This is a genomic window from Spirulina sp. LEGE 11439 (assembly GCF_059821285.1).
This window is the reverse complement of the sequence record NZ_JCAMRX010000013.1, coordinates 60676-118346: the sequence shown is the minus strand read 5'-3', so window position 1 is coordinate 118346 and position 57671 is coordinate 60676. Positions and strand designations below refer to the sequence as shown.

The 57671-nt window shown below is 41.7% G+C and carries 54 protein-coding genes, 1 tRNA gene and 2 pseudogenes (2 of these 57 only partly in view); 31 read left to right on the top strand and 26 right to left on the bottom strand.

Annotation, left to right across the window (positions count from 1 at the left end; genetic code table 11):
* The 5 genes and pseudogenes from AC6RV6_RS11755 to AC6RV6_RS11735 all read right to left on the bottom strand — a co-directional run.
* Positions 1-661, bottom strand: the beginning of a protein-coding gene (locus tag AC6RV6_RS11755; protein ID WP_500241035.1) for a class I adenylate-forming enzyme family protein. It extends 875 nt beyond the left edge of the window; the window shows 661 of its 1536 coding nt (coding positions 1-661); its start codon is at positions 659-661; its stop codon lies beyond the left edge, outside the window.
* 177 nt (positions 662-838) lie between these two features.
* Positions 839-1177 carry a hypothetical protein gene (locus AC6RV6_RS11750; RefSeq protein WP_500241024.1) on the bottom strand — a complete coding sequence of 113 codons (339 nt, stop codon included), beginning with the start codon at positions 1175-1177 and terminating at the stop codon, positions 839-841.
* A gap of 69 nt (positions 1178-1246) precedes the next feature.
* Positions 1247-2944: an HAL/PAL/TAL family ammonia-lyase gene (locus tag AC6RV6_RS11745; protein WP_500241023.1), complete on the bottom strand. Its 1698-nt coding sequence runs from the start codon at positions 2942-2944 to the stop codon at positions 1247-1249.
* A 2106-nt stretch (positions 2945-5050) separates the two neighbouring features.
* Positions 5051-6202 (bottom strand): annotated as a pseudogene (locus AC6RV6_RS11740) (NAD-dependent epimerase/dehydratase family protein); the annotation flags it as partial.
* 278 nt (positions 6203-6480) lie between these two features.
* On the bottom strand, positions 6481-6657 hold the full coding sequence (locus AC6RV6_RS11735; protein WP_500241022.1) for a hypothetical protein: 177 nt from the start codon (positions 6655-6657) through the stop codon (positions 6481-6483).
* Positions 6658-6702: 45 nt separating this feature from the next.
* On the opposite strand from AC6RV6_RS11735, the gene AC6RV6_RS11730 reads away from it, so the two are divergent.
* Positions 6703-8004 carry a homoserine dehydrogenase gene (locus AC6RV6_RS11730; RefSeq protein WP_500241021.1) on the top strand — a complete coding sequence of 434 codons (1302 nt, stop codon included), beginning with the start codon at positions 6703-6705 and terminating at the stop codon, positions 8002-8004.
* A 42-nt stretch (positions 8005-8046) separates the two neighbouring features.
* Here the strand turns inward: AC6RV6_RS11730 and AC6RV6_RS11725 are convergent, their stop codons facing one another.
* The 5 genes from AC6RV6_RS11725 to AC6RV6_RS11705 form a co-directional block, all read right to left on the bottom strand.
* On the bottom strand, positions 8047-8673 hold the full coding sequence (locus AC6RV6_RS11725) for a DNA N-6-adenine-methyltransferase (protein WP_500241020.1): 627 nt from the start codon (positions 8671-8673) through the stop codon (positions 8047-8049).
* Between the two features lie 52 nt (positions 8674-8725).
* Entirely contained in the window at positions 8726-8965 is a 240-nt protein-coding gene (locus AC6RV6_RS11720; protein WP_500241019.1) for a type II toxin-antitoxin system HicA family toxin, read from the bottom strand.
* Positions 8958-9224: a type II toxin-antitoxin system HicB family antitoxin gene (locus AC6RV6_RS11715; RefSeq protein ID WP_500241018.1), complete on the bottom strand. Its 267-nt coding sequence runs from the start codon at positions 9222-9224 to the stop codon at positions 8958-8960. Before AC6RV6_RS11715 ends, AC6RV6_RS11720 begins: the two co-directional genes overlap by 8 nt.
* 41 nt (positions 9225-9265) lie before the next feature.
* A complete protein-coding gene (locus tag AC6RV6_RS11710; RefSeq protein ID WP_500241017.1) occupies positions 9266-9571 on the bottom strand; it encodes a helix-turn-helix domain-containing protein in 306 nt (101 codons plus the stop codon).
* A gap of 152 nt (positions 9572-9723) precedes the next feature.
* Positions 9724-10560 carry an alpha/beta fold hydrolase gene (locus AC6RV6_RS11705; RefSeq protein WP_500241016.1) on the bottom strand — a complete coding sequence of 279 codons (837 nt, stop codon included), beginning with the start codon at positions 10558-10560 and terminating at the stop codon, positions 9724-9726.
* Between the two features lie 161 nt (positions 10561-10721).
* Here AC6RV6_RS11705 and AC6RV6_RS11700 point away from each other — a divergent pair, with 161 nt between their 5' ends.
* The gene (locus AC6RV6_RS11700; protein WP_500241015.1) at positions 10722-11141 is read left to right on the top strand and encodes a Tery_1686 family protein; all 420 of its coding nucleotides are present in this window, start codon (positions 10722-10724) and stop codon (positions 11139-11141) included.
* A gap of 69 nt (positions 11142-11210) precedes the next feature.
* On the opposite strand, the gene gpmI is transcribed toward AC6RV6_RS11700, so the two are convergent.
* Complete coding sequence (gpmI, locus tag AC6RV6_RS11695; RefSeq protein ID WP_500241034.1) at positions 11211-12821, bottom strand: 2,3-bisphosphoglycerate-independent phosphoglycerate mutase; 1611 nt, start codon at positions 12819-12821, stop codon at positions 11211-11213.
* Between the two features lie 571 nt (positions 12822-13392).
* On the opposite strand from gpmI, the gene AC6RV6_RS11690 reads away from it, so the two are divergent.
* Positions 13393-13692 carry a hypothetical protein gene (locus tag AC6RV6_RS11690; RefSeq protein ID WP_500241014.1) on the top strand — a complete coding sequence of 100 codons (300 nt, stop codon included), beginning with the start codon at positions 13393-13395 and terminating at the stop codon, positions 13690-13692.
* Here the strand turns inward: AC6RV6_RS11690 and hypE are convergent, their stop codons facing one another.
* The 5 genes from hypE to AC6RV6_RS11665 all read right to left on the bottom strand — a co-directional run bounded on the left by hypE (position 13693) and on the right by AC6RV6_RS11665 (position 19040).
* On the bottom strand, positions 13693-14754 hold the full coding sequence (hypE, locus tag AC6RV6_RS11685) for a hydrogenase expression/formation protein HypE (protein WP_500241013.1): 1062 nt from the start codon (positions 14752-14754) through the stop codon (positions 13693-13695).
* Between the two features lie 424 nt (positions 14755-15178).
* Complete coding sequence (locus tag AC6RV6_RS11680) at positions 15179-15706, bottom strand: PIN domain-containing protein (RefSeq protein ID WP_500241012.1); 528 nt, start codon at positions 15704-15706, stop codon at positions 15179-15181.
* Positions 15696-16931: a helix-turn-helix domain-containing protein gene (locus tag AC6RV6_RS11675; protein WP_500241011.1), complete on the bottom strand. Its 1236-nt coding sequence runs from the start codon at positions 16929-16931 to the stop codon at positions 15696-15698. The genes AC6RV6_RS11680 and AC6RV6_RS11675 overlap by 11 nt, the downstream gene beginning before the upstream one ends.
* A 7-nt stretch (positions 16932-16938) precedes the next feature.
* Complete coding sequence (locus AC6RV6_RS11670) at positions 16939-18420, bottom strand: 7-cyano-7-deazaguanine synthase (RefSeq protein WP_500241010.1); 1482 nt, start codon at positions 18418-18420, stop codon at positions 16939-16941.
* On the bottom strand, positions 18417-19040 hold the full coding sequence (locus AC6RV6_RS11665; protein ID WP_500241009.1) for a hypothetical protein: 624 nt from the start codon (positions 19038-19040) through the stop codon (positions 18417-18419). The genes AC6RV6_RS11670 and AC6RV6_RS11665 overlap by 4 nt, the downstream gene beginning before the upstream one ends.
* Positions 19041-19411: 371 nt before the next feature.
* Between AC6RV6_RS11665 and psb34 the strand changes: the two genes are divergently transcribed.
* The 14 genes from psb34 (at position 19412) to AC6RV6_RS11595 (ending at position 34244) form a co-directional block, all read left to right on the top strand.
* Positions 19412-19582 carry a photosystem II assembly protein Psb34 gene (psb34, locus tag AC6RV6_RS11660; protein WP_500241008.1) on the top strand — a complete coding sequence of 57 codons (171 nt, stop codon included), beginning with the start codon at positions 19412-19414 and terminating at the stop codon, positions 19580-19582.
* An 89-nt stretch (positions 19583-19671) separates the two neighbouring features.
* The gene (locus AC6RV6_RS11655) at positions 19672-20277 is read left to right on the top strand and encodes a Maf family protein (RefSeq protein WP_500241007.1); all 606 of its coding nucleotides are present in this window, start codon (positions 19672-19674) and stop codon (positions 20275-20277) included.
* Between the two features lie 129 nt (positions 20278-20406).
* Positions 20407-20826, top strand: a complete 420-nt coding sequence (locus AC6RV6_RS11650; protein ID WP_500241006.1) for a hypothetical protein — start codon at positions 20407-20409, stop codon at positions 20824-20826.
* A gap of 86 nt (positions 20827-20912) precedes the next feature.
* Positions 20913-23036, top strand: coding sequence for a hypothetical protein (locus AC6RV6_RS11645; protein WP_500241005.1), 2124 nt, complete (start codon positions 20913-20915; stop codon positions 23034-23036).
* Positions 23037-23067: 31 nt separating this feature from the next.
* Positions 23068-23967, top strand: a complete 900-nt coding sequence (locus AC6RV6_RS11640; RefSeq protein WP_500241004.1) for a DUF8581 family protein — start codon at positions 23068-23070, stop codon at positions 23965-23967.
* A 31-nt stretch (positions 23968-23998) separates the two neighbouring features.
* Positions 23999-24754, top strand: coding sequence for a hypothetical protein (locus tag AC6RV6_RS11635; RefSeq protein WP_500241003.1), 756 nt, complete (start codon positions 23999-24001; stop codon positions 24752-24754).
* Between the two features lie 36 nt (positions 24755-24790).
* Positions 24791-25234 (top strand): hydrogenase maturation protease, encoded by a 444-nt coding sequence (locus AC6RV6_RS11630; protein WP_500241002.1) that lies wholly within the window; start codon positions 24791-24793, stop codon positions 25232-25234.
* A gap of 22 nt (positions 25235-25256) precedes the next feature.
* On the top strand, positions 25257-26045 hold the full coding sequence (locus AC6RV6_RS11625) for a hypothetical protein (RefSeq protein WP_500241001.1): 789 nt from the start codon (positions 25257-25259) through the stop codon (positions 26043-26045).
* Positions 26046-26111: 66 nt separating this feature from the next.
* Positions 26112-26402: an HU family DNA-binding protein gene (locus AC6RV6_RS11620; RefSeq protein ID WP_500241000.1), complete on the top strand. Its 291-nt coding sequence runs from the start codon at positions 26112-26114 to the stop codon at positions 26400-26402.
* Between the two features lie 41 nt (positions 26403-26443).
* A complete protein-coding gene (locus tag AC6RV6_RS11615) occupies positions 26444-27193 on the top strand; it encodes a hypothetical protein (protein WP_500240999.1) in 750 nt (249 codons plus the stop codon).
* Between the two features lie 72 nt (positions 27194-27265).
* Positions 27266-27338 (top strand) — tRNA-Arg (locus tag AC6RV6_RS11610).
* 68 nt (positions 27339-27406) lie between these two features.
* Positions 27407-27838 carry a DUF29 domain-containing protein gene (locus AC6RV6_RS11605; RefSeq protein WP_500240998.1) on the top strand — a complete coding sequence of 144 codons (432 nt, stop codon included), beginning with the start codon at positions 27407-27409 and terminating at the stop codon, positions 27836-27838.
* Between the two features lie 68 nt (positions 27839-27906).
* On the top strand, positions 27907-29277 hold the full coding sequence (locus tag AC6RV6_RS11600) for a P-loop NTPase fold protein (RefSeq protein WP_500240997.1): 1371 nt from the start codon (positions 27907-27909) through the stop codon (positions 29275-29277).
* A complete protein-coding gene (locus tag AC6RV6_RS11595) occupies positions 29274-34244 on the top strand; it encodes a WD40 domain-containing protein (protein WP_500240996.1) in 4971 nt (1656 codons plus the stop codon). Before AC6RV6_RS11600 ends, AC6RV6_RS11595 begins: the two co-directional genes overlap by 4 nt.
* A gap of 31 nt (positions 34245-34275) precedes the next feature.
* Here the strand turns inward: AC6RV6_RS11595 and AC6RV6_RS11590 are convergent, their stop codons facing one another.
* The gene (locus AC6RV6_RS11590) at positions 34276-34980 is read right to left on the bottom strand and encodes an SH3 domain-containing protein (RefSeq protein ID WP_500240995.1); all 705 of its coding nucleotides are present in this window, start codon (positions 34978-34980) and stop codon (positions 34276-34278) included.
* Positions 34981-35166: 186 nt separating this feature from the next.
* On the opposite strand from AC6RV6_RS11590, the gene AC6RV6_RS11585 reads away from it, so the two are divergent.
* Complete coding sequence (locus tag AC6RV6_RS11585; protein ID WP_500240994.1) at positions 35167-35625, top strand: DUF29 domain-containing protein; 459 nt, start codon at positions 35167-35169, stop codon at positions 35623-35625.
* Between the two features lie 181 nt (positions 35626-35806).
* Positions 35807-36793 (top strand): protein-methionine-sulfoxide reductase catalytic subunit MsrP, encoded by a 987-nt coding sequence (msrP, locus tag AC6RV6_RS11580; protein ID WP_500240993.1) that lies wholly within the window; start codon positions 35807-35809, stop codon positions 36791-36793.
* 78 nt (positions 36794-36871) lie between these two features.
* Here msrP and AC6RV6_RS11575 read toward each other — a convergent pair whose 3' ends face one another.
* Positions 36872-37330 carry a Spy/CpxP family protein refolding chaperone gene (locus AC6RV6_RS11575; protein WP_500240992.1) on the bottom strand — a complete coding sequence of 153 codons (459 nt, stop codon included), beginning with the start codon at positions 37328-37330 and terminating at the stop codon, positions 36872-36874.
* 265 nt (positions 37331-37595) lie between these two features.
* On the opposite strand from AC6RV6_RS11575, the gene AC6RV6_RS11570 reads away from it, so the two are divergent.
* Positions 37596-38201 carry a Uma2 family endonuclease gene (locus AC6RV6_RS11570; protein WP_500240991.1) on the top strand — a complete coding sequence of 202 codons (606 nt, stop codon included), beginning with the start codon at positions 37596-37598 and terminating at the stop codon, positions 38199-38201.
* Positions 38202-38222: 21 nt separating this feature from the next.
* On the opposite strand, the gene AC6RV6_RS11565 is transcribed toward AC6RV6_RS11570, so the two are convergent.
* Together AC6RV6_RS11565 and AC6RV6_RS11560 are read right to left on the bottom strand one after the other, a co-directional pair.
* On the bottom strand, positions 38223-40169 hold the full coding sequence (locus AC6RV6_RS11565; RefSeq protein WP_500240990.1) for a glycoside hydrolase family 10-like protein: 1947 nt from the start codon (positions 40167-40169) through the stop codon (positions 38223-38225).
* 99 nt (positions 40170-40268) lie between these two features.
* Entirely contained in the window at positions 40269-42569 is a 2301-nt protein-coding gene (locus tag AC6RV6_RS11560) for a RelA/SpoT family protein (RefSeq protein WP_500240989.1), read from the bottom strand.
* 226 nt (positions 42570-42795) lie between these two features.
* Between AC6RV6_RS11560 and patD the strand changes: the two genes are divergently transcribed.
* The 4 genes from patD to AC6RV6_RS11540 all read left to right on the top strand — a co-directional run bounded on the left by patD (position 42796) and on the right by AC6RV6_RS11540 (position 46863).
* Complete coding sequence (patD, locus tag AC6RV6_RS11555) at positions 42796-43182, top strand: heterocyst frequency control protein PatD (protein WP_500240988.1); 387 nt, start codon at positions 42796-42798, stop codon at positions 43180-43182.
* A gap of 83 nt (positions 43183-43265) precedes the next feature.
* The gene (locus tag AC6RV6_RS11550) at positions 43266-43883 is read left to right on the top strand and encodes a TFIIB-type zinc ribbon-containing protein (RefSeq protein WP_500240987.1); all 618 of its coding nucleotides are present in this window, start codon (positions 43266-43268) and stop codon (positions 43881-43883) included.
* Positions 43884-43993: 110 nt separating this feature from the next.
* On the top strand, positions 43994-45685 hold the full coding sequence (locus tag AC6RV6_RS11545; RefSeq protein WP_500240986.1) for a dipeptide ABC transporter ATP-binding protein: 1692 nt from the start codon (positions 43994-43996) through the stop codon (positions 45683-45685).
* Between the two features lie 455 nt (positions 45686-46140).
* Positions 46141-46863 carry a PEP-CTERM sorting domain-containing protein gene (locus tag AC6RV6_RS11540; RefSeq protein WP_500240985.1) on the top strand — a complete coding sequence of 241 codons (723 nt, stop codon included), beginning with the start codon at positions 46141-46143 and terminating at the stop codon, positions 46861-46863.
* A 377-nt stretch (positions 46864-47240) separates the two neighbouring features.
* Here AC6RV6_RS11540 and AC6RV6_RS11535 read toward each other — a convergent pair whose 3' ends face one another.
* The gene (locus AC6RV6_RS11535; protein WP_500240984.1) at positions 47241-47945 is read right to left on the bottom strand and encodes an aspartate/glutamate racemase family protein; all 705 of its coding nucleotides are present in this window, start codon (positions 47943-47945) and stop codon (positions 47241-47243) included.
* Between the two features lie 227 nt (positions 47946-48172).
* On the opposite strand from AC6RV6_RS11535, the gene AC6RV6_RS11530 reads away from it, so the two are divergent.
* The 6 genes and pseudogenes from AC6RV6_RS11530 to AC6RV6_RS11505 all read left to right on the top strand — a co-directional run bounded on the left by AC6RV6_RS11530 (position 48173) and on the right by AC6RV6_RS11505 (position 53104).
* Complete coding sequence (locus tag AC6RV6_RS11530; protein WP_500240983.1) at positions 48173-48718, top strand: GNAT family N-acetyltransferase; 546 nt, start codon at positions 48173-48175, stop codon at positions 48716-48718.
* 150 nt (positions 48719-48868) lie between these two features.
* Positions 48869-50155: an ABC transporter substrate-binding protein gene (locus AC6RV6_RS11525; protein WP_500240982.1), complete on the top strand. Its 1287-nt coding sequence runs from the start codon at positions 48869-48871 to the stop codon at positions 50153-50155.
* 40 nt (positions 50156-50195) lie between these two features.
* A complete protein-coding gene (locus AC6RV6_RS11520) occupies positions 50196-51104 on the top strand; it encodes a carbohydrate ABC transporter permease (protein WP_500240981.1) in 909 nt (302 codons plus the stop codon).
* A 3-nt stretch (positions 51105-51107) separates the two neighbouring features.
* Positions 51108-51968 carry a carbohydrate ABC transporter permease gene (locus tag AC6RV6_RS11515; protein WP_500240980.1) on the top strand — a complete coding sequence of 287 codons (861 nt, stop codon included), beginning with the start codon at positions 51108-51110 and terminating at the stop codon, positions 51966-51968.
* 68 nt (positions 51969-52036) lie between these two features.
* Positions 52037-52510: pseudogene (locus AC6RV6_RS11510) on the top strand (ABC transporter ATP-binding protein); the annotation flags it as partial.
* A gap of 120 nt (positions 52511-52630) precedes the next feature.
* Positions 52631-53104 carry a TOBE domain-containing protein gene (locus AC6RV6_RS11505; protein ID WP_500241033.1) on the top strand — a complete coding sequence of 158 codons (474 nt, stop codon included), beginning with the start codon at positions 52631-52633 and terminating at the stop codon, positions 53102-53104.
* Between the two features lie 7 nt (positions 53105-53111).
* Here AC6RV6_RS11505 and cobT read toward each other — a convergent pair whose 3' ends face one another.
* Entirely contained in the window at positions 53112-54203 is a 1092-nt protein-coding gene (cobT, locus tag AC6RV6_RS11500; protein ID WP_500240979.1) for a nicotinate mononucleotide-dependent phosphoribosyltransferase CobT, read from the bottom strand.
* A 534-nt stretch (positions 54204-54737) separates the two neighbouring features.
* Between cobT and AC6RV6_RS11495 the strand changes: the two genes are divergently transcribed.
* Positions 54738-55052, top strand: a complete 315-nt coding sequence (locus AC6RV6_RS11495) for a hypothetical protein (RefSeq protein ID WP_500240978.1) — start codon at positions 54738-54740, stop codon at positions 55050-55052.
* Here AC6RV6_RS11495 and AC6RV6_RS11490 read toward each other — a convergent pair.
* From AC6RV6_RS11490 to AC6RV6_RS11475, 4 genes are all read right to left on the bottom strand, one after another.
* Complete coding sequence (locus AC6RV6_RS11490) at positions 55011-56534, bottom strand: DUF2326 domain-containing protein (RefSeq protein ID WP_500240977.1); 1524 nt, start codon at positions 56532-56534, stop codon at positions 55011-55013. The genes AC6RV6_RS11495 and AC6RV6_RS11490 overlap by 42 nt on opposite strands.
* Positions 56528-56755, bottom strand: a complete 228-nt coding sequence (locus tag AC6RV6_RS11485; protein WP_500240976.1) for an ABC-three component system middle component 6 — start codon at positions 56753-56755, stop codon at positions 56528-56530. Before AC6RV6_RS11485 ends, AC6RV6_RS11490 begins: the two co-directional genes overlap by 7 nt.
* Entirely contained in the window at positions 56752-57387 is a 636-nt protein-coding gene (locus AC6RV6_RS11480; RefSeq protein WP_500240975.1) for a hypothetical protein, read from the bottom strand. The genes AC6RV6_RS11485 and AC6RV6_RS11480 overlap by 4 nt, the downstream gene beginning before the upstream one ends.
* Positions 57388-57539: 152 nt before the next feature.
* On the bottom strand, positions 57540-57671 hold the end of the coding sequence (locus tag AC6RV6_RS11475) for a DUF2232 domain-containing protein (protein WP_500240974.1). 588 nt of this gene lie beyond the right edge of the window; 132 of the gene's 720 nt are visible here — the last part of the coding sequence; its start codon lies beyond the right edge, outside the window; it ends in the stop codon at positions 57540-57542.

Genomic DNA, 57671 nt, shown 5'->3' with positions numbered 1-57671 from the left:
CATTCAATCCTGCATTGAGAATGAAATTTTGACCGAAGCAATGGAAGAGAGGGAGATAAAGCAAAAGTTTATCATCATGGCGCATTCCGCAAGAATAATTCACGGAATACATATTCGAGATGACATTAGCATGACTGAGAACTGCACCTTTAGGAAATCCTGTCGTTCCCGAAGTATAGAGAATCGCGGCAGGTTCGTCTCGTTCCATTTTCTCAGCTTGTCGCTCGGGAGAAGAGGCCGCCATTAAAGTGTGAAGAGAATGGCCGCTCTCGGTTTCTCCTTCCGCAATGAGAATGTGTTTGAGGTGGGCGAGATCGTCAGAGGGAACATTCTGAACTAATTCTGCTGTCGTGACGATGACTTCAGCCGTACAGTCATTGAGAATAAATTTCACTTCATCGCTTTTGAGAGCAGCACTGATCGACACTGCGATCGCTCCCAATTTTTGAATACCGAGATAGGCAATGACAAATTCGGGAATATTGGGCAGAAAAAGTGCAACGCGATCGCCCTTTTTCACGTCTAAGGTATGTAAACTATTAGCAGCACGATTGACTTGTTCGTTTAAGTCTTGGTAAGTAAAAGTTTGGGATTCGAAAAGAATCGCAGGCTTGTTGGGAACAAATTTAGCACCCCGCTCAACATTTTGAGCAATATTCATGACCATTGGTAACACCCCTAGGTTTTTGAGTTGACAATAACATGACAAGCGATCTAAACGATCGCAAATTCGGACTCTGAAGTGACTCTGAATATCTGAACCGGACAATCGCCAATTACCCCTAATCGCGATCTCCTATTTTGCAAGATTTGTCCGAATTTCTCTCTCAGAAGGATTCTAATGACGCGAGAGTAAATTCGTCATGTTTTGCCAATCTTCGTTCTGAAGGGCAAACAATTTTAAACATTGACCGACGGCGATCGCCACCTGTTGAAGAATTCGAGGGGAAGGCAAGAATTGATGATGAATTCGCTGACGAACAGAGCCTGTAGCGATGGGACTAATCGCCAAACCAATATTTTGCCAATCTTCTGCACTCAAGCGCGCGATCGCGAAACATTGCCGACTGATTTCTTGGAGTTGTTTGGCTTTGGATCGTCCGAGAGGAATTGGGTTTTCTTCAAAGGTAAAGTAAGGAGATTGAGGGGATTGAAGGTAGATGTTGTGCTGTACCATTGTTTGATTTGCAAGATATGGAGTTGGAAAAATGATGAGGCTTGGAGATGGCCTCTCAAGATGCAGGAGTTAGATACCGGATAAACTCGAGAGAGTTTGGTTGACGGCGTTGACGACTTTGCCTTCTGTGGCAATATCGGCAGCGATCGCGGCAATGTGTTCGTTCAAAGATTGATCGCAGTCATTCCAGATGTAAGGGCGATCGCCGGTCGCGGGTTTGCCAATCACTTCGCGCACGGCATTATATAAAGGCAAGGTGGCAGGAGAGAGCAATTCGGGAGCAAGATAATGTCCGGCAATCGTATGAGTACGAAGGTCTACCGCTTGTACGGCAAACATTAAAGAGATGGCCATGTATTGATGGAAAATTTCGATCGCCGTGCGTGCGAGGTTGGCAGAAGCAAAACCCTGAGAGTTCACATTTTGGTTGAACTGCTCGGCGTGAGTAGGATAGCGATCGGCGATGGAGTTGCCGTAGAAGGTTAATAAAGGCATCAGAGAATTACCAGCAATTTGTAATCCTTTTAGTCCCATGTTTACTTTTCGCTCTGTATTTCCCACTAAAGAAGGAGTGAGTCCGCCGCTAAATTCTGGAGCAACTAAGAGGGCAATTTGCACGTCGAGATGCTTGGCTAGTAAGCCGAGGAGATGGCGAACGCGATCCATGCCGACCCCAACATATTGACCGAGAAAGTTGCCGCAATGGTAGCTGCTATCTTGGGTGACATCAATAAGCGGATTGTCGGTGACAGAGTTGAGTTCCACTTCCATTTGCTGAGCTACATCGAGGATGCCGTCAGCGATCGGTCCGATATACTGCGGCAAGCAGCGCAGAGAATAACGATCTTGAATGAGCTCATGGCCGCGATTGTCGTGACTACCATCTAATTCATCTCGACTTAATCCCGAATCTTCGAGAAGTTCGACCATTGTTTGTGCCGACCAGCGCTGACCGAAGTGAGGCTTGAGTTGATGAATAAAAGGATGAAAGGATTGGTTCGTCCCTCCTAACCCTTGTAACATTAGGGCGTGAGCGCCCATTCCTAGAGATAATAAAACTTTGGCATCGCGAACGCATAATGCGGCAATCCCTGTCATTACTGAAGTTCCATTGGTCATCGCCAATCCTTCTTTGGGAAGAAGGTTCATGGGGGAAAGCTCCAGCATGTCCAAGGCTTGCAACGCCGACATTTCCCGACCGTCATAATCTACGGTGAAGCTTTCATCTAAACCGATCGCGGCTCCGGTAATGTGAGCGAGGGGAACTAAATCTCCGCTTGCTCCAATCGAACCAAACTCGCAGACATGAGGTGTTACGCCTTTATTGAGAAAGGTGGTTAAACGTTCGATGAGTTCCAAGCGAATTCCCGATGCACCTTGCATGAGAGCATTAACGCGCAAGAGCATGGCGGCGCGAACGTCGGCCTCGGGCAAGCGTTTTCCTGCTCCTGCCTTTAAAAACCAAATCAAGTTGCTTTGCAATTCGGCAGCTTCGTCGGGGGCGATTGCTTGATTGGCCATGCCACCAAATCCTGTGGTCACGCCATAAATCGGTTTGCCATTTTCTACTGCATTGTCAATATAATCTCTCGAGGCTTGTACTCGCGATCGCACGGCTTCTTTTTCGCTTAGATGTACCCCAACGTTATGACGAGAGACATTCGCGACATCATCGATCGTCAATCGCTTCTCGCCGACAACAACATTACCCGATGCAACACCTGATGCACTCCGTACGAAGGGGAGTGATGAAACCGAAATTGTCATTGTTTCTCTCCTAGAAAGGAAATTTACTGTTTTCTTTTTCTTTACGATCGCGATCGGTTTGTGATTTCGATCGCATCATCGCGGCTATTTCGGTGTTAGGGTATTGGTGTCTAAAGAGCTAGTCGAAATATATACTTAAAGCCAAATTACGAGTATATTTTGACCCTAATACCAAACCCCTAACTATTCAAATCCCTACTCTAGGTTGTTTTTGAATGCTCCTTCTGAACTGTTTTTCTATCAAGTTGTATGCAACTCTGTATATAGATTGTATATGGAGTTTATACTGAATGATATCTAAACATTTCTCGGAAAGCATTGTATAGTAGCTTTTTCTTTATTTTCCGGCCTCTTTCCTTAATCCAAAAAATAATTTCCAATAGAAGTTCTAAGAATTGCAACAATACAATTCATGACTAACATCCTTCGGACTTAGAAAAGTTTGTGTATTGTACAAACATTCTTTGTCTGCTGCCTTCTTTATTAGTCTCTCTATTGACTTGCCTTAGTTATTGATACAGGAAAAGTAAAAGAGTGAAGGAGAGGAAACGTGAAGGATAGGAAATGTGAAGGATAGGAAATGTAAAGACAGAAAAGATGAACAAGCTAGAAACCATAAGCTAGAAAGCATGAGTTAGAAAGTGAAAAGAACAGTAAACCCAAGTTTTTTTGAACTATAATGTTCTTAACCTTAAAAACAAACACTAGGTGACTTTCAAAACCACTTTGAGAGGTTGCCGAAATATCCTATGACGAGTCAGGTTGTAAAATTAACAATTAAAATTAACAATTAAAATCAATAACTAAAATTAGTAATTATAATTGCTGGCTTTACCTTGCCAGCATAACTATTAACCTTACTTGATTGATTTCACCTGACTACTTTGATTGGATCATTATTTCCAGTCGTTTTTTCGACCGTATTTATTCGGATAGAGAAAGGAAAAAATGTTCATTTACTCTTTACACTACTTACAATAACAGAGTGAGTGATTCCTGTCAATTGTTTTCGTGATTTTTACGCAATCTTTACGATAAATTTTTGGACTTTACATTATCTTGCAATAAGTTGGCTTGTTGACTAAATTGATGCTTTTATTAATCTTGATATTCTGTGCGGATCATTCATTTTTGCTTGCTTGAATTTACTTAATAATGTGCTTCACATTGTGCGATCTACGGACAAGAAAGGTTGTCAAGATTTTCCTTTTGATTGCAATTAGTGATATCAAATCAAAAAAAGTAGTACAAAATTCAAAGAAGGAGCGCGAGATAGGTTAAGGATTGACCCAGTTACCACCAATGAAGTACCACTTTTCTTGTTTTTCAGTAGATTTTTCTACGTATTTTCAGAATTGAGATTGTGAAGAACGGTAAAACAGATCCAGTTTCAAATATGTGAATTGATTCTGATTGTTTTAAGAATGCTCGAAAGTTGCAGACGCACCAGCAAACTGAAATATGAAGAAAGATTATTCCTCTTTTTTCCTTAATAAGGATGGGTAAAGATATTAACTTTGAGAGTCAGGGTCGAGCAAGACGCTGAGTTAATATTTCACATCTCTATGTTTTATTTTAAGGATAAGAATTTTATCACATTTTTTCAAAAAAAATGAGTAAAAGCTCATTGAAATGGCAAAATTAAATGTATGAAGTGATTTTTGAAACTGAAATCCACTGAGTTTACTAGATTGTTGGTGTTACAAAGTTGACATTCAATCTCTAGATAAAGTTACAGAAAGTTATATTGAGAAGGTTGCGTGCTTTTCTCAAGGAATCGGCAAAAGAGTTGCGTTCTCATTCCTTGAAAGTCTTGCAAATTAAAGCGATCGGGCAATTATGAAGACTGAAAATAAGAGTGCAAACAATAAGTTTTAGCTGTATCGAGATCGCAGAGATCCGCAACAATCCATCAAGAAATGTTACTTTTCCTGCGTTTGCCCGATAATCCAAAAAAAATATAGAGATGTCCAGATGGACATCTCTATATTTTTTAGCAGCGATCGCATTTTGTTTTTATTTTGCCGTAACCGGTTCAGGGGATGATGCAGAAGTACTGCCATTCGTTCCCGTACCATTGGTTGTAGAATTTGATTCCTCCTTCTTTTGCCGATGCCAAGAAACGGTCGGGAGAATTTGTTGTTTGTCCACGCGGTGTTTGTACTTCGCGGCAAAATTCAGGAGAGAATCGAGTAAAGATTCATCGAGATAGTGGGGTTGCAGTCCCAGATCGAGAAGTTTGGTATTTTTGGCATTAAAGTAATGCTCTTCTAACTCCACTCGGGGGTTGGGAAGATTATCGATCGCGATTTCCAAGCCAATTTTTGCACCCGCTTCCTTAACCTTCTGGGCTAAATCCGCAACGCTAAAGAGTTCGGTAAATTGGTTGAACACGCGGAATTGTCCGGGATCGGCAGGATTGGCGATCGCCAATTCCATACAGCGTACCGTATCGCGAATGTCTAGCAAACCGCGAGTTTGACCGCCTTTTCCATAAACCGTTAGGGGATGGCCGATCGCTGCTTGAATACAGAAACGGTTTAAAGCCGTTCCAAATACCCCATCATAATCCAAACGGTTGATGAGCATTTCATCCATTGCCGTCTCTTCCGTTTTCACCCCGTACACGATGCCTTGGTTGAGATCCGTCGCGCGAAGTCCCCAAATTTTGCAAGCAAAGTGGATATTATGGCTATCGTGAACCTTGGATAGATGGTAAAAACTGCCGGGTTGTTTGGGATAGGGAAGTATATCTTTCCGTCCATTGTGTTCGATCTCGATATAACCTTCTTCAATATCAATATTGGGGGTTCCGTATTCTCCCATCGTTCCCAGTTTCACCAAATGGCAGTCAGGAAAATCTTCCTTCATGGCGTAGAGAATGTTAAGCGTCCCTACAACATTGTTAACTTGGGTAAAAACAGCGTGTTCGCGATCGATCATGGAGTAGGGAGCCGATCGTTGTTCGCCGAAGTGAACGATAGTAGTCGGTTCAAATTTTCGTAGTGTTTTGCTTAAAAAATCATAATCGGTAATATCGCCAATAAATAGATCGATGGTCTTTCCCGTTAACTCTGCCCATCGTTGCAAGCGTTTTTGGATCGGGGCGATGGGAGTCAGGGTACCCACTCCCAATTTGGTATCCCAATAGCGGCGGCTTAAATTATCGAGAATGCCGACTTCGTATCCTTTATTAGATAGGTGGAGGGCTGTTGCCCAACCGCAATAACCATCACCACCAATAACCAGAGCTTTCATATGATTCTCTAAAACTGTATTTGTCGATACTAGGTAAATATATCAGGTCGTGACGTTCTCCTCCGTTAACCACAGAGGCTAGCGGGGGAGTTTCCTCCTCACGGATAGGACTTCCTGTTTCATAGGCTGTCTTATTGACTAAGCCTTTACAGGCAGCAACGATGAGACCCACCGCTGTTTTGTATTAGTTTACAAGTTTTGCAAATCTAGTAAACCGCATTCACCAAAGGGGGAAAGCGCACCAAAAAAACTATACTCACTCAGTTCCCTTCAAGATTTTACCTTCCCACGGGATAATTGAGACTTTTGAGTTGAACCCCATATCTTGAATTGTCTATGTGCTGGATCGGGTGCATTTTACTGCCGTTCCCGACAAAAAACAGAGTAACATGAAAGTCTACACCGATCGCAAGAATTCCTCCTGTTTCCGGTAAGCGTCTTTCCTCTGGTGTCAATTCTCGCTACTCTAGAAGAAGGAAACTGTTAGAAATGTGCAGATCGTGGTTTTTAAGATTGGGTTGTTGGGCTTAGGAACAGTAGGGACGGGAACGGCGGAAATTTTAGCAAATCCAGCCGGACGCAATGCTTTACTCGAGGAGATAGAAATTTGTCGCGTGGGGGTTCGTTCCCTTGATAAACCTCGGGCGATCGCACTGCCTCGGGAAATTTTAACCACGGATTTAGAAGCCATTGTTAGCGATCCCCAAATTGATATTATCGTGGAGTTAATCGGGGGAATCGAACCGGCGCGATCGCTAATTCTTAAGGCGATCGCCTCGGGCAAGCACGTGGTGACGGCCAATAAGGCGGTTATCGCCCGTCACGGGGATGAAATTTACACGGCGGCCAATGAAGCGGGGGTTTACATTCTCCTAGAAGCTGCCGTCGGGGGAGGAATTCCGATTTTACAACCGTTGAAACAATCCCTCGGGGCAAATCGCATTCAACGCATTACGGGTATTATTAACGGGACGACGAATTATATTCTTACCTCGATTAAGGAAACCGGACGAGATTTTGCTGAAGTTCTCGCCGAAGCGCAACAGTTGGGCTATGCGGAAGCCGATCCGACGGCAGATGTGGACGGATTTGACGCGGCTGATAAGATTTCGATTTTGGCTTCTTTAGCTTTTGGCGATCGCATTCGTTACGAAGATATCGAACGAGAAGGCATTCGCCAAATTAGTGTTGCTGATATTACTTATGCCGATCGTTTAGGATTTGCAATTAAATTACTGGCCATTGCCCAAAAAGACAGTCATACTCATGACAGTTTGCAAGTGCGCGTCGGACCCACCCTCGTCCCCCACAAACACCCTCTCGCGAGTGTTAATGGGGTATATAACGCCATTTTTGTTGAAGGAGAACCCTTGGGACAAGTAATGTTTTACGGACCCGGTGCGGGGAAGGGGGCGACGGCGAGTGCAGTGGTCTCGGATATTCTCAATATCGTGGCGTTATTAAAGAGTGTCGATGCCAGTAAAGGCATTCATTCCCTCTATGGCTGTTTCCATCAAGGTTATGCTGCGGTTACGCCGATTGAAGAGTTAGAAACCAAATTCTATGCGCGTTTTTTGTGTGGCGATCGCGCAGGGGTCATCGGTCATTTGGGGACGTGTTTCGGTAACAATGGGGTCAGTTTGGAGTCCATTGTACAGATTGGCTTTCAAGGCGATCTCGCGGAAATTGTAGTAGTCACTCACGATGTCCGAGAAGAGAATTTCCGTCAAGCCGTTGATGCGATTCATCAATTTGAGTCTGTGGATGATATTAGAGTCGCCAGTATTTTACGAGTGTTTTAACAACACCTAGCTATTCGTTATACATCTAAAATACTTTGGAGATTAGCGCTTTATTTCCTCAAGCTGTCTTGTCTCTAAGGTTTTCAATAATGATAACTGATACTTTTTTCGGTCTGGTCCGATAATTTCTTGTTGTAAATATCTAATATCGACAACTGCACCATAGTCCATAAAAATTTGGTAAAACTTATCATAGTTTGTTCCCCAATAGACCATTGCACAAGACATGGGAGCGCCTTTGCCTATATTTTGCCCATTTTCTAAGAATTTAAGGCGCGTATCGTACAAAAAACAGATTGCTGTAGCTTTACCAAAAACATTCTTTTTCCAATGTCCGGTATTGGTCGCAACGGGAACTAAAGCTAAGATTTCAGAGTGATATTTTTGGTGTGCTATGACACACTTTTCCAGCCAATTTTTAATTTTTGTTCCTCGCTCTTTATCCGATCCGTAAGGAGGGTTAACATAAATTGTTGGATAATCCCATGATTCTTTTAAGCCGTCGCGATCGGGTAGTAAATACTCTATTTCTGCCCCAACAATTGAATATTGATTGGAACAGGGATCGAGAGCGATCGCACCACCAAAAAATGTTTTAACGGCATCAACATAAATTTTAGGTGTTCCCCAATGTTGATTTTGACTGTTTGTTTTTCTACCTGCTGTCATGGCTTAAAAGCTCTCTCTATTTTTCTACAATTAATTTTAGAGAGAAAATAAACTATTTGAGTAGTTTCACAATTTCTTCATCAGTAAAACCAAATTGTCTAAAAATTTGCAGGACGTAAGCTGGTGACATTTCTTTTGCTCCTATGTCAATAGGAACAATGCGACGTTCGTTTTCTGATTCACGAATATATAGAGCATGATCTCCTTTCCCTTCCCGATAAAAAATACAACCTCCTTTTTTAAGAATTTTAATGAGTTTTTTGGGCTTTAAAGAGGGAATATTTTTAGGCATAAACGGCTCTCAACTCAAATACTTCTGAGGTTAGTTCTTGATTTTCTACAGTTAAAAATTCATGTAAATTCTGAATAGAAATAGGTTGATTGTAAACATTTTTTTCTGTCAGACAAACTTCTGTAAAACTCTCAATTGCTTCTTTAAGTTTAGCAAGAGATTCATCGCGATCGCTTCCCTGTCCGACTAAACCATTTTCTAAACATAGGCTAACCCAATACTCTGTACTTTGTCGAGAAACTATTGTATAAAAATCCATTCTAAATCTCCTCAACGAGAAAATATTAAGCAGTGCAATACCTAATTATACCAAAATAAACTCGGATCGACATGGAAGAATTCTCCCAAAATTTCAGCTTGCTCTCGGGCGATCGCACATTCTCCACTGACAATTTGGGAAGCAAGCTCTCGAGAACCCAAAATACTTGCTAGATCGGATTGTTGTAGATTTCTAGCCTCGAGTAAATGAAGCAAACGCGATCGCGGTGTTGAAGAATTAAGTTGATAATGTTTCTCTTCAAAATCTTCAATGAGTTTAACTAAAAGTTCTAAAAGTACATCTTCTTCTGGGGTTAAAAAAATAACAGAGTCAGTGATTTCTATCAATTATTTTCGTGATTTTTACGTAATCTTCATACAATTTTCATGGACTTTACATTTTCTTTATATAATTCTAGCGATCAAAGAAGCTGCTAAATAAAAAAAATGGAGAGTTTCTGGCAAACACCTCCATTTTTCTGCATGATTTGTATATCTTGCTACAAACTCAAAAATCGTGTGACGATCGCACCCACTTCTCTCCCCCAATGTTCTTGAGGATAATGTTTAGCTTCGGGTAATTTCTCCAGTTTAATCTTGCTATTGGTTTGCACAAGATTTTCCACTGGATCTATTTTTAACCAAGGATCTTCTTCACCCCAAATAATTTGTGCGGGTTTATCCCATTTGGCCAAACCATTGTGAATTTCTTCGGTTGCTTTGGCGAGGCGAAGATTTTGTACTGTTGCAGCTAATGCTCGCCCCGATGCAGAGGCTTGTAGAAAAGGACGACGATAAATATCTAAATCATCATCTTGAATGAGAAAACCGCTTCCGCCTTCAAGGGTGCGATCGATTAAAAGCGGATCTTGGGTTAACATATCCCCCACATAAGGAATGCCCCACAGTCGCATTTTCCAAGGTAACTTTGCTTTCGGGTCGAGAGGGGTATTAAAAATCAATAAACTTTCAATGCGATCGCGATTTCGCAAAGCGTATTGTAAACCCACAGAGCCTAGATATCCCTGTACCCCTAAATGAATCTTGTCTAATTCCCACGTATCGAGCAATTTGCCCAAAACTTCAATATAAGCATCAGGAGTATAAGCAAACTCCCACTTTTCCGGGCGATCGGAAAACCCGTGGCCGATCCAGTCTGGCGCGATCGCCCGATAGCCGCGATCGGCCAGTTGGGCCATGAGAAACCGCCAGCTATAACTTTGGGAAGGGATACCGTGTAATAACAACACGGGAGGGCGATCGCAACCCCCCTCCGGTTTTTCCTCCCGATAAAACCATTCCAACGAGCCAACAGCAATACTATCTTTTATTAACACTCTTTTTTGATTCTCCTGAATGGATTGCATTATAAGGGAAGTAGGCGCTAAAAATAGCCTATTTTTCCCAATTTCGTAAACCAACGAACAGATTTAGTAAAATTTGTCGTAAATAGTATATAAACCATTCTTTAAGTCTTGTTAACCGAGGAGGACAAGGAGTGAACGCAGCAGAACAAGTCAGAAGCGTCAAAGTTGCCAGCAAAATCGCCGCCGTGGTGAACTTGTTTAAGGCTAAGTTCCCGGATGCCAAAGCGGATCTCAAACCGTGGTGCAATGATCCCGATACGCAGGACGGGCTAGATCCTGACTCTATTGATATTGGTTTTCACTTTCCGGGGTGGAGTCCGCGCCTGCAAGGACGCAGCATTCTCGTGCAAATTCGCTTTTATCAAGATCCTTTTGAGGACTCCTATCAGGTTATTGGCATGGAAACCGCCGCCTTTAATCATCAAGGAGAAGCGTGGCGACTCTCCACGATCGCCAACTGGCAGTTTGAAGGAAAATACCTCCCTGCCACCGATGTCGCAGAGAGGTTTAAAGGCTTTTCCCGCCAAGTTTTCGAGTTATTTAGGAGTTAAAAGAAGGGAAGGAACAAAAACCCGATAATCTCTCCCCACTGTTGACCGATAACTAATAACCGATCGCTGTTAAAGGGCGACTTTAACAGGGGTGCGATTGGGTTTGACATCGAAATTGACGGGTTTAAAGAGCGATCGCCCGGTCATCTCTTCCGGTTGGGATAAACCTAAAATTTCTAAAATCGTGGGGGCAATGTCGCATAAGCGGCCATCTTCTCGCAGTTGTACGTTAGTACCGTGGCCGGGAATTTTCAGCTTTTCTCCTTCGATTAAAATTAATGGCACCGGGTTAGTGGTATGTGCTGTCCAAGGTTTGTGTTCTTCATCCCACATATACTCGGCATTGCCGTGATCGGCGGTAATCAGCATTGTTCCTCCGGCTTTACTAACGGCTTCCACCAGACGACCCATACAGCGATCGACAGTTTCGATCGCTTCGATCGCCGCGTTCATATTGCCCGTATGACCTACCATATCCGGGTTGGCGTAGTTAATCACCATGAGGGAGTAAATTCCTTTTTCAAGGGCGGTAATGGCGGTATCTGTTACGGCGGCGGCGGACATGGCGGGCGCTTTATCGTAGGTTGCCACCATGGGACTTTGAATTAATTCTCGATCTTCTCCTTCTACTGGATTTTCTAAACCACCGTTAAAGAAATAGGTAACGTGGGGATATTTTTCTGTTTCGGCGGTGCGGAATTGTTTTAGACCATTATCGGCAATTACTTCGCCCAAAATATTTGTCAAATTTTGGGGCGGGAAGGCAACGGAAACGGGCAGTTTGGGATCGTATTGAGTGAAAGTTGCAAAATGCAAGGGTTGAATTTGCTGGCGTTCAAACCCATCAAAATCTGCTTGCACGAAAGCAGCCGTTAATTGGCGGGCGCGATCGGGACGGAAGTTAAAGAAAATAATTCCATCTCCAGCTTCCACTGCTCCCGGTGCAATTCGGGTAGGGGGTATAAACTCGTCCGTGGTTTCCTCGCAGTAGAAATGCTTAAGTATTTTTACTGCGGTATATTTACTACATTCGCGATCTTGCGTCAGGATGTTATAAGCCTGTTGGACGCGATCCCAACGGCGATCGCGATCCATTGCAAAGTAACGACCGCTAACAGTTACAATGCGTCCGACCCCGATCGCTTGAATGGCATCTTCAATCTTTTGCAAAGCGTTTGCACCTTCAGTTGTCTTCGTATCGCGACCATCGGTAAACGCATGGATACAAACATCATCAATATCTTGGGCTTTAGCAACTTCTAATAGACCGATTAAATGTTGCAGGTGAGAATGTACGCCTCCTTCCGAACAGAGGCCGAATAAATGCAGCTTTGTTCCAGCTTTGCGAACCTGTTGACAAATTTCAACTAAAGCAGGGTTGCGCTGAATGGAACGATCTTCGACAGCATCAGAAATACGAACCAATTCTTGGGGAACAATGCGACCCGCACCGATATTGAGGTGTCCGACTTCCGAGTTCCCCATTTGACCGTCTGGCAAACCGACATCTTTGCCAGAGGTGCGAATTAAGGTTCTCGGATAAGCTTGCCAGAGACTATCGATGACAGGGGTTTTCGCAGCCTCGATCGCATTTCCATCGCTTGCTTCGCGATAACCCCAACCATCCAAAATGACGAGTACCGCAGGAGATACGGAAGAAAGAGATGAATTTCTAGACATATTCGGACTTTTAACCTCTACACTGGATGAGCCATTAAGTTGATAGGCGTATTGCTCACTCATTGAATCGGGTATTGAGAATAAATTAGGAGGAAGAGCAAGTATAACGATTGTACCTTACTCGTTCCTTCCTTCCTACCTCGGCGAAGTCCCTCAGTATGGCGGAAACAGTATCAACCGGAAAGCGATCGAACTCAATGGGGGGTTAGTCTTGAAAGCAAACGAGATAGATATATCTCTTTTGAATAAGGGTTAGGTTTGCAGTAAACATTTTTAAGAAACTATTCGTAATTGCTTTACACTTTGCAAAGAAAAGACATTCAATGTTGAAGAACGCGATCGCGAGGGATGGAGTAATGTGGAAAGCAAACTACAGCTAGATAGCATATTGCCTGCAATTAATAGAAATTAAAATCATGACAGTTAGAGGAACTTGAGTGGCTTTAATCGTCTTTGGATTGCTAGCTTGGCCTTGGGTAGAATTTATTATTTCCCAAGTGCGATTGCGAATGGCGATCGCAAAGAAATGCCAAAACAATAGCCATTAACATTGCAGCATTGATTCCTTTTAATGGGAGCGGGAATGTGCTTGGCCGGGACATTAATCACTTGGGCTTTGTCTTTTGATAGCACAACAGTTGCTCATTCTTGTTTACTACACTATCAAAACCCAATTTTTACCACTCTTGGTGCTTGGTTGTTATTCGGTCAATCTTTCGATCGCAAATTTCTACCCGATTTAATCCTAACAGTTGTTGGAGCAAGTATCGTTAGTTTAGAAGATTTACAATGGCTTCAAGGATCGTTATTTGGCGATGGTCTTGCTTTATTTTCCGGGATTTTGTTCAGTGGAGAATTGCTGATTATATGACTATTCCTGATTTTCCAGAAAGCGAACCCCCCGATCGCCTTGTAATTTAATTAAACCCGTAGGGCGATCGCTGCGACCGACCACAGTACCGATCGCCCCAGAGCGGGGATTATGGGCGCGGAGAATTTCAAGGGCGAGTTTAACAGAAGATGGGGGAACGATGGCGAGAAAGCGTCCTCCACTGGCAGCATAGAGCGGATCGACTCCCCACTGCTGGCAGGCTTCTCGGACATCTTTACGGACGGGAATGCTCTTGTCTTCGAGTTGTACGGTCAGTTTCCCCGAATGAGCGATCGCATTCAAAATTCCAGCCAGTCCGCCGCGAGCAATATCGCGCAAACAGTGGATTTCGACTCCCGATTTGATTAAATGCAAGACCAAACTGGCAAAGGGAGCCGAGTCGCTCTCGATCGTTCCTTCCCATTCTCGCCCTGCTTCTTGTGCGATCATCGCCGTCCCGTGGCGACCGACATCACCATTAACTAAAATTACATCTCCCGGACGCACAGATAAGGGAGAAATCGAGAGATCGCGATCGAGAAATCCGACTCCGGAGGTATTAATAATCATGCCGTCTATTTTCCCGACCGGCATCACGCGCGTATCTCCGGTAACAATTTGTACGCCCGATTGCAAGGATGCTTGACGCATGGCTTGGACGATACGCCCGAGGGTTTTGGTGGAAAAGCCTTCTTCGATAATAAATCCAGCACTGAGATAGAGAGGGCAAGCTCCACTCATACTGAGGTTATTGACGGTACTGTAAACAGAAACTGCACCGAGATTCCCTCCAGGAAAGAAGAAAGGGCGCATCATATAAGAGTCGGTACTCAAGGCAAGTTGAGGATGAGGGACGGCGATCGCCGCAGAGTCATGAGGGATGAGAGGATGCTGTCCGGGAGGAGTAAAAGCCGGTAAAAACATTTGCTCGATCAACTGCTGCCCGAGCTTTCCTCCTTGTCCGTGTTCGAGTCGCACGCGAGGATGGCGATGAAAGGGGAAGGAGCTAGAAAACTGACTGTCCTTGGGAATTGATGATGAGGGGACAGTAGATTCAAGCATGATGATACGACGGGGAAACCCAGCCTTGGTGGAGAGATTATTTTTCAGTTTAGAAGATTTTGAGACTTGAGGAAAGTATGCAGATATATCGAAAACTTTGCGACAAAATACGGTTGACGCAACTTTGCTTTTCTGGATGTCTGCGATCGATGAGAACCCTGAAAATGAGAAAGATTGGCTAAGGTTGCGATCGTGCTTAAATTTCAACGACTCCTCTAGGCATTCTCTGGGCAATATTAAAAGTTTCTCTTCTGGAAAATGATGATTGTATTGAAGGTACACCGAAATTTATTGCAGAAATTGCTATGAGTACTTTTTCTAACGCTGCAATGAAATGCAAGAATATCTCGTTTGGCCAGTTTGCGATCGCAACTTGGATTAGTTTCGTGCAAGAAATAGAACGATCGTTAATACGAAATACTAATTACTCTAATGCGATCGCAGTGTCCCACCAATTTTTTAAAGGATGGTGCTTAGATGGACTATAACGCCCTTTCACCCGAATATTATTAAGCATAGTCTGTAATTCTGAAGAATTAATTTTAGTAATTTCTGACCAAGATTTAACAATAGCTAAGGTTGAGAAAATTGGCAGAGAAGGCTTTTCTTGAGAAAAAAATGAGATCGCTTTTTTGTCGTCGGTTGCTATTGCCCATCCTCGCTGAATCGCGATTGCGCCTGTTGCGGCTTCGCCATCACCGAGTTGAGTTAGATAGTTTACAAAGGCTTCTGCCTCAACTTCAGATTCACAATCTACAGTAATGAGAATTTTTTGGAAAACTGCATTCTCAAACTGCTCTAAATTCTCAATCTTTTTTAACTCTTGCTCAACTGTATACGCAATTGCTGCTTGAGCAGCAATTATCTGTAGAATATTGAGAAATTGACCTGATGCACATAAATTAAGAATGCAGCAGGTATCGAAAATAATATGAGAATATTTAACTTCCATAACCTACCTTTTCATTTTCACGACTGCGTAGATTTACATCCATTACTTCCTCTATCATTCCATTTGAATGCTCTTGTAATGCTTGTGCAATCTGACGTGCTTCTAAACGATTGACACTAAGAAATTTAGCAAACTGTCCTTCGGTAATTAAACCCCGATCTAGTGCATCAATAGCTAGATGCTGATAGTGTATTGGGGTCATATCGGGACGTTGTGGGATTTCCTCTAAGTTTAAGTCTTTTTGAACTTTCCTTACTTTTAAACCACGATCTTTTAAGTTATCCCAAGTTCCCGAGGGAAGAAGTCTTATTTCTTCCAATCGGAGAGCTAATGCCTCCACAGACACACCATAATAATGAGCTAAAGTAAATAGAGATGCTGGTGTAAACTTACCATCATTGGCTCGACATCGATCCTCAAATTTTTTGAGCAAACTACTTGTTGGCATCAAGAAATATTTAGCAAAAGCATCTGCAAGTTTTTCACTTTCTGGCTTGCTTTTATATTGTCCGTCGAAATCTACGATAGATTTGTGTCGATGAGCTAAAAAGTGAAGATAACCATGAGCAAGAGACCAACGCCGACGTTCTTCAGGGTGATTTGCATTGATTCCCAAACATCCTCCTAATGTCTTATCAATATAAGTGTATATCTCTGAATATTTAGGCGGCATTTTTAGGTAGAAAATTCGCAACCCTACATCTTCCTCTAAAATATCTCGCAGTAAACGGATAGGACTATCTCCAAGTCCGAGTCTTTGTCGTTCTTTTCCTGCGATTGCTTCTGCTAAAGTTTCCGTTGGCATTCCACGAGTTGCATCATATTCAGTAGGATAATTTTGCGGGAGAGGTGAAGCCATAATTTCCTCGAGTTCTTGGTAATGTTCACACAACTCTTTAAGATGCAAAATATAAGGCTTTATTTGTTTTTTTTCCTCTTCTGTACGATAAAATGCAGCGCGAAATTGAACATCAAAAGAAGTTGCGTCGATAACTGGATGCTGGCGTACAAAATAGCTCACTGAACGCCCATAAACCCGAGCGAGTTGAATTAATTCAGTAGCCTTAAGACGACGCTTTCCTTTTTCAATAGCAACCATTGTAGTGCGAGAAGCGTCGATCGCTTTTGCTGCATCTTCTTGCGTCATGCCTCGCTGTTTCCGTGCTTGTTGAAGAAGTTCTCCCAACCTCTGTAAATCGATATTATCTAGAATATTAATCGTCATAACGTCCTCAACTTTTTAAAGTAGTAGTTGGGTCTTTGTCGAATTCTTGTTTATCAACAGATTGATGTTTATTCAAGAGTCCTATAGAAATCTGAGATTCAACAGCTTCCCATTCTAAAGCATAAGTTTGATAGAGTCGAATTAAGCGCTTTTGCATTTCATAAGGAGAGAGTCCTTCCATTTTAGCAGTGCGATCGACAAGACTATCTAATTCTGGAAACTCTCTTGTCAGATTTTTCCAATTTAATTCAATTGTATCATGTTTGTTTAAGATGCGACGAAAAGTATTAACTTGTAATTTCATATGGCGAAAATATGAACTCGGATTTTTGGGTGGACGTGTTCCTTTAAATAATACATAGTCGTTGGTATCTTCTATATTTGCTGCTGCTAGTGCCTGTCTTCTCAAAATGCAAGAAGAGCAGTATCCACATTGAATGGGTTTTTGACGATGCCGACTATCACATGACATTGTTGATAATGATAGATCTATTTGGTTGTCGTTAGCTAATGTTCTACACATCTCTGTTTTAGTCCAGAAAAGAAACGGATTCTTAATTAGAAAAGTCTCTCCTAAAAGCTCTGATACAACATCACTCACCATCAGTAAGGTTTGTGGATGGACAGAACGCGAATGATCTAAACCAATTGAAGATTTACAATAAGGAAGATTTATAGCTCCAATTCCGTTCTCATAAACAAAAAGAGAGTGTTGTTTCATCAAATATGCACAGGCAGAACCTAATAATGTAAAAACAACACCTCGCGCACGACAGAGTTTATTTTTAGGCTGTTCATTGCTGCGATCGAAACAGATTGGAACTTGTATTAAGTGTACGCGATTGGGAAAAAGAGAATTTACTTTTTTAGCAACTTTTTTTTGACGATTGGACATTTGGGTATTACTACCAGTTCCAAATATAATAAAAGACTTTTCAGGATCTGTTTTCAAACGAGTGTATAGTCCGGCAAGAGCATCAAGACCTCCACTCCATAAGGCAACTTCACTATCTTGAGAAATATTGGGAAAAAGAAGGTTGTTATCTTCAATAGAGCGTGTTGAATCATTCTGCTGTTGAAAGTCAAAAATCCATTGAGTTCCGGTAGACCAAATCAGCAAATTTTGTAATTTTTCTTGAAATAATGGAGCATTAAGTAATTTAGGATTCCGGACTGGTAAACAAACATGAAGACGGCGCTGACATGGTTTCTCTAAATTATGAGGAGAAAGACGATCTGACGCATAAATAGAAACGGCTAGATCGATCAAATCAGCAATGATTGATGGAAAATTTCTTCTAACTCTATATTCTAGATTTTGATCATTAATAGATAAACCTATCCATTGCTCTTTGTTCCGAGAACAATCTCTAAAATGTACGAATCCATTATGATTTGAGATGGGATTAAAGTGTAAAACATAATCCCTAAAATTGTTAGAACAGGAATCATCAGCGATGATATCTGTAAATTTAGAATTTGTAATCATTGTAAATCTTCACCCATAATATCGATTTCTTCTACTATTTGGCGACGCGGTCTTTTGAGGTTTTTAACATTTCCATCTGGAATTAATTTTTTAGCCCACTGTTGAGTTACTTCATTGATTTGTGTACGAATATTTTTCAGATTTTCATTTAAGGTTTCTGAATTCGCACTAGCATAATGCTCAGAAATTGAATTAATAGGTGCTTCAAAACTGGATTGATAAACTTCCTTAATGTACTGTTGAACTACTGCTTCTGGAAGATTATTAGCCTCTATTTTTTCTTCATATCTAATTGCATGAAGGATCATTTTTCCTGCATTAAGAACTATGTGCTTATCGCGAGAAGTTGCTCCAAACTCTCTTTGATTTACAATTTTTTCTAATGCCTGTTCAATGATGGCAAAGTTCTCTTCTCCTTTTTCAATTGCGTTGGCCATATATTCGCCCATACGTTTTGCTAAATCAATGAGTTCATTACCTTTATGCTTTATATCCTTCAGTAATACACCCATAACATTCCTAGCCAGTTGATCTAGGTCAAATTTACCCTCACAAAGCTCCTTATAAGGTTTCCGATATATACTTCGCGGTTGTCCGTGAATAATGTCTCCATCAGCCATTGCTTCATCCCCATTTCAAGTTGGTTATGATTGTTAAGCCAAATCATGACTTTTAACAATGTCATCTTATTTTACACAAAATTTTGGGGAAATGTCAGGTTTTGTAGCATGAAAATCCGAATCTACTACAAATATCGCTAAGAGCCTTTTTCTGCAAGAGTTTTAGAAAACTCTCTTTTCCAAAAAGAATCTCATCATCCCCCGATAGCAATTCCTCCTCATAACTTCTGCTTATGCAATCGCCACAACGGTTAAAATGTCTTATCTTTTCTTTGTAACAAAATGTAACAATCCATGACATAATATTTCGAATAGGGGAAGATAATTCCCGAAAATATGCCCAATTAAAATCGAAACAGGAACTTTAAAAAATGCCTTATACCAAAGAAGAAGGAGGACGGCTCAATAACTTTGCGGCCGAACCCAAAATGTATCTCGCCGAACCGCCGACAGCCAATGACAAGCGCAATTATCTCATCACGGGAACGGCGGCTTTGGTTTTGGTTAGCGGTATTGTCGCGATCGCGGTCTCTGTCTCTTAGACTGTTTAAAAACAAAAGTTTATTTAAAAATAAACCAGAGGAGCGATCGCGCGATCGCTCTTTTTCAATGAGCAATTTATCGATGAACAATGAGCAATTACTCACCCCAAAACCCCCTTTTTGTTCTGGCTTCGGCTTCTCCCGCCAGAAAACAATTGTTACAACAAGCGGGAATTAAAGCGATCGCCTGCAAGAGTAATTTTGACGAGTCTAGCGTCCACAACGACGATCCTGAAGCGTTAACGAATATTCTTGCTCTCAGTAAAGCCCAAATTGTCGCCCCACAATACCCCGAAGCACTCATTCTCGGCTGCGACTCCGTGCTCGCCGTCGCCGGAGAAATTCACGGTAAACCCGACTCTGCTGCCGAAGCGATCGCCCGTTGGCAATTGATGCGAGGGAATATGGGCGTACTGTATACCGGACACGCATTACTCGATACGAGAACGGGCAAACAAATTGTCAAGTGTGGCATCACAAAAGTTTACTTTGCCGAAATTAGCGATCGCATTATCGAAGCTTACGTTGCGACAGGAGAACCCATGCACTGTGCCGGTTGCTTTGCCATTGACGGCCAAGGTGGGCTATTTGTGGAAAAACTCGAAGGCTGTCACAGTAATGTCATTGGTTTAAGTCTTCCTTTGCTTCATCAAATGTTAAACGAACTCGGTTACGGTATTGTGAATTTTTGGTAAGCAACAAACCGCAAAAAGTCTCATGATTTCCCCGCTTTCTCCCTCAAATTTGCCTTCATTCCTCGTTTGTTCGCTCTCCCTTCTCTCCATGCTAAACTCAAGTCAATCAACAATAAGGGAAGTTTGAGTATGGCCGCCAGCGACGAATTTAAAAAACAACTCAAAGCCGGAAATATATTTGATGCGTTGACCTTGGCATTGGGGGAAGCGATCGAGTTGGAAATTACCACTTGGGTTTCCTCAGACGAGGATAGTAATCTCATGGCTGATGCAGAAAAACCGGCTCCCGGTCACCGCATGAAAACTCGGATTAATCTTGTCGATGGAGACATTGATAACGAAATCGGAGCGGAGTTTATCGGTGACGGACCCTATACGGAACTGAGAGAATTTCACCTCCAACAAGTCAAAGAAGGACGACACATCATTCAACAAAACTTAGAAAATTTGCAACAGATGTTTGTGATTTTGGCAAGTACCCTCTCGCGTTTGCCAAAAACCTCTCGTCCGCCTATTTTATCTCCAACTGACGAGAATAAAATCCGATAAACCGCCAAAATCGATCGCGCATCAAGGGGCATCGCGATAAAACGCCAACACGCGAACGCTAGAAGCCAAAGCAGGGAAAGCAGGTCATGCCGTCAAGCCAAGAATTTAGAGAAGCCCTTCAAGCCGGGAAAATTCAAGAAGCCTTTACGCTGGCTCTCACAGAAGCTGTAGAGTTGAAAATTACCACTTGGGTCTCGTCATCCGAATCTGATTCAGATCGCGAGGCTATCCCCCGAGAGATAGTTTCCCAAACGACGACTCGAGGGGCTGTGAAGGAAGCTAAGCCGGGACATCGCCTTCGCACGAATATCAACCTCATGCAAGGAGATATCGAACACGAAATCGGCGATCGCTTTCTCAATAACAACGCTTATCACGAATTGTTGCAATTTCACTTTACCCAAGTGGATAAAGGGCAGCAAATTATCGAGCAAAATATTCACAGCCTGCAAAAAATTTTTTCCCTCGTTACTTCCCTCAAAAATCCTCCATCAGAGTCCCCTCCAGATTCTTCCGCTTTAGCGATCGCGTTAGAACAAGCCGAAGCCGAACCTCGTGCCGAGATAGAATCGATAACTGTGGAAGAAGAAGAGCGTTTATTTGAGGAAGAATTAGACGCAGAGGCGATCGCCAAGGAAACTGAAACACTAAATGGCAATGTATTAGATAGCCTTTTTTCCGCCGAAGAACAACTTCAACAGGCGCGATCGGATAGTGCCAAAATTCAAGATTTACCAGCAGCAGAAACTCCCCAAGACCTTTTGCCAACAGACTTGCCCTCTCTTACTGTAGAAACCGAGAGCGCGATCGAGCCTTCTATTTCTGAAACAGAATTGGAGTCCTTAAGCGAGAATCGCGAATTCACTGAAGATTGGATTGAAGAAGAACCCTCTACGTCTTCTCTGAGTGAAGAGCCATCCCCAGAAGACTTATCTCTAGAAACGCCACAGTTAGCTGACGAAGAAGAAGATTCTCCGCGATCGCCAGAAGAAATCTTAGACGCAGAAACGGCAGACAATCAAACTGAAGCCTTTATTGATACCCTTTTTAGTAGTGATGATTGGATTGAAGAAGAATTGCCCGAAGCAGAAAGCCAACTCCCATCCCTCGAAGAAACAAATCTTCCCAGCCCTTCAGAACAATCAGAACAATTAGAAATTGAAGGTTGGGATAGCTCTTCCAATCTTCGCTTCAGCGAATCAATTGCCTCAGAAACCGAAAGCACAGAAGCAACAAATCCCGAAGAAACCATTACTCCTTCCGAAACAGCCACACCCGATCTGTTTGAGTTTGAGGATATTGCTGCTTTATCCGAGTCAGAAGCAGAATTAAATTTAGACGATTGGGAATTTTCTTCAGAGGGAACAGAAAGTGAGAGTTCTACTGAGGCAGAAATTGTATCCAATTTAGAACCATTAGCAATCGAGGAATTAGCCCCAGAAACAGACAATGAAGCAAGGGACTTAGATGCACTAGCATCGGAATTGGCAAATCGTCAACCGGAACCAGAACAAGCACCCGCAGAATTTATAGAAATCGATAATCCTTGGGATGCACCCGAACCCGATCGCTCGAGTTTAGAAGCACTTTCCCTCGAGGAGGAAGAAAATGAGGAGAATGAAGAGGAAGAGGATGAAGACTGGGGAGATTTTGTCAAATTTGTCGAACAAGACCTATCAGCAACCGAAACACCTTCTTTAAGCGAGTCTCAACCTCCACCACCCAAACCTCAACCCTCACTCTCTGAACTCAGTGAGGATAGCGAAATACCTTTGACCGAGAACCTTTCAGAACATTCTCCTGACGATGCGATCGCTCGAGAAGAAGAGTGGGATATGTCATCGGAAATTGACCCCTTTGCCACTTCGCATTCAGATACGGAGAGTTACACCTCAATTGTTGAAGAAGATTGGGAAGAATTTGCCATTGAAGAACTCGAACCGTTTCCCAAATCTGAGGCCGAGTCTTGGCGCGAACCTCTCATTGAGGAAACTGTCGCCACAGCCAGCATTGACGAAATTTTAGATGACCCACCAGAATTAATTAATGAAGAAATTTCCGAGTTTTCTGACAGCGAACTCGATCGCGCTTGGGATGAAGAATTATTCGGCGATGAATTTAATTTTGATATTTCTTTATCCGATGAAGCTGATATATCTTCAGATTTACTGGAGGTAGAAGTCAAACAGGAAACTCAGTCTAATCCTTAAAAAATCATTCATTCAATTATTTAGGAAAATTATGTTTGATAAACCACAACGCTCTTCTAATCCCAGAACGCGCCAAAATCCCCCTCGAGAGCGCCCAAACGTTCCTCGAGAAACGAACTCCCCCAGTGCAATGAAAAAAATTGAAACCGCGACTGTCAATCCTAAAGAAAAAACAGGAGAAATTTTTCAGAATTTTGCCCGTTCGATCGGCGAAGTTCTGATCGATATTACGGCCTTAGAAGTCAATACCATGATCGTCGATCGCATTACGGGAGATAAATTCGTTCCGTGGCAAACCTATCGCAGCCTTTATGACATTAATGATGCCGAACTTCGTCGCCGCAATATTCCCAAAAGCGAACGCGATCGCTATCTATCGTTACGCAAGAAATTAGCCTTCGAGTATGCGTTAATTGCCTCAGAACCCACTTCTGCGTTATACGACGAACGAATGTTGGAAATGTTAAGCGAGTCCCCTGAAAACATTCTTCTCCCCAATCCTCATCCACCCGAATACAACCAATTAGGAAAATCCGAAGTTCTGCGAGTGCAAAAACTGCTTGCGAATGGTCGTTTTCTCAGAATTTTACGCAAGACAGGGGAACTAAAAGCTTGTTTGGATAACCAAAAACGTCAAGTCGAACGCCTAAAAGCAGAAAATCCCGATCGCAATTTTAAAGACTTACACGCCGGGATGAATACAGATATGATTTATGCTCAAACGATCGTGCAATTAGATGGAGATATGATTAATCGCTATGCTAAAGAAATTTTAGATCATCCTCAGAGAGAATTAATTTTACAACTCCATCAACAAAGCGTTGATTCTGGAGAAAAACAATGGCGAGGACTCTTTCAATTCTTCTTGGGTTTGGTACAACAAGCCATCAATCAACGCGAAGGCGGATTTTTTGATTTTCTCCGCCGGTGAACAGTAAACAGTGAACAGTGAACAATGAACAGTGAATAGCGAACAATCAATAACTCATAACCAGCAAACCATAACCCATAACCAACAACCTATAACCCATAATAAAAATCCCCTTCATTTAGAACGTTATATTCGTTTTTTGAAGGAACGCAGATCCGATCGCAGAGTTGTTTATCATGGCATTCGCTTTCATCTCAATGCGGAGGTTTTAGCTCAAATTCAGCAGGCGCGATCGCAAGGTCGCTCTCTTTTTGTTAAACCTAAATTTCTGGCGGACTTGCGCTATTATCTTTTGTTTGATGAATATAGCGGTTTAAATTGCGGTATTAATATCTCAACGTATTATCTAGAAAATAATCTTGAAGAAACAGTTCTGCGAAGTCTGATTTCTCTGGATGGAGATATTTTATATCAAATCGATCGTCGCTATTTGGAACAGCCTGAACTCGCGATCGCTTTAGCATCCGCACACTATTGGTTAATTGAACAATTATTAGAAAAATTACAATTAGAAGGGAAATTATGGCTGAGTATTTTATCTTGGGGATTATCTTTGCTCTCTCTCCCTTATCTTTGGGAGCTTTTTCAACCCGATGGTGTGGATATAAAACTAATATTGATGAGCTTATCTTATGTTGTGATTCAAAGAGCCTCTCAATATTTATTAAGAGTTGCATTTAGTTCTTTTTGGCGATTTTTGCTCAAACAGTTGCTGACAGGAGAATTATCTCAAAATTATCGATTAAAACAAGTTGTCTTAGGAATTATAAGACAATTGAGACTTTGATATAATATTAAACAATACTGATAATTGTTCATTGAAATGACTTATTTGATTATCGGCTATGGCAATCCCTTACGAAGTGATGATGGTGCAGGGCAAAAAGTCGCAGAACTTGTAGCAAACTGGCATAGAGAAAATGTGCGATCGCGTCCCGTTCATCAACTCACACCAGAACTCGCCGATGATATTTCCCGATCTAGTATTACGGTTTTTATCGATGCAACTCCTGTAACCTCGGAAACTTCTTCTCAAGTGCAAATTCAATCATTAGAACCCAGAGCGATCGCTTCTTCATTAGGACATAATAACACCCCGCAATATCTCCTCTCTTTAACGCAAGAACTCTATCAAGCTACTCCTAAAGCCTATTGGATTCTTGTTCCAGCCATTAACTTCGAGTTTGGCGAAAAGTTTTCTGAAATTACAGAACAAGGCATCAAAATTGCACTGAACAAGATCGAAGAAATTATCACGAATAACTAACCCTCAGTAACCAATAATCAAAATGAACTTTACTGCGATCGCGCAAAAAATTCTCAATCAAACTTATCTTGCGATCGCCGGCGAAAATCATCGTATTGTTGAAATAGAATTTTATTACCACAATTCAAAACACCCGGATCCTTTTGCTCATTGCCATTCCTTACAATTGAGCGAAAATTGTTGGTATTTTCATCGTCAAGGCAATAGTTATCGCGGTGGAACATTTAAAGGAGTCGATCTAACTTTCGGCGACGATAAAACCTACGGAGGGATTTTGCTACGCTCTCTTGAAAAACCTGATGGAAGTATTGTTAATGGCTCTTGTAATTGCGTTAATTATATTTTGCAACAGACCGGCTATCCTTCTGTTGCAGAATTAGATAACGCGATCGCACCCTACAGCGCAGAGAATTCCTCTCTTCCTCTCTTTCTTCAACCCACAGAGCGTGTAGCGCTTCCTTTGTGGATAACAGCACGAGTCGGTCTGTCCCTCAAACGCGCGCGATCGCATCCCAATATGCCAGTTTATCTCTTGCAACCCTATCGCTATCTCACCGCTCCGAGAAAAATTTCTAAAGGAAAAATTTACCTTGTCCTTGCTTTGCACCTCCAAGGTCGAACGATTGTTGAAATCCACCGACTGACGGGATGCCCTCAAGCAACCCTACAGCGATACTTTCAAGCCTTTAAGCAGGGCTGGAAACAAGCCAGTATGACTCCCTATTACGGCAAACCCTTGACCCCTCTAGATATCTGCCAACTGCATGCGATCGCCGATAAAAGCCAAAATTTATCTCAAATCTCCAACTGATAACACTTTCGTCCTATACAATGAGCTACTAGTCTAGATTGAAAAACCATTAGCGATCGAGCAACCATGAACAAAGAACAATTAGTCAGCGCCATATCTGGAAAAGCGACAACGACTAAAAAAGAGGCGGATAAAGTCCTGACGGCGACCATTGAAACCATTATGGATACCGTCGCTGATGGAGAAAAGGTGACTCTGGTTGGATTTGGGACTTTTGAAGGTAGGGATAGAAAAGAGCGCACCGGACGCAATCCTCAAACCGGTGCTGAAATTATTATTCCTGCAACCACCGTTCCTGCATTCAGCCCCGGAAAACTTTTTAAAGAGAAAGTTGCTGGCAAAATAAAATCGGAATAATCCCCTTTATCATTCCGTAAGGCCGGAAACGAGCGATCGCCTTGACCCGTCAACGCACAATCTATTGTCTGGAAACGCGATCGCTATCTCTATATTTTGCCCTTAATATTCATAAATTTAGCAACTGCTGCGGAACATCATCAGAGGAGCGTGTAGATACCTCCAACAATCCATCAGGTGTCAGCAACAACGACAGGAGGAAGATCGTGAACGATCGCAATACGGACGAGCTAGGTCGCGACGAAAACATCGCACAAATGCAGGGTGAATTATTAGAGGCGATTTTAGCCGAGGAGTCCATTTTTCCTTGGAATCCCGCCGATCCTGCAACGGACAATTATTTGAGTGCTATCGAAGGGACTTTTAATTTAGTAGATTGGTCGGAGTCGGAAGACATTTTACCGCGATCGCAAGACTTCTTTTCCAGACTCGATCGCTGTTGGGAAAAGTTCCCGATCCCCACGGTTGGTGTATCTTCTTTACAAGAAAAATTTGGCGATCGCGTCCCGACAGATTGGTTAGAGACGATTTCCACAAGGGTACAAGAGTTAACTGATGCAGGTTTATCTCCCATCGATCGCCTCGTTGAATGCGTCAAGCCTTTATTATCCGAGTGGGCCGTTGAAGATTTGCAAGTGTTTGCACGTCCCCTTGCTTATGCCATGCGCGGGACAAAATTTGAGGAATCAGAGGTGAAACCGTGGGAAGAACTTTCCGAGGTCGAGCGAGCGCGGTATACGTTAAAAATCGCTCATTATGCGTTAGATCGTACCGATCGCGATCGCGCCTGACCCCAATTCAATCTATTTCGAGGCGCAAATAACCCATGCGCCTCTATTTTATGCTATCTTGGAACGATACGAGGGCGCGTAGCTCAGTGGATAGAGCACCAGATTCCGGTTCTGGGTGTCGGGAGTTCGACTCTCTCCGCGCTCGTTTTTAATGAATTTACCGATTGAAAAAACTTAAAAGTTTTGGGTGCATGAGATACAGATATAACAACGATGAATCTGATAGACTACAACACTGATTTTTATGGTTGGACTCAGCAACAAGCTCAACTCTTAAGAAACCAACAAGTGAGTCAAATAGACTGGGATCGTATTGCTGAAGAAATTGAAGATATGGGGCGATCGGAAAAAAGACAATTGGCAAGTCGATTGGAAGTTTTGATTATGCACTTATTAAAATGGCAATTTCAACCGAATTTACGCTCTCGCAGTTGGCAATTAACGATAAAAGAGCAGCGCCTTCGTCTCGAAAAGCTCTTAGAAGAAAATCCCAGTCTCAAATCCAGTCTTGAGGATGTGCAAGCAAAAATTTATCCTCTCGCAGTGATTGGTGCAGAAAAAGAAACGGGTTTATCGTCCTTTCCTGCAATTTGTCCTTATGAGATGAGACAAATATTATCTCCTGAATTCTTACCAGAGAATTAAATCCTTGCGATCGCCCTCGATCTTTCCTTTGCTAGGATGGGTTGAGAATATTCAGCGATCGCTAAATCATGACCGTAGACTTGCGCCTATTTTATCGGGCCACGAATCCCAGTCGAACTCTAGAAATTGCTAAGCCAGAAGACCGAAAATATTATATTGACTTTTCTGCCGTGCGTGGAGTGGATCTGATTAAGCGGTTGACTCGTCGGATTTCGTTCTTTTCGCCAGATGAGCCAACTTGTACGCTTTTTACCGGACATATCGGCTGTGGGAAATCCACGGAACTTTTACACCTCAAATTAGAGTTGGAAAAAGAAGGGTTTCATGTGGTTTATTTCGAGTCGAGTGAAGACTTGGAAATGACGGATGTGGATATTAGCGATGTTTTGCTGGCGATCGCGCGTCGGTTGAGTCAGAGTTTGGAAGGGATGAGTATTGGGCAACCTCAGACTTTTATGGAGTTGTTGCGGGGAGCCGCGAAGATTTTATTATCAGAGGTGGAAATTTCTAAGTTTGATGTGGGTTTGCCTGCGATCGCGGGATTGCCAGAAATTAAATTGGCGACCAACAAAAAAGGAGAGTTTTCTCTGGCGTTGGGAATTGCCACTATTACCGGACGGGCAAAAAGTGATGCGCGTTTGCGAGAAAAACTGAATCAATATTTGGGACCGTTAAAAATTCAATTGCTGGAGGCGATTAATCGGGAATTGATCGAACCCGCGATCGCGAAACTGAAGCAGCAAAATAAAGCTGGTTTGGTCGTCATTGCAGACAATCTCGATCGCCTCGATCCTCGTCAGAAATCTTGGAAGCGAGGTCAACACGAATATCTCTTTGTGGATCAGGGGGAATACTTGACGCGGCTGGCTTGTCATATGGTTTATACCATGCCCTTAGCGCTGAAGTTTTCCAACGATTACGGAATGTTAACTCAACGTTTTGACGATCCCCAAGTGTTGCCCATGATCCCCGTGCGACATCAGGACGATCGCGAACATGAGGAAGGAATGGCACGTTTGCGACAAATGGTTTTAGCGCGTGCTTTACCCGATCGCGATGCGGGCGATCGCTGGCAGGAAATTGGGACAATTTTTGAGACTCCCGATAGTTTAGATCGGCTGTGTCGAACCAGTGGTGGTCACGTTCGCGATCTGCTGCGGTTGCTCAATCGCTGGATTGAGGAAAGTGAGGGGTTGCCATTAACAAGAGAGGCTCTAACGGATGTAATTCGAGAGCGTCAAAATAATGTCAAACAGGCGGTTTCTGATGCAGAATGGGATTTATTGCGGCGGGTGCGGCAAACTAAGAAAGTCAGCGATTCTGCGGGCTATCAAGCGCTCATTCGCAGTCGGTTTGTGTTTGAATATTGCGATGCGGAGGGATTATCTTGGTTTGACGTGAATCCTTTATTGGTGGATGCGGAGGAGTTGGAATTGTGAGTCAATCTGCTTTCGAGAAATTTGCTCGGGCGATCGCGCTTTCTCAAGGGGAATTTAAACTCTTTTTTGCCAAGTGTAATTCTTTGCAGTGGCAAGAGAAAGCGATCGTAGAAATTCAAGCTGCTTATCCTCTCGAGATCGCGATATTAACCCTCGATCCGCCAGAAACAAAGCTTTATCAACGCATTCAAGAGGAATTTGCGGGGGAATATCCCGAAGCCTTGATGGTGTTGGGTTTGGAGATGGCGAACAATTTGGATGAGTTATTGGTACAGGCAAACCGCGATCGCGATGCGTATATTAAAAATCTCCCGTTTCCTCTCATATTGTGGGTTAGCGATACACTTCTGAGTCGATTATCTCGCGTGGCTTCGGATTTTGAAAGCGTGGGGACGGTGCGAGATTTTCCCGTCCCTCCTGAGATTTGGCTCGAGACGATCGCGAAAGAAGCAGAAGAAACATTTGTGAGCTTACTCGATGAAGGGGCAACGCGGTTATTAAGCGGGACGAAGGTGGAATGCGATCGCATTTTACAGCAAGAACTTACTTCAGCAAAACAAGAGTTAAAGGAGATCGCCCCGGAAATTCAGGCAGATTTAGCGTTTCTGTTGGGACGAGAAAGCGGCTATCTCAGTGGGGAAACGCGGCGCTATTACGAGGAGAGTTTGGCGTTACGGGAGGGACTGGAGGCCAGCGATCGCAAGGGGATTATTTACCATTGTTTGGGGGATTGGTGGCGAGTGCAAACCGTTCTTCATCACCGGGAAACCGAGACGGCATGGATACAGGCAGAGGCGAATTTTGCCCAAGCGATCGCTCAGTTTCGTCAGATCGGGCGGGACGATTTTACCGGCAAGTTTATCAATGCGTGGGGAGATGCCCTCGAACATTTGCAACAATGGGACACTTTGGCAACAGTAGCAGAGGATGCCTATCGCCTCCATCAAAAATATCCCAATCCTTTTAAACTGGCGCGATCTTGCGGCTTTTTGGCTGAGGTGGCACTGGCGCGATCGCAGTGGAAAGAAGCCGAGTATCGGGCGCGGGAAGCCTTGAGGATTACCTCGGATTTGCAGGAAGTGGAGAGCGATCGCGAGTACATTCATCAAGCGGGTTACAAGTTTGCTTTAGCGCGATCGCAATGGGGTCAAGGTCGCGTTAAACAAGGGTTAGAGATGTTGGAAGTAGCTTTGGCGGAAACTCAACCGCGTTACGAGTTAGAGCTATATCTGAAAATTCTGCACGCTCTACAAAAAGGATATTTTCAGCAAGGGGAATATGTGAAGGCTTATCGCCATAAGCGCCATCGTCGGGATATCGAGGCGCAATTTGGCTTGCGGGCGTTTGTGGGAGCCAGTCGCGTACAACCTCAGCAAGAGCAACATTTATTAGCAGTATTGACACGAGGGGAAAAATCGTCAATTGCGGCGGAAATTGAAGCATCGGGACGGATGTTCGATTTAGAGAAATTGGTGCAACGAATGGGGCGCAATGATTGTAAGGTTACGGTGATTCACGGTCTCTCTGGGGTAGGGAAAAGTTCGCTGGTGAGTGGGGGATTGATTCCAGCTTTGCGAGAGGTGAAAGCGGGTTTGGAAAGCGATCGTATTTTGCCCATCTATATGCGTACTTATCAAAATTGGGAATCCGTTATCAGTTATCAGTTATCAGTTATCCGTGAAGAAAAAGAGGATCAATCACCGGGAAGAGATATGCCTTTGGTTAGTGCATCCTCGTTAGATCGGGAAGAGTCGGAAAAACAACGCACTGAAATTTTAAGTTTTTTTCACCAATGCGAAGAAAATAAAGTACGCCCGGTTTTGATTTTCGATCAGTTTGAAGAATTTTTCTTTGTTTATCCCAAAAAGCGACAACGAGATGATTTTTTCGCCTTTCTAGGGAAATGTTTAGCAATTTTGCCTCTGAAAGTCATCTTTTCTCTGCGTTTGGATGCGATTTATAAACTCTTAGATCGTCCCGGTTTAGACTGTATCAAAGGAGAAATTTTAAGCAGTAACGTTCGCTATCCTCTGGGGAATTTTTCGCGAGACCAAGCACGGGAGATTATTGAGCATTTGACCGCGCGATCGCAGTTCCCTTTAGAATCTCAATTATTAGATCGCTTGGTTGCTGATTTAGCCGCAGAACATCTTTCAGTTCGCCCCATTGAGTTACAAATTGTCGGGGAACAGATGCAGCGAGAAACTATTCAAACCTTAGCAGCTTATGAGGCAGCTGGCGGAAAAGAGGCACTAATTGAAGGCTATGTAACGGAAGTTGTGGAAAGTTGTGGAAAACCGAATGAACAACTTGCGGATTTGGTTTTCTACTATCTCACTAATGAAAAAGGTCATCGACTTTGGAAAACTGTGGAGGAGTTAGAGTCAGATTTAAAGGGATTGATGCGACGCGATCGGGCGCAGTTAATGTTAGTGCTGGAAATCATGGTGACATCAGGTTTAGTGGTAGAAGTGGAGGACAAACCGGAAAACCGCTATCAGTTAATTCATGATTATTTGGTCGATTTGATTCGCGATCGCTACAACCGTGAATCTCGTCGAGAAATAGCAGAATTGCGAAAGAAGCATCGCGAAGCGGAAAAACGGCAAATTATTTTGCAAAAATGGTTTATCTGGGCATCAGTCTCATCTACAATAGAAGATTTACAAATAAAGCAAATCGAAGTAGAGAAACAGCAAGTTGTTTTGCAAAGATGGTTAACTTGGGGGGCAATTGCATCTGCAGTGATTTTTGCAGTATTGGGAAGTATAAGTGTTTATTTTGGGATTGAAGCTCAAAAAAATGAACGCCTAGCCAAGATTCAACAGTTAGTAACTCAATCAGAAGTACTGCTCGACCAATCCTACGATACAGGAATTTTATTAGCAGCAGAAGCATATAGATTGATGGAAAAGGCAAAACTTGAAATAGTAGAAGTGAATGTAGCCTTGCGAAACAGCCTAAAATTATTGCCTCAACACATCACTGATATTAACCATGAAGATTTTGTTTATGCTGTTGAATTTAGTCCAGATGGAGAATATATTGCTACTGCCAGCAAAGATAGCATTGCCAAGATCACCCACATCCAGAGTGATAAAGAAATTATTCGTATTGAACATGAAAGTACTATTTATGCTGTTGAATTTAGTCCAGATGGAAAATATATTGCTACTGCCAGCAAAGACAATACTACCAAAATCATTCATATTCAGAGCAAAAAAGAAATTGCTCGGATTAAGCATGAAAATCCAATACTAGATGTATCATTCAGTCCAGATGGAGAATATATTGCCACTGCCAGTGATGACGAAACTGCTAAAATTACCCATATTCAGAGTAGAAAAGAAATTGCTCGAATTAAACATGAAAATACTGTCCGTGCTGTATCATTCAGTTCAGATGGAGAATATATTGCTACCGCCAGCGATGACAAAACAGCTAAAATTACCCATATTCAGAGCAAAAAAGAAATTGCTCGGATTAAGCATGAAAATCCAATACTAGATGTATTATTTAGTCCAGATAGAGAATATATTGCTACTGCCAGTGAGGACAAAACTGCTAAAATTATTCACATACAGAGTAAAAAAGAAATTGCTCGCATTAGCCATGAAGATTTCGTTTATAGTATATCATTTAGTTCAGATGGAGAATATATTGCCACTGCTAGTAAGGACAAAACTGCTAAAATTATTCACATCCAGAGTGGAAAAGAAATCATCCGCATTAACCACGAAGCCACAATTAATGATGTATCATTTAGTCCAGATGGAGAATATATTGCTACCGCTAGTGAGGACAAAACCGCTAAAATTAGTCGTTCCAAGAATGAAGATATTGCTAATAAAGAGCTAGTTATAGCGGTGCTATTCAGTCCAGATGGAAAATATATTGCCACTGCAAGCTATGACAAAACTGCCAAAATCATTCATATCCAGAGTGGAAAAGAAATTGCTCGTATTAACCATGAAGATTTCGTTTATAGTATATCATTCAGTCCAGATGGAGAATATATTGCCACTGCCAGTGAGGACAAAACTGCTAAAATTACTCACATACAGAGTGGAAAAGAAATCATCCGCATTAACCATAAAAATCCAATACTAGATGTATCATTCAGTCCAGATGGAGAATATATTGCCACTGCAAGCTATGACAAAACTGCTAAAATCACTCACATACAGAGTGGAAAAGAAATCATCCGCATTAGCCATAAAAATCCAATACTAGATGTATCATTCAGTCCAGACGGAGAATATATTGCCACTGCTAGTAAAGACAAAACTGCTAGAATCACCCATATACAGAGTGGAAAAGAAATTTTACACATTAACCATGAAGATTTTGTGCATACTGTTGCCTTTAGTCCGGATGGAGAATATATTGCTACTGCTAGTAAGGATACAACCGCCAAAATTATTCACATACAGAGTAAAAAAGAAATTTTTCGCATTAACCATGAAAACTTAGTTAATAATATATCATTCAGTCCAGATGGAGAATATATTGCTACTGCCAGCAATGATAGAACCTCTAAAGTCATCCACATTCAGAATAAAAAAGAAATTTTTCGCATTAACCATGAAAACTTAGTTAATAATATATCATTCAGTCCAGATGGAGAATATATTGCTACTGCCAGCAATGATAAAACCTCTAAAGTCATCCACATTCAGAGTAAAAAAGAAATTGCCCGTATTGCTCATAAGAGCCATATCTATGCTATATCATTTAGTCCGGATGGTAACTATATTGCTACTGTCAGTGATACGGTTAGGGTTACTCATATAAAATCTGCATTATTATGGAAAACACTTTGCTCCCGAATTAATCGCAATTTGACTGCTAGAGAATGGAGGCGTTATCTTAGTGAAGATATATCAACTTATCGTCAGACCTGTCCCAATCATCCTATTCATCCTAGTATAATCAATGGCTCAAATGAGATAATACCAAATCTTTAAAATTACTTCAATGGAGATATGGAAAAACTAGTTAAAATAGATTGGTGTAGCGACAACCAACATGCTGGTTAATCACCCAACCAGACTTACCTCGCTCGGTAACAATACGAATCCACAAAACATTATCTACTGTAGCATTTGTTTCATAATCGGCCTCAACAACTTCATTTACATTTAAACTTCCCCTCTTTTTAGAATTCAAACTGGGAGATTTATAAAGAGATGTTGCTACAATAATTTGACATAGTTCAGAGGAGGGAGGAGGTGATCCGATCTCAAATTCTTGTACGCGTTCAGTCGAACGAGGACGTGGCAAATTTGCTTGTGAAAATGGAGTGGAAGGAACAAAAGAACAAAATTTGAGTTCGCTCGTTTCAACATAGCCTATAAATTGACGTAATGGATCGTAAATTGCAATTAATCTTTGTCCTCTGATCTCATTTTCCAAAAGCCGAACAATATCATTTTCATTTAAGAAAAATCCTGTTAAAGCTCTAATACTATTTGCACTGTAAATCTGTGTTTCGCGCCGAATTTTGCGACATTCTCCCCGTCGTCCTAAAGACCGAAATTGTACAGGTTGACGTAAAGATTCAGAAGGGATAGTCCCGAATTGAGCATTGGTTTGTGAAAAATCGCCTTGATTTTCAGGAGGAATGGTTGCGATCGCGTTTCCCCTCCCAAGATTGACAAATATCAACGCCAAAAATGCAAACGTTCTACTCCAGTGCCTCATCTTTTTGTTAGATGCGATAAAATACTTAAGAATTCTGCTCGCATATTACCAGCTAAAGCAAAAAATGAGTCAATAAATTAGTATTACTTTAGATGATACAAAACTCTATTTTAGCGATCGCGCGATCGCAATCATCGATAAAAATTTGATTTAAACATTTATTTTGACAAACAGCAGGCAATGAATATGACCTTAACCAAACTAAAAACCCTCTATGATTCAGATTTTTCTCTTTGGATCGAAGAGACAGTTAACCAGTTAAAATCTGGAGATTTTGCCCGAGTCGATCTAGAAAATTTAATTGAAGAGGTGGAAACATTGGGGAAAAGTCAACGTCGGGCAATGCGTAGTTTTTTACTGCGTTTATGCGAGCATTTATTGAAACGCTGTTATGTTGAGATCCCTGAATGTTATCGCGGTTGGGAAATTGAAATTAGAAACTTTCGAGAACGTCTAGAATTAGAGCTAGAAGATTCTCCCAGTTTAAATAATTTTCTTGTTGAGATTCTACCAAAAACTTATCAGAAAGCTCTTAAAAATGTACGAGAAGATTACCCAAATATCGATTTTCCCGATTTTTGTCCTTTTCCTCATGATATAGATGAATTGTTCAATCGCAAATTTTGGAAAAAGGAGAATTCTTGAAATGCGATCGCGATCTAAACAACAAAGATAAGATTACTTCCTCTAAGCCCTTTACCTGAGAATAAGTTGGATAAGAAATAAGAATAACCTTAAAAAGGTCTTAATAAATCCCGCAAATCATTAATTAGAAGCAAAGAATAAAAAGTGTTAGAATTTCTGTTGTGAATCTCCCCAAAATTTCATGACCTTCTTTAAAAACCCTCCTTCTTGGCAATTACCCGAAACGGCAGCCACCTCAGAAACCCTGTATCGCGATCGCCGCCGTTTCCTAAAAAGTATCATCGGTGCGGGAATCGGTGCGACTGCGACGACTTTGTTAGGCTGCCAAAAATCCCAAGCCCAAATCAGCGACCTCGAGTCCACATTTAATTTACCGGAAATTAAACCCTTACCCACAAATCCCGCTTTTGCTCGAGCCGATCGCCCTCTGACCAATCAAAGTCTAGCCAGCAGTTACAATAATTTTTATGAATTTGGTGGCGATAAATCAATATGGCGTGCTGCTCAAAATTTGCCGACGGAAAATTGGCAAGTAGAAGTAACTGGACTGGTTAAAAATCCCCGGACTTACGATCTCGATAGCCTACAAAAAGAGTTTTCTATTGAAGAACGCATCTATCGCTTTCGTTGCGTGGAAGCGTGGTCGATGGCATTACCTTGGGTTGGTTTTCCCATGAAGGATTTAATCGCAGCCGTTGAACCGACTTCTCAAGCTAAATTCGTGCGCTTTTCCTCATTTTATGACCCCAAAATTACTACGGGTCCCGGTTTTCATTTAGGTTCATTACCCTGGCCGTATCAAGAAGGACTGAGTTTGGAGGAAATGGCCAACGAACTCGCCTTTTTTGCGATCGGTATTTACGGTCGCGAACTCCCCAAGCAACATGGTGCGCCAATTCGTATGGTTTTGCCGTGGAAATATGGATTCAAAGGAGGAAAATCAATCGTTAAAATTGAGTTTACCGACAGTCAACCCGCCACTTACTGGAATACTCTCATTCCTCATGAATACGGTTTTATTGCTAATGTAGACCCGAACAAACCCCATCCCCGTTGGTCTCAAGCCAGAGAAAAATTTATCGGCGATACTCCTAATTTTGATTGGGAAATTCGCGAAACTTTGCCCTATAACGGGTATGGGGAATATGTTGCTAATTTATACAGCTAATCGGTACTAGGTAAGAGAAAAATTGGCTCCGATTCTTTTACCTTTCTCTCTAAAAATTGCAAGTTACTGCTCTTTATTCTAGCGATTGCGTCGAGAGCGATCGCTACCGCGTTGCTGCATAAAATTGTGAAATTGCTGGCGCTGTTCGAGAGTAAGAATTTCACGAATTTCTATGATACTTTCAAAGTTCAAATTATTGATTTCTTCTCGAAATTGACTGATTTCGCTTTGTTTGTCGCGGAGTTCTTCTGCGGAAACATTACTCGCAAAAAGATCGTTTAATTCTTGGCGCAATGTTTGTAGCATTTGGCGTTTTTGCTGAATTTGAGGGCGATAATTTTGGCGAATGGCTTGAATTTGTTCTTGCTGATCTTCAGTTAAGTTGAGTGCTTCGCTAAGAGCGTCTTCTTGCTGACCTCTTCCGGGTCGATTTTGAGCCAGTTGTATCTCGTTGTGAGGAATCTTTCCGCTTTCCAGATAAAGAGGGCTTGCTAAGGCTGTACTGCTACCTAAAACAAGCAATAATACGCTTAGCATCGAGAATTTTTGCACGAACATGAGGAATCACCTTTTTCTAATCAATTGGGTCATTATCGCCAAAAGCGATCGCGCAGGTCAAAACCTACTCACTCCCATGACGAAACAACTAAACTTTGAGTTTCTTCTCTGCCGCGATCGCCCCAAAATCAGAAAACCTCACCCGTTCTCTTAACAAATTTTCGTCATATTGTCAAGGCGATCGTGCTATAATTAAAATTAAATTGCTTCTATTTCATAACCGCCGATTCAACTTTGCGAACTTATGATTGCTTTACCTCAACCTACTCCTTATCTGACTCCAGACGAATATTTAAAATTGGAGGAAGATAGTGCAATCAAACATGAATATATTGATGGAGAAGTTTTCGCTATGGCAGGAGCATCCGATCCTCATGTTACCATCGCGCTCAATCTTGCGAGTCAACTTCTCAGCCATCTTCGCGGTCGAGGATGTCGCGTTTATATTTCTGATATGAAAGCGAGGATCGAATCAAGAAATTGTTTTTATTATCCTGATGTGATGGTTACTTGCGATTTACGCGATCGCGAAACTCCCAATCACAAAAAATTCCCTTGTTTAATTATTGAAGTTTTATCCCCATCTACCGAAGCATTTGACCGAGGTAATAAATTTGCCGATTATCAAACCTTAGAAAGTTTGCAAGAATATGTTTTAATTAACACCAGTCGTCAGCGAGTTGAATGTTTTCGTCGAGGTAATGACGGACTCTGGATATTGCAGTCTTATATTGGTGGCGAAAACAGTAATTTTCAATTGCAAAGTATTGATTTTACAGGAACAATGGCTTCTCTTTATGAAGAAGCCTTTCCCGAAGCAGTTTCAGAACAAAACTTAGAACAAAATTAGTTGAAAATGTATACTTTCATCTCAAGATAAAATTTTGAAATTATCTAGAGTTGGAGAGTTTGCTTTGCGATCGAATAACCTTTGAAAATTTGTTTGTCTGCGCGATCGCGGTTCATCGGTATAATTCCACAAACTCTCATAAAAGAAGAAAGAGACTCCCGCAAGATCGTTTTTTCGCACCGCATTGACTTGTTTTTGAATGCGATCGAAAGGAACAAAACGCTGCCTCAACCCTGTTAAAATACCAATACCGACAGGAATATGAGTTTTTGCTTGTTGAATAGAAGGATGGGATAAATCTTGACGAAAGCGATTGACATCATCGCGATAAAGTTGGACGATTAGCTCTTCAATTAAACCCATTCTTTCCCACGTTTGCCAATCGAGTAAATAAGATTCTAAAGAAAATTCTTGAGGATTGGGGGATAAGGAAACAATAACATTATTTTTGGCAGCTTTAATGGCAAAAAAGAGACTTTTCATATAGTCTGTGATTTTATCAGCACGCCAGCGAATCCATTCTACATCTTTGTGGTCATTGGCGGGAAAATAGCCCTGATGTTCTTGTCGATATAAACTTACTGTATAGTCATCGTAACCAAAATCAGAAGGATAGCCAAAATGATCGTCGAGTTGGATGCCGTCAATATCATAATTACTAACAATTTCTACAATTAAATTCGTAATAAATTTTTGTACTTCTGGGTGCAACGGATTTAACCAAACTCTTTCACGGACTCCCCCTTCTAACCAAATATTATCGCTGTTGATGCGTTGAGTTAACCAGTCGGGATGCTGTTTGGCAATTTCTGAATCTGCGGGTAACATGAACCCAAATTCAAACCAAGGGATAACTTTCATATGTTTAGCATGAGCGATCGCGATCGCTTCTTCTAGCATATCTCTGCCTTGCAAACCGGTTTCGGGATCGCGATCGCGGCCAATTTCTTGTTGCATGACTTGACTGGGATATAAAGTATAACCTCCATTCCAAACTGTAGGATAAAGGGTATTAAAATTTAATTCGTGCAAGCGAGAAATTGCCGTATCTAAATTTTGACGAGAAAACAACACATCGCTATCGATATTGGTTAACCAAACTCCTCGTAACTCAGTTTCAGAAGTGTGATTAGGATGTTTCAGAAATGAAATAGGCAGAAAAGAGCGATCGCGACTCAAGGTTGTTGGTTTATCGGTGTTTTTTTTTCTGTCATCACTCTGTTGCTGAGAAGGCAAACTTTTCCTATTGCTGTCTTCTTCTAGGAACTCTTCAGGAGGGGGAATAAACTTGCTTTCCTCAATGACATATTGTGGAGGAACTAAACCCGAAGCATCCATCGTTTGACATAAAAAAGCGGCAATTTCTCCTCGCGTGGCTAGGGAATTGGGTCTAAATTCTCGAATTTGGGGGAAGTTGACCACTAACTCATTTTCTACAGCCGCAGCAACGATGTCTTTGGCATACCCCGGAATCGCTTCAAGATCGTTAAAGTATCCAGCTAAGATAAAATCGGCAGGTAGAGTCGGTTGGTAAAGATTTAAACCCGAAGCGATCGCGACAACAACTTGAGACCGAGGAATATATTGTAGGGGGGCAAAAATGCGATCGGGATATCCAGAAAGAAAATTGGTTTCAAAAGATTGTTGAATGGAACTTGTTGCCCAATATCCTGCCGGAATATCGTTAAATTCTCCTTCTAAATATCTTCTCACCTCGGGAATATCGGGAAATGCCTTGACCAAAGTAGCGGCAAATTGTCCACGAGTGACGGGTAAATTAGGTCGAAAAGTATTATCGGGAAATGTCTCCATTATTTCTTGTCGTGCCATTTGCCGCACGCATTGTTGCGCCCAGTATCCCTGAATATCAGTAGGAAAATTAGAGAGGGTTTGAGACGAAACGATCGCGGGACGCAAAGCGATCGCCAGAAAACTCAAACAAATCAAGACAACAAATCTTTTCCACATTGGTTATTGGTTGTTAGTTAGTTGGTTGTTGGTTCATAACTGATGACTGTTCACTGTTCACTGATAACTGTTCACCGTTCACTGTTCACTGATAACTGTTCACTGTTCCCCAATGCGACGTACATTTAAAACATCGCTCATCTGGCGAATTCTGTTTAAGCTGCGATCGAGTTGTCCGCGATCGCGAATCTCGATCCCCAAAGTAATTAAAGCTGGCTTTCCGGGGTTAGTATTGACCTCAGCTTGACAGACATTAATCTCGTCATCGCTTAGTCGTCCGAGAATATCTCGCATGACCCCGACACGATCGATCGCTTCTACTTGAATATTAACGCGATAAGTTTGGACGCATCCATTTTCAGAAACAGGATTCCAACTGACAGGAATGAGGCGATCTCCGCTCATTTTGTCCACATTAGTACAGCCTTGACGATGAATGGAAATGCCTTTGAGACGAGTGACAACGCCAATAATGGATTCTCCCGGAACGGGATTGCAACAACCTGCGGTATGGTGCATTAATCCTTCCACTCCAGCAATAGGAGAAGTCTTGCAAGATTTCTCTCGCGGGACACTGCGAATTGCATTTCCATCAATCGCTTCTTCAACATCAGAAGGCACATCGACTTCAATCGGTTGGGTCGCTTTAACCGCATCACGCAGACGATTGACAATGAGATTGAGGGTAGTTTCGCCATATCCCAAAGCGGCAAGGAGGTCTTCTACGGTTTGATAATTGCATCGTTCTGCTACGATTTGCATGGGTGCAGATTTTAATAATGCCTCAAAACCATTTTTCCCTAACTCTTTTTCTAATAATTCTCGACCTCGAGCGATATTTTCATCTCGGCGCGATCGCTTATACCATTGGCGAATGCGATTGCGGGCGCTGGGAGTCACGGCAAAGTTCAACCAATCTAGCGTTGGATGACTGTTTTTACTGGTAATAATTTCGACAATATCGCCATTCTGTAAAGGGGTATTTAAAACCGACCAACGCCCGTTAATTCTTGCCCCTTTCATGTGATTGCCCACTTCAGTATGAATGCGATAAGCAAAGTCAACAGAAGTAGCCCCTCTCGCTAAAGACATTACATCCCCTTGTGGCGTAAAGACATAAACATCATCTTCAAATAAATTCGATTTGAGATTATCGACATATTCTTGTGCATCTTTGAGATCTTTTTGCCATTCCAATAATTGCCGCAACCATGTAAATTTTTCATCATCAGTAGACAGTTGTTCCGAATTGCCGCTTTCTTTATATTTCCAATGGGCGGCTATCCCGTATTCGGCAATATGGTGCATTTCTAGGGTACGAATTTGGATTTCTAAAGGGCGACCTGTCGAACCAAAAACGGTAGTATGTAAAGATTGATAGCGATTGGGCTTGGGTAAGCCAATATAGTCTTTAAATCGTCCCGGAATGGGTTTAAAGAGATCGTGAACGACGGCTAAAGAACGATAACATCCATCTTTGCTATCGGCAATAATGCGAATGGCTGCAATATCATAAATCTCTTCAAAGGCTTTTTGCTGCTTCTCCATCTTACGATAAATTCCGTAGAGATGTTTGGGTCTTCCCGTGACTTCAAAAACAGAAATTCCTAATTTGTGGATTCTGTTTCGCACGAGTTCGATGGTTTGTTCGATGCGGTTTTCGCGATCGCTGCGCCGTTCGGCTACCAATTTTTGAATATCTCGGTATTCTGTTGGTTCGAGATATTTAAAGCATAAATCTTCCAATTCCCATTTAAAGCGACCGATCCCTAAGCGATTGGCAAGAGGGGCAAAAATATCTCGGGTTTCTTGAGCAATTCTCTTCTGTTTTTCGGGTTTGAGATATTCTAGGGTTCGCATATTGTGCAGGCGATCGGCCAATTTTACGACAATGACGCGAATATCTTCCGCCATGGCCAAGAACATTCTCCGGAAATTTTCTGCCTGTCGTTCGGTTTTACTGGAAAAATTAAAACTGGATAATTTAGTGACTCCTTCTACTAATTGTCGTACTTGCGATCCGAAGCGTTCTTCGATTTCCTCGGGGGTCACGTCGGTATCTTCCACGACATCGTGTAAAAATCCCGCCGCGATCGTGACGCTATCCCCTCCAAGATCGAAGAGTAATCCAGCAACGGCGACGGGGTGGGCAATATAGGGTTCTCCCGATTTGCGATATTGACCTTCATGCAAGGTGTAGGCAAAATTAAAAGCGCGACAAATCAAGGAAATATCCCGATCGCGATCGGCATCTTGGGGGCGATCGTAGGCAATCAGGCATTCCTGTAACCAATCAGGGATGGGAATTTCTCTCGGCTTGAGGGTGCTAGAGGGAGAAATATCGTTCCCTAACGCGGTAGAATTAGCGGGAGAAGGATGAGTAACAGTAGGTAAATTCATAGGATTTGAAGATGAGAAGGAGGATGAGAAAAAGGTAAAGGAATGAAAATATACCGATCGTTGATCGCGCCAATTTTGCTAGCACGAATCTAAAAAGAAAATAAAAATTGAAAAATGTTATCGGTAAAGTATAGGCTGAAAAAGCGATCGCGAATCCGTTAATCGTAAAGAATACCCTGAAAAAGCAATTTTTATTCGAGAGAAGTTTATATTATCTCAATGACGTATGGAAACTCAATCTCATTACGGAATTTTTCTGAGACACTTAGAAGCATTCAAAGCATTTCTAGAATCTTCTCCCGAAGATAGCAAGGCGATCGCAGAAAAGTTTGTTTTCTTAGAACAAATGTATCGAGAAAAGATTCTGACTCTAACAGAAGATGACGGCGATCGCGAAAGTCCAGACAATATTTTAGGGAATAGCTCTCTCTGGCAATCTCTTCATACCGAGACGCATAGAACGATCCGTTTGTTGCAAACTGATATTATTTTTTTACAAGCATCTCGCCAAGCAGGAACAAGACAACAACGTCAAGAGGCCTGCTTGACAAAAATAGAGCGTTTAATTGGATACTGCCAACAAATCTTGACGGAAAAATGCAGACAAGAGTGAGAAATTGAGGAATGGGGAAGCATCTTGGTAGAATTCTCTAGAGTCAAATAATTTTATCGACACGATCGGAGGAAAGCAGATCTGTGGAATGTCCGAAATGTAGAAATGCTGTTCTACTCGATAGCCAATTGTCCGGAAAAATTCCTGTTAAGCGGTGTTCGGAGTGTAAAGGAATGTGGATTTCCCAGCAACATTATCGAGACTGGCAACATAAAGAGCCGCAAAAATCGGCCACTCCAGATTTATTGCAGAAAAAAACAGATATTTCCTTTACAACATCCCCCGTTGATGGTAGAGCCGGGTTGTGTCCGGAATGCAGCCGCTATCTTTCCCGTGCCAAAGTGAAGTACAAATATCCCTTTTTTATCGAACGCTGCCAAGAATGCGAGGGCTTTTGGTGCGATGAGGGAGAATGGGAATTATTAAGTGCTTTAGGATTGAGCAGTTCTCTCGAACAATTTTTCGATCGCCAATGGCAAATGCAAATGCGAGAACAAGAATCCATTGCTAGCGAACGCCAAACTCTGATCGATAAATTGGGTGAGGAGTTAGCATCAGAAATTTTTTCCCTTGGCGATCGCCTAATCGAACACGAAAACGGCGATTACGGTCTAGCTTATTTGATGCGAAAAGCCGCCAATAATATGGATATCCAAGAGTTTAAGAAATTTAAAGAAGAGAAATTCGGTCGAGATTATTAATCAGTCACCAGTCACCAGTCACCAGTCACCAGTTATCAGTCACCAGTCACCAGTCACCAGTTATCAGTCACCAGTCACCAGTCACCAGTCACCAGTTTTAGATATTTGCAATGGCCGACCTTTTGTGCGTTGAAAATTTACGGGTTGCTTATCCCACTCGCCAGCCTCGGGAAAGAGTGGATTGGGCGGTAGATGATGTTTCGTTTACCCTCAATGCCGGGGAAAGATTGGGGTTTGTGGGGGAATCTGGGTGCGGAAAATCAACTTTGGGACGCGCTGCGATGCGATTGTTACCGGCTGCGACTCGCATTGAAGGGCAAGTGAGTTTTGAGGGGAAATCGGTTTTCGATCTCAATTCTTTACAATTGCGTCAATTTCGCGGAGAAGCCGTCGCTTTAGTGTTTCAAGATCCCATGACGCGTCTCGATCCTTTGATGACCATTGGGGATCACTGTGTGGAAACACTACTGTCTCATCAATTTCAATTGTCTAAAAAAGAAGCCAAAGAGAAAGCGATCGCTACCCTTGATGCGGTCAGAATCCCGAGCGATCGCTGGTCGCAATATCCTCACGAATTTAGCGGCGGAATGCGCCAGCGCGTGGCGATCGCCCTTGCCCTCCTCCTCGATCCCAAACTCATTGTTGCTGACGAACCGACCACCAGTTTAGATGTCACGGTGGCTGCGGAAATCTTACAGGAATTGACCCGGTTGTGTCGGGAACGAGATTTAGCGCTGTTATTGATTTCTCACGATTTAGCGATGGTTGGGGAATACTGCGATCGCGTAGCGGTGATGTATCGCGGCAAAATGGTAGAAACTGGGGAAACGCGAGAAATTTTGTCCCATCCCCAACACGATTACACGCGATCGCTCCTCGCGGCAGCGTTACATATTCAAGTGACAGAGGAAAATGGCAACACAACTGAATCCAATAAAGCAGATACTCCGATTGAAAGAACCCCTCTCCTCGAAGTTCGCGATTTAAAACAGCACTACGTCCTCGAAAATAGTTTTCTCCAACAGCTTTTCTCTCCCCAAGCGCAACAAACGATTAAAGCCGTCGATGAAGTGAACTTTACACTCTATCGTGGAGAAATTCTCGGCCTAGTCGGAGAATCTGGTTGTGGTAAAAGTACTCTCTCCCGCACAATTTTGCAATTGGTCGCCCCGACTTCTGGCAAGATTCAATGGCAGGAACGAGATATTACTCATTTGACCCCTCTCGAACTTCGCCTCCTGCGCCGTCAAATGCAAATGATTTTTCAAGATCCCCTCGCTTGTTTGAATCCTTTGATGAAAGTCGGAGAAGCGATCGCAGATCCGCTCTTCATTCATCAACTCGCCACCCCAACAGAAGCACGCCAAAAAGTGGAAGCTATGTTAGAGAGAGTCGGATTGACTCCCGTAACTGAATATTATCACCGCTACCCTCGGGAACTATCGGGAGGACAACAACAGCGCGTCGCGATCGCCCGCGCCCTCATCGTCCAGCCCCAACTCTTAATCTGCGACGAACCCGTGAGTATGTTGGATGCCAGCGTGCAAAGCCAAGTTCTCGACTTGATGCAAGAGTTAAAAGATGAATTTAATCTGACCTATCTTTTTATTACTCACGATCTTTGGGTGGCGAGATTTTTATGCGATCGCATTGCCGTGATGAATGCAGGGAAAATCGTGGAAATGGGCGAAACCGAACAAATCTTTAGCGATCCTCAACATCCCTACACGAAAACCTTATTGAATGCCGCCCCTTTATTAGATGCAAAATCCCCTAAATCTACCGAATCTGAAAGACTTTGAACAACTTGTTCCGCAAATTTGCGGAGGAATTGCGCGATCGCGCATTCCGTGTTTTTAGGGATGTAAATCACAACAATATTGCGATCGACACCGTATAAATCGCAATATTTGGGCAGTAGAAAGCATAATTATTTTGTCAAGTTCATAATTTCCTTAAAAAAGTCCAGAGAAATATAAAGAGTTAGTCAAGAAGCTATTTTGCGGTTGCTTTTCCCAAAAATTCCCCGTATCTTGATAAATAAGCGCAGGGAAAACTTCTTACAGGGTGTTTCAAGAGCGTCTCCGCCAGACAAAAAAATATATAAATATTTGAGTCGGGAGAAGCGGGATTTTGCAAAAAGCAATAACCTCAAGCGTTATTCGCGACTTCTACTCAACTGCATAACCTAAATCGCGCAACCCCCCCTTCTTGAAAAAAATAAACTAAATCTTCTAGCAATATCGAGGTATTAACCATGACCGTTCAATCCACTCTCTTCTCTAAAATCACAAAAGCTGCGATCGCTCTCCCCATAGTTGCCACAAGTATTGCTGCTGGTCTCGCTTTCAATACTGGCTCTGCTGAAGCTGGCGGTCTATCTGGAACTTTTCAAATCAACGGCTTTAGCAGCTTGATTGAATTGTCAAACGAGGGAATTGATTTTGTCCCCAATCCTCTGTTTGGTTTAGCGGATGATGCTCCGACTGAAGTACAACTCACCGCTCAAACCGGAGATTTTGCTACCTTTAATAGCGCTTTTATTGCAGACCTCATTCCTGTTGACCTTTCTCCTATCAACCCATTCTTAGATTTGAGTACTGGGGCTCCTGCACCATTCTTCGCCAACGAGCAAGATGGCGAATCTACTTTTAGCGTCACCAAAAACTCTGGCTTACTGGTTGCACAAGAAGACTTCGGCGTACTCAGTCTCTCCGTGGAGTTGGATGGATTATTTGACCACCTTGGCGAAATGTCTAAAGGTCAAGCTATCTTAACTTTCCAAATCGCTGAAATTGGTATCACAATTGAAGATTTTGAAGCTCGTCTTGCTGGTGGAGAAGTCTTTGATGATGTGACCTTCTCTGGTGCGGCTTTCACCGCAGTGGCTGAAGTCCCCGAACCCGCAACTATCTTAGGATTATTAGCTGTTAGCGGACTCGCTGGAACTTCCATTCGCAAGCGTAAAGCTGACGCTTAAGGCGCGTACTATCTCTAAACTGCAATTGTAAAAGCAAGAAACCCAACTTTTTGAAAAAGTTGGGTTTTCTCAATTTTAAAACTTCTGTTATACTAACCTTTACATTCCGATACAAATTGCGGGAAATACTGAGACCAATAAAGGGTTAATTGTCAACCCCGAAGAGGCACTTTGCAAAGTGTCACGTACCGATCTAGACCGCAATCAAGAAATCGTCATAATCTAATTGTGTGTGAGGAAAAGCAACAACGAGAAAAGAATCTGGGGTCGAAACACGGCAAGACTCCCAACCTCTTTTTAAGTTGAAATGATGCGTGAGTGACTGGGAGCGACCTTGATTTGAGGTCGCTCCCTACTTTTGTAGATATTTTTATAGATTATTTTGCAGTTTTGGCCAGAGGAAAAGCTAAATCTCCGACTTTACTGGTTTTCAAACCTGTACTGACGAGAGCTTCAACAAATTTCACAGCAGTCCCAACCCCATCAATGACAGGAATCCCGAGTTTCTGGGAAATAGAGTCAGCCAAATCTGCCATTCCCGCACAGCCCAATACGATCGCACCACATTCATCTTCTTCTAAAGCACGACAACATTCAGCCAGAATCATATCTCCAGCTTTTTTATTTCCTTCCAAGTCCAAAACTGCGAGATTCGTCCCTCGAATGCGGCTGCAAAATTTTGTCATACCGTAATTTTCCAGCAAATGTGCCGCAATAATTTTCGTGCGGCTGAGGGTCGTAACAATTGAAAAACGGGTGGAAATCATGCTGGCTGCGTGCATGGCAGCTTCAGCAATCCCGATCGCGGGACCGGTGGCCAATTCTCTGACCGCAAGGAGTCCGGGATCGCCAAAACAGGCGATGACATAACCATCGACTCCTGCAAGTTCTCCCGATCTCACTTCTGCAAGAATGCCGGGGATACTCATGGCTTCATCATAATGGTCTTCAATGGAAACAGGGCCGTCTTGAGGGTTGCAAGCAATAATTTCCGTACCGGGAGAAGCCACGGCTCGAGCAACTGCACCGATTTTCTCGGTCATGCTGGCGGTGGTATTGGGATTAATAACTTTGATTTTCATAAGTGGGCACGATCGCTTTTACAATAGAATAAAACTATTTGGGTTAGAGGACATTATGTTATAGAATCTGAGAATTCTCATTGCAGTTTCAAGGATTTTACTATTGATAATTTAGCCTAAATTGTTAAGAAAAAATTCTGCGATCGCACGAGCATAACAGAGCTATCTCAAATTTAAGTTCTATAGTTGACCAATTTTTTGGGATTTAAACTCATTTAATTGACATAATGGATATTACAATCCGATTGGCAAAATCAGAAGAAATAGAAACAATTCTCGATATACAATCTGAAGCTTTAAGAATTCTTTCTCGAGAAGATTATACAGAACAAGAAATTGAAGCAATCATTCAAACGCAGGCTAAAGCAAGAGGACATCAAGAAATTATTTTTGTTGCAGAATTAGATGATATTATTGGCTTTTCCTGCCTGTCGGCTAATTCACAACAGATTCATGGTATTTACGTTCATCCCGATTGCGTCCGTCAAAAAATCGGCACAAAATTACTGCAAGCTATCGAAGAAGCAGCTATCGAAAAGAGATATAGAGAATTATACGTCACTTCTTCTCTTACTGCTATTCAATTTTATCAAGCTAACGGTTATAAAAAGAACTTTTCTTATCATTTGCAGTTGAATAATAGCTCGATTTCTGTGGCAATGATGTCCAAACAGTTGATTCCTCTAACTACCAAAGAAAAAACAATACGGGTGCTGGTAATTTTAGCGATCGCGATCTTTTTTCTTGTTTTTTTCCTTTGGTTATTTTTTTAATCTTTGTGATCCTGTGAAACGTTCCGATTTCTGATTGATATGCAATAAGTGCAATTGAAGCATTAAGTTTTTTAACATTTTGAGAGTGAATCGTCTTTAACCTTGAGAGATTGCGGTAAGAGTAACCCAAGCCCAAACTTATCGTGTTGTATGAATGTTCTCATAAATATTTGGAGGCGAAGATCGAGATTCACTCGCATTTTAGTTTTAGCGATCGCCACCCTAACGCTCTGCCTCGCCTTCATTTTGCCTGTTTTGACCCAGCAGCGCGTCAAAATCACCGTGATGATGCAGGCACTCGAAGCTGCACAATGGCAACCTATCGAGGAACAATTTGAGAGTGAAAATCCCGATATCGACCTCGAAATTATCGAAGCGCCTAATGCGACTAATCTTGTAGAAGACCTTTATACTTCTGCTTTTCTCTTGGGGGATTCCCCCTACGATTTAGTTTATCTCGATATCGTTTGGGTGCCGAAATTTGCTGCTGCCGGTTGGCTACAAGCGATTGATGAATTTGTTGCTGAAGATGACTTAGAAGATTTTTTAACAGGGGATGTCAATGGCGGCAAGTATCAAGATGAATTATATCGCATGCCATTTCGATCCGATGGTGGGATGCTATATTATCGCAGCGATCTGTTAGAAGAAAATGGCTACAATCCCCCAGAAACCTTTGCAGAATTAATTGCAATTTCTCAAGATTTGCAAGAGAAAGGAATTGCTAAATGGGGTTACGTTTGGCAGGGAAAACAATATGAAGGACTTGCCGCCATGTTTGTGGAAATTCTTGAGGGATTTGGGGCATATTGGGTGAATCCAGATACTTTAGAAGTCGGACTCGACTCAGACAATGCGATCGCGGCGGTAGATTTTCTTCACAATCTCATTAAGGATGGTATTTCGCCTCCCGGTGTCACCACTTATGCAGAAGAAGAAACACGCCGACTTTTCCAAGGCGGAGAAACCGTTTTTCTGAGAAACTGGCCTTATGTTGCAGGACTGGCTTCGCAATCAGACATTGCGGGCAAATTTGCCCTCAAACCGATGGTACACCAACCCGGATATCAGAGCGGAGCTTGTCAAGGAGGTTGGGGACTGGGAATGTCCGCAACAACAAAGCATCCCGAGGAAGCATGGCGAGTAATTGAGTTTATCAGCAGTGAAGAGACCCAACAAGAATTTGTCTTGCAAACGGGATATTTACCCAGTCGGCGATCGCTTTTTACCGATCCCGCGATCGTTGCGAAATACAGTTACTATCCTCAACTTTTAGAAGTCGTTGAAAATTCCGCACTCCGTCCTCCGATCGCGCAGTATGCCCAAGCCTCGGATATTTTACAACGCTATTTGAGTGCAGCATTAACGAATACTTTGAGTGCAGAAAAAGCGATGAAAGCGGCTGCTTCTGAAACTCGCCGTTTATTAGCACGATAGCTTATCAATTTGTAGTTATCCATCACCCATTACTGAAAATATGGAAACAGACAGCATTCGGAAACGAGAAAAACAAACAGGCTGGCTATTAATTACTCCTGCTCTACTGATTTTAGCTTTTGTCTTTTTGTACCCCATTGCTCGCGCCTTTTGGTTGAGTTTATTTACCCAAAATTTAGGAACTCAACTAGAACCCGTTTTCTCGGGTTTGAATAATTATGGCAGAATGTTGGGCGACGGACGATTTTGGCAAAGTTTGTGGAATACAAGCGTTTTTACTGCGATTAGTATTTCCCTTGAATTAGTTCTCGGTATGACCTTCGCTCTCGTCCTCAATCAAGCCTTTTTTGGTAGGAGTTTGGCAAGGACTGCCGCCCTAATTCCTTGGGCATTGCCAACAGCGATTATGGGACTTGCGTGGGCATGGATTTTTAACGATCAATATGGTGTTGTTAACGATATTTTGTTTCGTTTAGGCATTATTAACGAAGCCGTAACATGGCTGGGAGAGCCAACCCGAGCAATGTTTTCCTTAATTATTGCCGATGTTTGGAAAACAACACCCTTTATTGCTTTAATTTTATTAGCGGGTTTGCAATCAATTTCTAGCGATCTCTATGAAGCTCATGCGATTGATGGTGCAACGCCAGTGCAAAGTTTTCGACAAATTACCCTACCGTTATTAGCCCCACAAATTTTAATTGCTCTCCTGTTCCGATTTGCTCAATCTTTTGGCATATTTGATTTAGTACAAGTCATGACAGGAGGAGGACCGGCGGGATCGACAGAAATGGTTTCTATTTATATCTATGCAACCGTGCGCCGTTATTTGGATTTCGGTTACGGTGCGGCTTTGGTAGCAGTCACATTCTTGTTATTAGTTTTAGCCGTTGCGATCGCAGCTTTTTTCTTATCCAAGTCCCGCATTAACATCTCTGGAGAACGATAAATCATGACTGCAACTGATTCTACAACGCAAAAATCTCTCAATTGGAAAAAGATATTACTCTGGGCAGGAGTGATTTTCATGATTTTATTTTGTCTCGCACCTCTGCTTTGGCAAATTTTGACCTCGCTGAAAACTAATGATGCGATCGCACAATTACCAACTGTTTATTTTCCTAATTCCCAAGAACTGACTCTCGATCATTACATTATTTTGGGAGGAAAATTTCTGCGTTATATGTTCAATAGTGCTTTTGTTTCTTTTGTCTCAACTTTGATTTGTTTGGCAGTTGGTGCACCCGCAGCATATACCTTAGCACGATTGAAAATACCGGGAGAGAAAATTATTCTAGCTTGTGTTCTTGTTGTCAGTCTTTTTCCTTATGTTCTTCTCTTTTTAGGATTATTAGAACTGGTGAAATTTTTTGGCTTAGGGAATAATTATATTGCTCTAATCATTCCCTATACAGCGATTAATTTACCCTTAACTATTTTAGTGCTGAGGAGTTTCTTTCAACAACTCCCCAAAGACTTAGAAGATTCTGCTCGAATTGATGGTTACAATACGATCCAAATGTTACTACAAATTGTTTTGCCGATGACAATACCGGCATTAGTGACAACAGGAATTTTGGCTTTTATTTTTGCTTGGAATGAGTTTATTTTTGCGCTTACTTTTATTACAAGAGACGCATTACAAACTATTCCCGTTGCTGTTTCTAAAATTGGAGGTGCGAGTGCTTTTGAAATTCCTTACGGTCCGATCGCAGCTGCAACAATTTTAGGAACTTTACCGCTTATTATCTTGGTGCTTGTCTTCCAACAGCGTATCGTTCAAGGGATTACTGCTGGTGCTGTCAAAGGCTAAATCAATAGTTTACTTTGACAACCATCTTTCTTTAAACTTTATCTATTTTTCTCGACAATAAGATTATCATGGCTACACTAAAATTACAAAGTTTACGCAAACAATTTGCTCCCAATGTTGTTCCTGTTAAAGATATTAGTTTAACAGTAGATGATGGGGAATTTTTAACATTATTGGGACCTTCAGGATGCGGCAAATCGACACTACTACGCTTAATTGCAGGTTTAGAACAACCTACAGCAGGGCAAGTTGTTGTCGGGGAAAATAACTTAACTAATACTCCTCCAGGCGATCGCAATATGGCGATGGTTTTTCAAAGTTATGCCCTTTATCCTCACATGACAGTTGCTGAAAATATTGCGGCTTCATTGAAAATTCGCAAAACCCCGAAAGCGGAAATTAAACAGCGTGTCGGTACTGTTGCCGAGACATTAGGACTCTCCCATTTACTCGATCGCAAACCGGGTCAACTTTCCGGGGGACAGCGCCAACGGGTTGCTCTGGCTCGCGCTCTAGTGAGAAATCCAGAGGTGTTTCTGCTTGATGAACCATTAAGTAATCTAGATGCACTATTACGAGAACAGGTTAGAGAAGAACTCAAGCAGTTGTTTGAAACACAAAACAAACCTGTTGTTTATGTAACTCACGACCAAACCGAAGCAATGACATTATCGAGTAAAGTTGCCGTGCTTCTCGATGGGTTAGTGCAACAACTCGATCCTCCCAGTCGCATTTATACCCATCCTGCTAATAAATTTGTAGCGGGTTTTGTGGGCAGTCCTCAGATGAATTTACTTTCCTTGAATTGTCAAGGCGATCGCGCGATTTTAGGCGCTTTTTCTCTGCCTTTACCTTCCTTGTTTCCTCAACCCGAGGCGATCGATATCGGCATCCGTCCGGAAGATTTAAGACTGGCTACAGAAGACGATAAAATTACTGTTAAAGGTGATGTATTTTTAGTCGAACACTTTGGTCGAGAATTACTTGCAAGTGTCAAAATTAGCGGTTCAAATGATACTCTTCGCATTCTCATCGACCCCGATCGCCAATGGGACAAAGAAGGGATTAAATTAGCTGTAAATCCCGATCGCATTCATTGGTTTGATGCAAAAACAGGCGATCGCTTGAATCAGTGAACAGTTATCAGTTATCAGTTATCAGTAATCGATCGGCGATCGCGTCAATTTCTGCGACTAAGCGATCGTTGTGCCAATTATCGGCCAAATGTGCTGCGATCGCGCATCCTCCCGCTCCGACTCCTTCTTTCACATAACCTCTCTCGTAAGCGCGAAAATTCTCGAAGCGAGAGTGAGTGAAATTGAGTTGTGTGGCTAAAAGGGGAACTTCTGCGATCGCTTCTGCCAGTCCAATTGTGTCCCCTGTTGTATCTTCCGCTACCCATCGCGTGGTTCCGACAACAATGCGATCGGGTTGCCACGACAACGAATACATTTCTGCAAGAGAATTTAACAGGGCGTAAACTGCCAGCATTTGCGTACCTCCTGCCAACAAAACCCCACTCTGGCGACTGACTGCGATCGCCATTCCTGCAACAGCAATTTGCATGGGATCCCCCACCGCAGCCACCAATTTGAGGGGATCGCGATCGGAAATTTGCTTTAATCCCTGTTGGACGATCGCCCATTTTTGCCCGTGATTACAACTCGGATGAGAACTATTCACTTTTCCTTGTGCTGCAACACCTAACCCTGTGAGAATGCTTAATGCAGTTGTCGTTCCTCCTACAACGCATTCCCCAATTATTAAATAACTATCTTGTAATTGTTGAGATAGTTTTTCACCCCAAAATAAACCGCGATCGAGCAAATTTTTCACAATGGACAACGGGAGTGCTTTTCCAGTAGAAACACAACTTGCAGGTTGTCCTCCTAACGCGATCGCAGGCACGGCTGGAGGTTGAGGTAAACCCGCATCAAACAACCAAATGGGGATTTTTAAAGTTTCTACCACTGCCCGAGAAATGAGGACGGGAGAGGCACCGACATGAAGGGGAGGGAGAGAATATTGCGGATGAGATTTAACGCCATTGACAAGGAATTCAGCATCAGCGATCGCAGTATATTTTCGGTCTTCTGAAGTGGCCCCAGCCGCAGAAATCCCTTCAATCAATCCCGTTTCTGTAAAGCCCAAAACACAAGCAAAATGAGGCAATTTTCCGCGATATTGCTCGAGCCAGCTTTCTCCTTTTTCCTGTTGCGTGTAGATTTTTATCAAGTTTGTTTCTGGTTATTTATTTTTAACTGTAGCAAGCAAAGAAGTTCGTTCTATAGCGAACTTCTTTGATAAAATCGAGATTACTTGTTTATGCTCGATGATAACTGCAAACAGAAGGTTTATCTCCTTCATTATCTGGAACTGACGTATTATAGCAAGTCCATTTGATTTGTAAAAATAGTAGTATTTAACAAAATTCTCATCATCAATTGTGGAACGGGCATCTTGCCCGTATTTGGGTTAATCAGAAACAAGCATCTTGCTTGTTTCACTCATTTACAATTCATTTGGTTTTGCTATAGCAGGTAAAACAGATACTGAGATTGGATAAAACTGTGATATAATATTGTATAGGTTAGGTGCTGCTTACCCATAGTAATTGGATATTGTTATCGCTGTAGTTCTTATAACTTTATACGAGAAATCAGAGATTTATTTCTCAAAAGAGCGAGAATAAGACAGATTTTTTGAAAGTTTCAATTTTATGGATTTTCAATACTTAAGAAAAATTTATAATTAAGGAATCTAGATTTAATGGATTTTTTATTGATTAATCAAAGACTCAAAGATTTAGAGCATAATATTCGTGCAGATATGGAATTACTTAATGAATTTGAGGCAGAATTGAGATATGAAACAAACCCTCGGATCAAAGCACGCCATTGCAAAGAAATTGAGCGACAACAAGAATCAATTACTAAATATAAAAAAGAATATGCTGAACTCAAAACAGAATTAGATAATTCTCAAGAATCATTGGCTCAGGTACAGAATATAGATTGTCAATTAGAACAGATGAATTCTAAATTAATTGGGTGCAGGATTTCGCTCAGACCAGAGTTGAGCTAAAGTTAAATCATAGCAAAATATTTTCATATTACCAATTCCTTCACTACCATCACGAGCGATATTTACATTAAAATTATATCCTTTATCTACTACGTTAATAATTAGCTTTCCAGGTGCATTATAAAGCTCTTGAGAATTAGAATTAAATAATGAAATCGCAAGATTTTTTTGAACATCGCGCTCTTGTAAATCACGTTTCATACTCATTATTAAACGTTCTGTTTCAATTTTCAAAGCACTTTTATCTTCCTCAAACTGCCTCAGTTCTTCAATTCTTCTATTGATTTCATTAAGATCGGCTTTAGTATCCAAATAAAGAGATTGAAGTTTAGTATGTTCTTCTAACGCTCCATGAGTTTGCAAGATTTCTAATAACAATGCTCTTTCTGTTGTTTTGTGTCTAATAATATCGTTTTTTTTATCTATTAATTCGCTAAGTTTGTTGATTTCAGACTTAAGAAACTCTTGACGATTTTGAACAATTTCATGATGAAATTGAGCTACATTCTCTAACCTACGAATAACTAAATTGGGTAATTCAATGCCAGCACTGTGATAAAGATTAATCAATTCATTTCTATCAGGCTCATTTTCTTGTTCTAACGAAGATAAATAGCATTCCTTTAATCTTTTATTGATTAAATTTTCATTAGTTGCATCATGAATTTCTCGAGTTAAACGATCTGCATTTTGCTCAAGTTCATGATATTCAGGATAAACCTGAAAATTACGTAAATTGGCTTCTTTTGCATTTAGTAGTTGTTCAGTTTGAACTTTATAGGCTTCTAATTCTCCTAAATTTCCCACAATTGCACTTCTTGCACCTTCTTCCGTTGTTTTTTTCAGTTTCTTAATATTGTCGAGAAGTTTTTTTCGATCTTTTAAACGTTGTAAATTCCGTGAATATTCCCAGCCAAGACCTAATAAAAAAGAATTGTTGATTTGTTTATCCCATTCAACTTGTTTTCTATGATGTTCAAAAGGAGTGGAATAAGCATCCCTACCACGACGAATAAAATACGGAATTAGACTTCTAAATGTTGGAGAGAATTGTCTATCTTTGCTATCAATAGGTAAGCTAAAAACAAAATCACCTAAAATGGCTTTCCAAGAGTCTAATTTTAAAATATTTTTCCCGTTTTGTTGTTTAGGTTGAATTTTCCAATCAGTTGTCTCTCCTTCTATTTCTATTTGTGATGGTTTATCAATACTGCGAGTGGCTGTGATCGTTGAGTTAGCTAAAGTTATATCTAAACTGAAAGTCCATCCTGGAAGATAAGATTTATGAAGTTTGTTTTTTCTATCTATATTTGCCCCTAGACAAAAATGAATAATTGCAATTAAAGTCGATTTACCCAGACCATTGCGTGAGTCTTTTTGATCTGAAACTTCTGTGCGATCTGCTAATATGACATTAAAGCCCGGCTGAAATTCAACCGTTTTGAACAAAGATTGATTGGCCTTGACAGAATGAATCAGCATGAGTTTTTCCGGAGTAGTCCTTCCTCTAGTTCTATTGCACCAATCATATACAACAAATCGAGAGTCAAAATAAAACGCTCAAATGTAGCAAATTCTGGTCGTGCAGATACTTCGTTCCAGAGTGCTGTCACTGTCTTTGATTGGTCTAAGTGTACTAATATTATACCACCTAAACCTAAAAATGAATTTTTTACTGGTATGTGCTTAGTTGGCAAAATCATTTTTCAAAAATCTCACATCTTTCAAAGAAATAATATAATACAGCCAATCCTGCTGCTTTGGTAATATCATTTGGTTTAGAATGACTAGAAAAAGAAAACTCGTAAAGTGCTTGAAATAACTCATCACCTTCTAAACCTTGATCCCGAAGATCATTGTATCGTTTAACAAAACCTGCTTTAAGTTTTTCTGGAAGGTTGGGTGTTATAGAAATATATTTTACAATAAAATCTTCAACCATTTTTACTTTACTACTACCATTTGTTAATAAAAATTGTACAGGAGGAGTTAATTTATTCTTGTTCATTTTTTCTCTTGGAGGTGTAATACGATAATCTTGCTCTGAAATTGTATCTATCATATCAATAATGCCTAAAGTAACAATTTCCAGTTCCCTAAAACTAATGTTACCTATTGCTTCCCATAGATTTTTTCCATAGCCCCTACTAATTTCATTCAATTCCTGTCGATCTTTCTCGATTCGATTTTTAATCTCATTAATATCTTTTTTTATCTTTTTCGATTTTTTAATATCAGTTGCTAATCTTAATTGATCTTCATAATCTTTTAGGAGATGCACATCCTGTGAGAGATTGTCTTTTAAATCTTGTTGCCTTTGCTCAAACCAATCCACTACTTGTTAACTCCTCAACATAGTTATTACATAATTATAGGGTATTTGGAAAAGTTGGTAATATAATCGCTGGTTTGATTTGTACAAATGATCGCACACGACGACAGCAAATTCAGCGAGATGCTAACCCACCAGAGAGGCGATCGCAATACCTAATAATCATACTCAACCAAGGCTTGAATCCAGTCTGGAGGGCGAGGAATGGGATTTTTGAGGCGATCGAACAGTAATAATGCCACTAGATGAACCGAAAATAAGTAGAGAAGGCTATGTAAAACAATCAG

Coding starts and splice junctions, on each gene's coding strand:
- AC6RV6_RS11750 (WP_500241024.1), bottom strand. CDS start 1,177: ATGGTACAGCACAACATCTACCTTCAATCCCCTCAATCTCCTTACTTT.
- AC6RV6_RS11745 (WP_500241023.1), bottom strand. CDS start 2,944: ATGACAATTTCGGTTTCATCACTCCCCTTCGTACGGAGTGCATCAGGT.
- AC6RV6_RS11725 (WP_500241020.1), bottom strand. CDS start 8,673: ATGACAGCAGGTAGAAAAACAAACAGTCAAAATCAACATTGGGGAACA.
- AC6RV6_RS11720 (WP_500241019.1), bottom strand. CDS start 8,965: ATGCCTAAAAATATTCCCTCTTTAAAGCCCAAAAAACTCATTAAAATT.
- AC6RV6_RS11715 (WP_500241018.1), bottom strand. CDS start 9,224: ATGGATTTTTATACAATAGTTTCTCGACAAAGTACAGAGTATTGGGTT.
- gpmI (WP_500241034.1), bottom strand. CDS start 12,821: ATGTCTAGAAATTCATCTCTTTCTTCCGTATCTCCTGCGGTACTCGTC.
- AC6RV6_RS11690 (WP_500241014.1), top strand. CDS start 13,393: ATGGGAGCGGGAATGTGCTTGGCCGGGACATTAATCACTTGGGCTTTG.
- hypE (WP_500241013.1), bottom strand. CDS start 14,754: ATGCTTGAATCTACTGTCCCCTCATCATCAATTCCCAAGGACAGTCAG.
- AC6RV6_RS11680 (WP_500241012.1), bottom strand. CDS start 15,706: ATGGAAGTTAAATATTCTCATATTATTTTCGATACCTGCTGCATTCTT.
- AC6RV6_RS11675 (WP_500241011.1), bottom strand. CDS start 16,931: ATGACGATTAATATTCTAGATAATATCGATTTACAGAGGTTGGGAGAA.
- AC6RV6_RS11670 (WP_500241010.1), bottom strand. CDS start 18,420: ATGATTACAAATTCTAAATTTACAGATATCATCGCTGATGATTCCTGT.
- AC6RV6_RS11665 (WP_500241009.1), bottom strand. CDS start 19,040: ATGGCTGATGGAGACATTATTCACGGACAACCGCGAAGTATATATCGG.
- psb34 (WP_500241008.1), top strand. CDS start 19,412: ATGCCTTATACCAAAGAAGAAGGAGGACGGCTCAATAACTTTGCGGCC.
- AC6RV6_RS11655 (WP_500241007.1), top strand. CDS start 19,672: ATGAGCAATTACTCACCCCAAAACCCCCTTTTTGTTCTGGCTTCGGCT.
- AC6RV6_RS11650 (WP_500241006.1), top strand. CDS start 20,407: ATGGCCGCCAGCGACGAATTTAAAAAACAACTCAAAGCCGGAAATATA.
- AC6RV6_RS11645 (WP_500241005.1), top strand. CDS start 20,913: ATGCCGTCAAGCCAAGAATTTAGAGAAGCCCTTCAAGCCGGGAAAATT.
- AC6RV6_RS11640 (WP_500241004.1), top strand. CDS start 23,068: ATGTTTGATAAACCACAACGCTCTTCTAATCCCAGAACGCGCCAAAAT.
- AC6RV6_RS11630 (WP_500241002.1), top strand. CDS start 24,791: ATGACTTATTTGATTATCGGCTATGGCAATCCCTTACGAAGTGATGAT.
- AC6RV6_RS11625 (WP_500241001.1), top strand. CDS start 25,257: ATGAACTTTACTGCGATCGCGCAAAAAATTCTCAATCAAACTTATCTT.
- AC6RV6_RS11620 (WP_500241000.1), top strand. CDS start 26,112: ATGAACAAAGAACAATTAGTCAGCGCCATATCTGGAAAAGCGACAACG.
- AC6RV6_RS11605 (WP_500240998.1), top strand. CDS start 27,407: ATGAATCTGATAGACTACAACACTGATTTTTATGGTTGGACTCAGCAA.
- AC6RV6_RS11600 (WP_500240997.1), top strand. CDS start 27,907: ATGACCGTAGACTTGCGCCTATTTTATCGGGCCACGAATCCCAGTCGA.
- AC6RV6_RS11590 (WP_500240995.1), bottom strand. CDS start 34,980: ATGAGGCACTGGAGTAGAACGTTTGCATTTTTGGCGTTGATATTTGTC.
- AC6RV6_RS11585 (WP_500240994.1), top strand. CDS start 35,167: ATGACCTTAACCAAACTAAAAACCCTCTATGATTCAGATTTTTCTCTT.
- msrP (WP_500240993.1), top strand. CDS start 35,807: ATGACCTTCTTTAAAAACCCTCCTTCTTGGCAATTACCCGAAACGGCA.
- AC6RV6_RS11575 (WP_500240992.1), bottom strand. CDS start 37,330: ATGCTAAGCGTATTATTGCTTGTTTTAGGTAGCAGTACAGCCTTAGCA.
- AC6RV6_RS11570 (WP_500240991.1), top strand. CDS start 37,596: ATGATTGCTTTACCTCAACCTACTCCTTATCTGACTCCAGACGAATAT.
- AC6RV6_RS11565 (WP_500240990.1), bottom strand. CDS start 40,169: ATGTGGAAAAGATTTGTTGTCTTGATTTGTTTGAGTTTTCTGGCGATC.
- AC6RV6_RS11560 (WP_500240989.1), bottom strand. CDS start 42,569: ATGAATTTACCTACTGTTACTCATCCTTCTCCCGCTAATTCTACCGCG.
- patD (WP_500240988.1), top strand. CDS start 42,796: ATGGAAACTCAATCTCATTACGGAATTTTTCTGAGACACTTAGAAGCA.
- AC6RV6_RS11545 (WP_500240986.1), top strand. CDS start 43,994: ATGGCCGACCTTTTGTGCGTTGAAAATTTACGGGTTGCTTATCCCACT.
- AC6RV6_RS11540 (WP_500240985.1), top strand. CDS start 46,141: ATGACCGTTCAATCCACTCTCTTCTCTAAAATCACAAAAGCTGCGATC.
- AC6RV6_RS11535 (WP_500240984.1), bottom strand. CDS start 47,945: ATGAAAATCAAAGTTATTAATCCCAATACCACCGCCAGCATGACCGAG.
- AC6RV6_RS11530 (WP_500240983.1), top strand. CDS start 48,173: ATGGATATTACAATCCGATTGGCAAAATCAGAAGAAATAGAAACAATT.
- AC6RV6_RS11525 (WP_500240982.1), top strand. CDS start 48,869: ATGAATGTTCTCATAAATATTTGGAGGCGAAGATCGAGATTCACTCGC.
- AC6RV6_RS11520 (WP_500240981.1), top strand. CDS start 50,196: ATGGAAACAGACAGCATTCGGAAACGAGAAAAACAAACAGGCTGGCTA.
- AC6RV6_RS11515 (WP_500240980.1), top strand. CDS start 51,108: ATGACTGCAACTGATTCTACAACGCAAAAATCTCTCAATTGGAAAAAG.
- AC6RV6_RS11505 (WP_500241033.1), top strand. CDS start 52,631: ATGACATTATCGAGTAAAGTTGCCGTGCTTCTCGATGGGTTAGTGCAA.
- AC6RV6_RS11495 (WP_500240978.1), top strand. CDS start 54,738: ATGGATTTTTTATTGATTAATCAAAGACTCAAAGATTTAGAGCATAAT.
- AC6RV6_RS11490 (WP_500240977.1), bottom strand. CDS start 56,534: ATGCTGATTCATTCTGTCAAGGCCAATCAATCTTTGTTCAAAACGGTT.
- AC6RV6_RS11485 (WP_500240976.1), bottom strand. CDS start 56,755: ATGATTTTGCCAACTAAGCACATACCAGTAAAAAATTCATTTTTAGGT.